The sequence below is a fragment of the Planococcus beigongshangi genome (assembly GCF_016820495.1).
GTDB lineage: Bacteria > Bacillota > Bacilli > Bacillales_A > Planococcaceae > Planococcus > Planococcus beigongshangi.
Genome location: NZ_JADHDU010000001.1, coordinates 1 through 56,411 on the forward strand (window position 1 = coordinate 1; position 56,411 = coordinate 56,411).

At 47.0% G+C, this 56,411-nt stretch carries 63 protein-coding genes and 1 pseudogene; 43 read left to right on the plus strand and 21 right to left on the minus strand.

Features of this window, described 5'->3' with window-relative positions:
- Positions 1-33 precede the first annotated feature (33 nt).
- Complete coding sequence (ltrA, locus tag IQ294_RS00005) at positions 34-1,296, plus strand: group II intron reverse transcriptase/maturase (RefSeq protein ID WP_203331966.1); 1,263 nt, start codon at positions 34-36, stop codon at positions 1,294-1,296.
- Between the two features lie 51 nt (positions 1,297-1,347).
- Here the strand turns inward: ltrA and IQ294_RS00010 are convergent, their stop codons facing one another.
- The 4 genes and pseudogenes from IQ294_RS00010 to IQ294_RS00025 all read right to left on the minus strand — a co-directional run bounded on the left by IQ294_RS00010 (position 1,348) and on the right by IQ294_RS00025 (position 4,143).
- Entirely contained in the window at positions 1,348-1,704 is a 357-nt protein-coding gene (locus IQ294_RS00010; protein WP_203331967.1) for a nitrogen regulation protein NR(II), read from the minus strand.
- Positions 1,705-1,824: 120 nt separating this feature from the next.
- The gene (locus IQ294_RS00015; protein WP_203331968.1) at positions 1,825-2,193 is read right to left on the minus strand and encodes a hypothetical protein; all 369 of its coding nucleotides are present in this window, start codon (positions 2,191-2,193) and stop codon (positions 1,825-1,827) included.
- Between the two features lie 614 nt (positions 2,194-2,807).
- A complete protein-coding gene (locus IQ294_RS00020) occupies positions 2,808-3,260 on the minus strand; it encodes a DUF305 domain-containing protein (RefSeq protein ID WP_203331969.1) in 453 nt (150 codons plus the stop codon).
- 296 nt (positions 3,261-3,556) lie between these two features.
- Positions 3,557-4,143 (minus strand): annotated as a pseudogene (locus tag IQ294_RS00025) (YdhK family protein).
- 239 nt (positions 4,144-4,382) lie between these two features.
- On the opposite strand from IQ294_RS00025, the gene IQ294_RS00035 reads away from it, so the two are divergent.
- The 3 genes from IQ294_RS00035 (at position 4,383) to IQ294_RS00045 (ending at position 7,449) form a co-directional block, all read left to right on the plus strand.
- Positions 4,383-5,291 carry a F510_1955 family glycosylhydrolase gene (locus IQ294_RS00035; protein WP_203331972.1) on the plus strand — a complete coding sequence of 303 codons (909 nt, stop codon included), beginning with the start codon at positions 4,383-4,385 and terminating at the stop codon, positions 5,289-5,291.
- A 99-nt stretch (positions 5,292-5,390) separates the two neighbouring features.
- Positions 5,391-6,794 carry a sensor histidine kinase gene (locus IQ294_RS00040; protein ID WP_203331973.1) on the plus strand — a complete coding sequence of 468 codons (1,404 nt, stop codon included), beginning with the start codon at positions 5,391-5,393 and terminating at the stop codon, positions 6,792-6,794.
- Complete coding sequence (locus IQ294_RS00045; protein ID WP_203331974.1) at positions 6,772-7,449, plus strand: response regulator transcription factor; 678 nt, start codon at positions 6,772-6,774, stop codon at positions 7,447-7,449. The genes IQ294_RS00040 and IQ294_RS00045 overlap by 23 nt, the downstream gene beginning before the upstream one ends.
- Positions 7,450-7,508: 59 nt before the next feature.
- On the opposite strand, the gene IQ294_RS00050 is transcribed toward IQ294_RS00045, so the two are convergent.
- Positions 7,509-7,841: a four-helix bundle copper-binding protein gene (locus IQ294_RS00050; protein ID WP_203331975.1), complete on the minus strand. Its 333-nt coding sequence runs from the start codon at positions 7,839-7,841 to the stop codon at positions 7,509-7,511.
- A gap of 339 nt (positions 7,842-8,180) precedes the next feature.
- On the opposite strand from IQ294_RS00050, the gene copZ reads away from it, so the two are divergent.
- Together copZ and IQ294_RS00060 are read left to right on the plus strand one after the other, a co-directional pair.
- Positions 8,181-8,384 (plus strand): copper chaperone CopZ, encoded by a 204-nt coding sequence (gene copZ / locus IQ294_RS00055; protein WP_154748275.1) that lies wholly within the window; start codon positions 8,181-8,183, stop codon positions 8,382-8,384.
- A gap of 137 nt (positions 8,385-8,521) precedes the next feature.
- Positions 8,522-10,651, plus strand: coding sequence for a copper-translocating P-type ATPase (locus IQ294_RS00060; protein WP_203331976.1), 2,130 nt, complete (start codon positions 8,522-8,524; stop codon positions 10,649-10,651).
- A gap of 243 nt (positions 10,652-10,894) precedes the next feature.
- Here the strand turns inward: IQ294_RS00060 and IQ294_RS00065 are convergent, their stop codons facing one another.
- Positions 10,895-12,058, minus strand: a complete 1,164-nt coding sequence (locus IQ294_RS00065; protein WP_203331977.1) for a pyridoxal phosphate-dependent aminotransferase — start codon at positions 12,056-12,058, stop codon at positions 10,895-10,897.
- Positions 12,059-12,333: 275 nt separating this feature from the next.
- On the opposite strand from IQ294_RS00065, the gene IQ294_RS00070 reads away from it, so the two are divergent.
- A complete protein-coding gene (locus IQ294_RS00070; RefSeq protein WP_203331978.1) occupies positions 12,334-12,783 on the plus strand; it encodes an OsmC family protein in 450 nt (149 codons plus the stop codon).
- 200 nt (positions 12,784-12,983) lie between these two features.
- Here the strand turns inward: IQ294_RS00070 and IQ294_RS00075 are convergent, their stop codons facing one another.
- On the minus strand, positions 12,984-13,649 hold the full coding sequence (locus IQ294_RS00075) for an oxidoreductase (protein WP_203331979.1): 666 nt from the start codon (positions 13,647-13,649) through the stop codon (positions 12,984-12,986).
- Positions 13,650-13,914: 265 nt separating this feature from the next.
- Between IQ294_RS00075 and IQ294_RS00080 the strand changes: the two genes are divergently transcribed.
- The 5 genes from IQ294_RS00080 (at position 13,915) to IQ294_RS00100 (ending at position 17,969) form a co-directional block, all read left to right on the plus strand.
- Positions 13,915-16,023 carry a type IA DNA topoisomerase gene (locus tag IQ294_RS00080; protein ID WP_203331980.1) on the plus strand — a complete coding sequence of 703 codons (2,109 nt, stop codon included), beginning with the start codon at positions 13,915-13,917 and terminating at the stop codon, positions 16,021-16,023.
- A gap of 24 nt (positions 16,024-16,047) precedes the next feature.
- Complete coding sequence (locus IQ294_RS00085) at positions 16,048-16,713, plus strand: potassium channel family protein (protein ID WP_203331981.1); 666 nt, start codon at positions 16,048-16,050, stop codon at positions 16,711-16,713.
- Between the two features lie 28 nt (positions 16,714-16,741).
- Positions 16,742-16,948, plus strand: a complete 207-nt coding sequence (locus IQ294_RS00090; protein ID WP_203331982.1) for a heavy-metal-associated domain-containing protein — start codon at positions 16,742-16,744, stop codon at positions 16,946-16,948.
- Between the two features lie 222 nt (positions 16,949-17,170).
- Positions 17,171-17,371, plus strand: a complete 201-nt coding sequence (locus IQ294_RS00095; protein ID WP_203331983.1) for a hypothetical protein — start codon at positions 17,171-17,173, stop codon at positions 17,369-17,371.
- Positions 17,372-17,474: 103 nt separating this feature from the next.
- Entirely contained in the window at positions 17,475-17,969 is a 495-nt protein-coding gene (locus IQ294_RS00100) for a DUF2243 domain-containing protein (protein ID WP_203331984.1), read from the plus strand.
- Between the two features lie 113 nt (positions 17,970-18,082).
- Here the strand turns inward: IQ294_RS00100 and IQ294_RS00105 are convergent, their stop codons facing one another.
- The gene (locus tag IQ294_RS00105) at positions 18,083-18,664 is read right to left on the minus strand and encodes a protein-L-isoaspartate(D-aspartate) O-methyltransferase (protein WP_203331985.1); all 582 of its coding nucleotides are present in this window, start codon (positions 18,662-18,664) and stop codon (positions 18,083-18,085) included.
- A gap of 172 nt (positions 18,665-18,836) precedes the next feature.
- On the opposite strand from IQ294_RS00105, the gene msrA reads away from it, so the two are divergent.
- The 8 genes from msrA to IQ294_RS00145 all read left to right on the plus strand — a co-directional run bounded on the left by msrA (position 18,837) and on the right by IQ294_RS00145 (position 24,019).
- Positions 18,837-19,517, plus strand: coding sequence for a peptide-methionine (S)-S-oxide reductase MsrA (msrA, locus tag IQ294_RS00110; RefSeq protein ID WP_203331986.1), 681 nt, complete (start codon positions 18,837-18,839; stop codon positions 19,515-19,517).
- A 154-nt stretch (positions 19,518-19,671) separates the two neighbouring features.
- Positions 19,672-19,866 (plus strand): PLD nuclease N-terminal domain-containing protein, encoded by a 195-nt coding sequence (locus IQ294_RS00115; RefSeq protein ID WP_203331987.1) that lies wholly within the window; start codon positions 19,672-19,674, stop codon positions 19,864-19,866.
- On the plus strand, positions 19,863-20,744 hold the full coding sequence (locus IQ294_RS00120) for an ABC transporter ATP-binding protein (protein WP_238942570.1): 882 nt from the start codon (positions 19,863-19,865) through the stop codon (positions 20,742-20,744). The genes IQ294_RS00115 and IQ294_RS00120 overlap by 4 nt, the downstream gene beginning before the upstream one ends.
- Complete coding sequence (locus IQ294_RS00125) at positions 20,741-21,526, plus strand: ABC transporter permease (RefSeq protein ID WP_203331989.1); 786 nt, start codon at positions 20,741-20,743, stop codon at positions 21,524-21,526. The genes IQ294_RS00120 and IQ294_RS00125 overlap by 4 nt, the downstream gene beginning before the upstream one ends.
- A gap of 45 nt (positions 21,527-21,571) precedes the next feature.
- Positions 21,572-21,976 (plus strand): VOC family protein, encoded by a 405-nt coding sequence (locus IQ294_RS00130; RefSeq protein WP_203331990.1) that lies wholly within the window; start codon positions 21,572-21,574, stop codon positions 21,974-21,976.
- Entirely contained in the window at positions 21,969-22,673 is a 705-nt protein-coding gene (locus IQ294_RS00135) for a CBS domain-containing protein (protein WP_203331991.1), read from the plus strand. Before IQ294_RS00130 ends, IQ294_RS00135 begins: the two co-directional genes overlap by 8 nt.
- A 13-nt stretch (positions 22,674-22,686) precedes the next feature.
- Positions 22,687-23,511, plus strand: coding sequence for a metallophosphoesterase (locus IQ294_RS00140; RefSeq protein WP_203331992.1), 825 nt, complete (start codon positions 22,687-22,689; stop codon positions 23,509-23,511).
- A 25-nt stretch (positions 23,512-23,536) separates the two neighbouring features.
- Positions 23,537-24,019, plus strand: a complete 483-nt coding sequence (locus IQ294_RS00145) for a GNAT family N-acetyltransferase (RefSeq protein WP_203331993.1) — start codon at positions 23,537-23,539, stop codon at positions 24,017-24,019.
- A 29-nt stretch (positions 24,020-24,048) separates the two neighbouring features.
- On the opposite strand, the gene IQ294_RS00150 is transcribed toward IQ294_RS00145, so the two are convergent.
- On the minus strand, positions 24,049-24,372 hold the full coding sequence (locus IQ294_RS00150) for a CHY zinc finger protein (RefSeq protein WP_203331994.1): 324 nt from the start codon (positions 24,370-24,372) through the stop codon (positions 24,049-24,051).
- Positions 24,373-24,480: 108 nt separating this feature from the next.
- Here IQ294_RS00150 and IQ294_RS00155 point away from each other — a divergent pair, with 108 nt between their 5' ends.
- Positions 24,481-25,011 carry a histidine phosphatase family protein gene (locus IQ294_RS00155; RefSeq protein ID WP_203331995.1) on the plus strand — a complete coding sequence of 177 codons (531 nt, stop codon included), beginning with the start codon at positions 24,481-24,483 and terminating at the stop codon, positions 25,009-25,011.
- Positions 25,012-25,045: 34 nt separating this feature from the next.
- Here IQ294_RS00155 and IQ294_RS00160 read toward each other — a convergent pair whose 3' ends face one another.
- Positions 25,046-25,669 (minus strand): flavodoxin family protein, encoded by a 624-nt coding sequence (locus IQ294_RS00160; RefSeq protein ID WP_284699710.1) that lies wholly within the window; start codon positions 25,667-25,669, stop codon positions 25,046-25,048.
- 132 nt (positions 25,670-25,801) lie between these two features.
- On the opposite strand from IQ294_RS00160, the gene IQ294_RS00165 reads away from it, so the two are divergent.
- From IQ294_RS00165 to IQ294_RS00180, 4 genes are all read left to right on the plus strand, one after another.
- Positions 25,802-26,815, plus strand: a complete 1,014-nt coding sequence (locus tag IQ294_RS00165; RefSeq protein WP_238942571.1) for a GTPase — start codon at positions 25,802-25,804, stop codon at positions 26,813-26,815.
- 64 nt (positions 26,816-26,879) lie between these two features.
- Positions 26,880-27,560, plus strand: coding sequence for a response regulator transcription factor (locus IQ294_RS00170; RefSeq protein ID WP_203331996.1), 681 nt, complete (start codon positions 26,880-26,882; stop codon positions 27,558-27,560).
- Positions 27,541-28,944: a sensor histidine kinase gene (locus tag IQ294_RS00175; RefSeq protein WP_238942572.1), complete on the plus strand. Its 1,404-nt coding sequence runs from the start codon at positions 27,541-27,543 to the stop codon at positions 28,942-28,944. Before IQ294_RS00170 ends, IQ294_RS00175 begins: the two co-directional genes overlap by 20 nt.
- Positions 28,945-29,117: 173 nt before the next feature.
- The gene (locus IQ294_RS00180) at positions 29,118-30,305 is read left to right on the plus strand and encodes a S1C family serine protease (protein ID WP_203331997.1); all 1,188 of its coding nucleotides are present in this window, start codon (positions 29,118-29,120) and stop codon (positions 30,303-30,305) included.
- Between the two features lie 77 nt (positions 30,306-30,382).
- Here IQ294_RS00180 and IQ294_RS00185 read toward each other — a convergent pair whose 3' ends face one another.
- A complete protein-coding gene (locus IQ294_RS00185; RefSeq protein WP_203331998.1) occupies positions 30,383-30,607 on the minus strand; it encodes a hypothetical protein in 225 nt (74 codons plus the stop codon).
- Positions 30,608-30,662: 55 nt separating this feature from the next.
- A complete protein-coding gene (locus tag IQ294_RS00190; RefSeq protein ID WP_203331999.1) occupies positions 30,663-31,367 on the minus strand; it encodes a type 1 glutamine amidotransferase domain-containing protein in 705 nt (234 codons plus the stop codon).
- Between the two features lie 215 nt (positions 31,368-31,582).
- Here IQ294_RS00190 and IQ294_RS00195 point away from each other — a divergent pair, with 215 nt between their 5' ends.
- The 3 genes from IQ294_RS00195 to IQ294_RS00205 are packed head-to-tail and all read left to right on the plus strand — an operon-like array spanning position 31,583 to position 33,481.
- Positions 31,583-31,888, plus strand: a complete 306-nt coding sequence (locus IQ294_RS00195) for a hypothetical protein (RefSeq protein WP_203332000.1) — start codon at positions 31,583-31,585, stop codon at positions 31,886-31,888.
- A 21-nt stretch (positions 31,889-31,909) separates the two neighbouring features.
- Positions 31,910-32,728, plus strand: coding sequence for a manganese catalase (locus IQ294_RS00200; protein WP_203332001.1), 819 nt, complete (start codon positions 31,910-31,912; stop codon positions 32,726-32,728).
- Positions 32,729-32,785: 57 nt separating this feature from the next.
- Positions 32,786-33,481: a YqjF family protein gene (locus tag IQ294_RS00205; RefSeq protein WP_203332002.1), complete on the plus strand. Its 696-nt coding sequence runs from the start codon at positions 32,786-32,788 to the stop codon at positions 33,479-33,481.
- Positions 33,482-33,522: 41 nt separating this feature from the next.
- Here the strand turns inward: IQ294_RS00205 and IQ294_RS00210 are convergent, their stop codons facing one another.
- From IQ294_RS00210 to IQ294_RS00225, 4 genes are all read right to left on the minus strand, one after another.
- Entirely contained in the window at positions 33,523-33,918 is a 396-nt protein-coding gene (locus tag IQ294_RS00210) for a DUF2512 family protein (RefSeq protein WP_203332003.1), read from the minus strand.
- 108 nt (positions 33,919-34,026) lie between these two features.
- Entirely contained in the window at positions 34,027-34,902 is an 876-nt protein-coding gene (locus IQ294_RS00215; RefSeq protein ID WP_203332004.1) for an SDR family oxidoreductase, read from the minus strand.
- A 56-nt stretch (positions 34,903-34,958) separates the two neighbouring features.
- Entirely contained in the window at positions 34,959-37,541 is a 2,583-nt protein-coding gene (locus IQ294_RS00220) for a YfhO family protein (RefSeq protein WP_203332005.1), read from the minus strand.
- A 19-nt stretch (positions 37,542-37,560) separates the two neighbouring features.
- On the minus strand, positions 37,561-37,959 hold the full coding sequence (locus tag IQ294_RS00225) for a GtrA family protein (RefSeq protein WP_203332006.1): 399 nt from the start codon (positions 37,957-37,959) through the stop codon (positions 37,561-37,563).
- A 427-nt stretch (positions 37,960-38,386) separates the two neighbouring features.
- Between IQ294_RS00225 and IQ294_RS00230 the strand changes: the two genes are divergently transcribed.
- The 12 genes from IQ294_RS00230 (at position 38,387) to IQ294_RS00285 (ending at position 50,526) form a co-directional block, all read left to right on the plus strand.
- Entirely contained in the window at positions 38,387-39,001 is a 615-nt protein-coding gene (locus tag IQ294_RS00230; RefSeq protein WP_203332007.1) for a TerD family protein, read from the plus strand.
- 13 nt (positions 39,002-39,014) lie between these two features.
- A complete protein-coding gene (locus IQ294_RS00235) occupies positions 39,015-39,593 on the plus strand; it encodes a TerD family protein (RefSeq protein ID WP_203332008.1) in 579 nt (192 codons plus the stop codon).
- 587 nt (positions 39,594-40,180) lie between these two features.
- Complete coding sequence (locus IQ294_RS00240) at positions 40,181-41,326, plus strand: HpcH/HpaI aldolase/citrate lyase family protein (RefSeq protein ID WP_203332009.1); 1,146 nt, start codon at positions 40,181-40,183, stop codon at positions 41,324-41,326.
- A complete protein-coding gene (locus IQ294_RS00245; protein WP_203332010.1) occupies positions 41,259-42,608 on the plus strand; it encodes a phosphoribosyltransferase family protein in 1,350 nt (449 codons plus the stop codon). The genes IQ294_RS00240 and IQ294_RS00245 overlap by 68 nt, the downstream gene beginning before the upstream one ends.
- Positions 42,609-42,623: 15 nt before the next feature.
- Positions 42,624-43,733, plus strand: a complete 1,110-nt coding sequence (locus IQ294_RS00250) for a cysteine protease StiP family protein (protein WP_203332011.1) — start codon at positions 42,624-42,626, stop codon at positions 43,731-43,733.
- Entirely contained in the window at positions 43,730-44,545 is an 816-nt protein-coding gene (locus IQ294_RS00255) for an HAD hydrolase family protein (protein ID WP_203332012.1), read from the plus strand. Before IQ294_RS00250 ends, IQ294_RS00255 begins: the two co-directional genes overlap by 4 nt.
- A 15-nt stretch (positions 44,546-44,560) precedes the next feature.
- Positions 44,561-46,174 carry a YceG family protein gene (locus IQ294_RS00260; protein ID WP_203332013.1) on the plus strand — a complete coding sequence of 538 codons (1,614 nt, stop codon included), beginning with the start codon at positions 44,561-44,563 and terminating at the stop codon, positions 46,172-46,174.
- 20 nt (positions 46,175-46,194) lie between these two features.
- Positions 46,195-47,271: a toxic anion resistance protein gene (locus IQ294_RS00265; protein ID WP_203332014.1), complete on the plus strand. Its 1,077-nt coding sequence runs from the start codon at positions 46,195-46,197 to the stop codon at positions 47,269-47,271.
- Between the two features lie 186 nt (positions 47,272-47,457).
- Positions 47,458-48,036 (plus strand): TerD family protein, encoded by a 579-nt coding sequence (locus IQ294_RS00270; RefSeq protein ID WP_203332015.1) that lies wholly within the window; start codon positions 47,458-47,460, stop codon positions 48,034-48,036.
- Positions 48,037-48,174: 138 nt separating this feature from the next.
- Positions 48,175-49,278 (plus strand): nitric oxide synthase oxygenase, encoded by a 1,104-nt coding sequence (locus IQ294_RS00275; protein ID WP_203332016.1) that lies wholly within the window; start codon positions 48,175-48,177, stop codon positions 49,276-49,278.
- 118 nt (positions 49,279-49,396) lie between these two features.
- Positions 49,397-50,119: a YebC/PmpR family DNA-binding transcriptional regulator gene (locus IQ294_RS00280; protein WP_203332017.1), complete on the plus strand. Its 723-nt coding sequence runs from the start codon at positions 49,397-49,399 to the stop codon at positions 50,117-50,119.
- 137 nt (positions 50,120-50,256) lie between these two features.
- Positions 50,257-50,526 (plus strand): hypothetical protein, encoded by a 270-nt coding sequence (locus IQ294_RS00285; RefSeq protein WP_203332018.1) that lies wholly within the window; start codon positions 50,257-50,259, stop codon positions 50,524-50,526.
- Positions 50,527-50,604: 78 nt separating this feature from the next.
- Here IQ294_RS00285 and IQ294_RS00290 read toward each other — a convergent pair whose 3' ends face one another.
- The 4 genes from IQ294_RS00290 to IQ294_RS00305 form a co-directional block, all read right to left on the minus strand.
- Positions 50,605-51,450, minus strand: coding sequence for a YihY/virulence factor BrkB family protein (locus tag IQ294_RS00290; protein ID WP_203332019.1), 846 nt, complete (start codon positions 51,448-51,450; stop codon positions 50,605-50,607).
- A gap of 160 nt (positions 51,451-51,610) precedes the next feature.
- The gene (locus tag IQ294_RS00295) at positions 51,611-52,912 is read right to left on the minus strand and encodes a hemolysin family protein (RefSeq protein ID WP_203332020.1); all 1,302 of its coding nucleotides are present in this window, start codon (positions 52,910-52,912) and stop codon (positions 51,611-51,613) included.
- Positions 52,913-52,975: 63 nt separating this feature from the next.
- Positions 52,976-53,275 (minus strand): hypothetical protein, encoded by a 300-nt coding sequence (locus IQ294_RS00300; protein ID WP_203332021.1) that lies wholly within the window; start codon positions 53,273-53,275, stop codon positions 52,976-52,978.
- A gap of 76 nt (positions 53,276-53,351) precedes the next feature.
- Positions 53,352-54,002 (minus strand): YfbR-like 5'-deoxynucleotidase, encoded by a 651-nt coding sequence (locus tag IQ294_RS00305; RefSeq protein WP_203332022.1) that lies wholly within the window; start codon positions 54,000-54,002, stop codon positions 53,352-53,354.
- Between the two features lie 111 nt (positions 54,003-54,113).
- On the opposite strand from IQ294_RS00305, the gene IQ294_RS00310 reads away from it, so the two are divergent.
- Positions 54,114-54,593 carry a metal-dependent hydrolase gene (locus IQ294_RS00310; protein ID WP_203332023.1) on the plus strand — a complete coding sequence of 160 codons (480 nt, stop codon included), beginning with the start codon at positions 54,114-54,116 and terminating at the stop codon, positions 54,591-54,593.
- 102 nt (positions 54,594-54,695) lie between these two features.
- Positions 54,696-54,887: a hypothetical protein gene (locus IQ294_RS00315; protein ID WP_203332024.1), complete on the plus strand. Its 192-nt coding sequence runs from the start codon at positions 54,696-54,698 to the stop codon at positions 54,885-54,887.
- Between the two features lie 83 nt (positions 54,888-54,970).
- Here IQ294_RS00315 and IQ294_RS00320 read toward each other — a convergent pair whose 3' ends face one another.
- Positions 54,971-55,402, minus strand: a complete 432-nt coding sequence (locus IQ294_RS00320) for a hypothetical protein (RefSeq protein ID WP_203332025.1) — start codon at positions 55,400-55,402, stop codon at positions 54,971-54,973.
- Between the two features lie 216 nt (positions 55,403-55,618).
- On the opposite strand from IQ294_RS00320, the gene IQ294_RS00325 reads away from it, so the two are divergent.
- A complete protein-coding gene (locus tag IQ294_RS00325) occupies positions 55,619-56,296 on the plus strand; it encodes an SOS response-associated peptidase (protein ID WP_203332026.1) in 678 nt (225 codons plus the stop codon).
- The last annotated feature ends 115 nt before the right edge of the window (positions 56,297-56,411 follow it).

The following is a 56,411-nucleotide window of genomic DNA, read 5'->3' on the forward strand; positions in this document are numbered from 1 at the left end:
AAGAACCGTTGTTCACGGAAAGAGGCATAATGAATGTTAATGGAACAGATTCTCTCACGGGAAAATTTAATACGTGCCCTGAACCGAGTGGTTCGGAATAAAGGAAGCCACGGTGTCGACGAAATGCCCGTACAAAACCTGCGAGCGCATGTCATCGAACACTGGGACACCATGAAAATGGAACTTCTGTCGGGAACCTATCAGCCGCAGCCGGTCCGCAGGGTCGAAATCCCGAAACCTGATGGCGGCGTGCGCCTGCTTGGCATCCCAACCGTGATTGATCGGTTCATTCAACAGGCGATTGCCCAGGTTTTGTCTTCTATTTATGACCCAACGTTTTCTGATCATAGCTATGGGTTCCGACCAAAACGGAGCGCTCATGACGCAGTAAAGAAAGCGAAAAGGTTTATCACAGAAGCCAATCGCTGGGTGATCGATATCGACTTGAAGAAATTCTTCGACCGGGTGAATCATGACAAGCTCATGGGGCAACTGGCGAAGCGAATCGAGGATAAGCGTCTGCTTCAGCTCATCCACAAATATCTGAAGACCGGCATCATGATAAACGGAGTCGTGATGAACAGTGAGGAAGGCACTCCGCAAGGAGGTCCTCTCAGCCCGCTGCTCTCGAACATTGTCCTGGATGAACTGGACAAGGAGCTCGAAAAGCGTGGTCACTCGTTTGTCCGCTACGCCGATGACTGCAACATCTACGTGAAAACACCGAAAGCAGGCAACCGGGTCATGAAGTCGGTGACTTCATTTATAGAAGGAAAGCTGAAGTTGAAAGTGAATACCAGCAAATCAGCTGTAGACCGACCATGGAAGCGGAAATTCCTTGGCTTCAGCTTTACTTCCCATAAAGAACCGAAGGTGCGGATTGCGAAAGCGAGCATAAACCGGATGAAAGACAAAGTTCGGGACATCACCTCACGAAGCAAACCGTATTCGATGGAAAAGCGAATTGAAAAGCTGAACCAGTACCTGACGGGGTGGTGCGGTTATTTTGCGTTGGCGGATACGCCAAGCGTATTCAAAGACCTAGAATCGTGGATTCGAAGAAGGCTCCGCATGTGCATGTGGAAAGATTGGAAGAAGCCGAGCACGAAAGTGAGAAAACTCATCGGAATGAGCATCCCGAAAGGGAAGGCTTATGAATGGGGCAACTCGCGAAAGAGTTACTGGCGAATTTCAAAGAGTCCTGTATTGCATAGAGCCCTCGGAAACTCCTACTGGAGTTCCCAAGGGCTCAAAAGTCTGATAGCACGTTATGAAACTTTGCGTCATATATCTTAATTGAACCGCCGTATACCGAACGGTATGTACGGTGGTGTGAGAGGTCGGGAGTTAATCGCTCCCTCCTACTCGATTCTCCCCGAAAGCATATTGAATTCCCCGTACTCTTACCTGCAGCCATTGCGTTTCGCCATTCCCCAGCAGAAACGGGTACATTTGTTTGTGTTCGATTATCTCGTTCGTCATGACTTTTTGGATCGAGTGAAGTTCGCTTATTTTCCCATGTTGCTCCAATTGCTCGAAATAGTCGGATCCCGGTTTCCATAAGGAACCCCTTACATCATGTTCGCTGCAAAAGTCCATCCATGCTTGATTCACTCCGATAATCTTTCCGTCATCATCAACGGCAATCAGAAATTCATCGATTGTATTAATCCATTCCTGAATTTGCCTGTCGTTCTTTTCCAATAAGTACACGTCCTTTTCTTATAATAAATTAACTATTCTGAAATAATTTTAAAGTAAATTTTTTTTACTAATAACTGCTGGTAGAACGGAAATTCATTTTTTAAGTATAGTGAAAAATCTTTATTCCCACTTACAGATATATTCGTTAGCAGAGTTGACTTCTATTTCAAATGTTCTGATCAACTCACACATACTATAAAACAGGAGGAGTTGTGAACGGGACATCTTTTTAATTTTGTTGTCGTCTATGTATTCGACGGAATCTATCTTTTTATTAAAGTAATGCAACTCGGTATATAAGGGCAGGTTGATGACACTGTTCAATCCATTTTTTGACAGTTGAAAGCTCGACAATTGATAGATGGAGCCTTCGATATACTGACTGCTCCAAGAAAACATCAGCACCAAATTATCACTTTCCATGACATGGATCGTTTCTTCTTTGGTTGCAAGCATAACTTCAATTGTTTTTCCAACGAACTTTTTCAAATTTTCCAGGTCTACCTCAGACAAAGAAGGCTTTCGCTTAAAGATGAACGTCTTGAATATCCTTTCAAGCATTATAATGAATGCAAATGTCTTATTATTTTACTCAACAAGTATCATAGAATTAATTTAGGTATATTAAAACAAGACTTAAGACCCAATTTAAAAAAAGTCATAATAAGCAGGTATCTTTATTTTCTGAAAATAATCAAATTTTTAGCTAAAAGGCTATTCTACTTGGATTTTTTCGCCATTGATAATTTGATATTTTCAGTAAATTACTATTTGTTATTTTTAAAATAGAATATGTTTTCTGTCATTTTTCAATAATTTTCTATTTTGCTTGTTTTTTATTAACAAGTTGATTTTACGATAAAGGAGAATAATGGAGAATCCAAAGTAAGAACAAAGATGCTCTAAGAGGATTTATAAACTTTCAGATCTTTTGATTCTTACATTTTATACTCTTTAATGGATTGCTATAATTTCGGTTAAATTTGGTTTACATATCATGAATTTATCGGAAGAAGATTGATGAGGTCAACATCTATCGCCAGAAAAAAAGGAAGCCCAAAAGCGAAATCTATTCGCCGCTTGGCCTTCCTCTTTTGAGTCGGTTATTCCTCGTTCTCCAATTTTTCTATCAATCTTTTCATCTCGGCAATTTCTTCACGCTGCGTCTTGATGATCGCATCAGCCAGCTCTCTCGCTCGCGGATCTGAAATGTCTGCCCGTTCGCTGGTCAGGATGGCGATGGAATGGTGGGGAATCATCGCTTTCATCCATCCGGTGTCTTCTATTAATACCTGGCTGCGCACAAGCCATAGCGAAAGCGCGAATACCACAGCACTGCCGGCTAAAATAAAAGAATTTGCCTTTTTGTTTTTATACATCGGCCACATGAATAACATCATGACAATGGCCATCACAGAACCCATGATCAAAGCCATGTAGATTCTTGTTTCACTGAGTGTGATATGTTCGAATTGAAAAACATTTAAAAACATCAGCCAATACATCAGGAATGTAGAAGTTGCAATCATGACTCCGAATTTCACATAGTTGTTCACAGAATCCTCTCCTTATATCATTTTAATTAACGTTATCAACGATTTTTGTCTAGTTGGAATGAATGCCTTCCTTATCTGTATACCATTTGAAGTATTGAATAAACTCCATAGAAAATGCACAAAATACTATGGGAGAAAGGGTTCAAAAAACTCCCCCGCTGCTCTTTTAAGCCGGCTTATGCTCAAAGTACGAAAAAAACCGCTAATTTATAGGGGAATTAGCGGCCTTTCTTTGAACTGCCTATTCATCGATTTTATCAATACATGGAAGAACTATGGTACTGTCATTTCAAAAATTACTCCGCTGATAATTCATCTTCAGTCACCCACTTATGATTGGTGACTTCCTCTCCTCCAGTAGTAGGGACGAAATCAACCATATAGACGGTCGTCTGTTCGGCAGAATCAATCGTAGCCGTTGCACCGTCCATTCCTTCCATATGGTCGGCGGAAATGGTCGCTTCATCGCCTGCTTCCAGTGGTTCATCTCCCGGGTTTTCCAGTTCTTCATGAATCACCCATTTGTGGTTTTCCACCGGTTCGCCGCCAGTCTCAGGCGTGTAGGTCAAGGCATAAGCGGTTGTATCGTAAGCTCCGACAATTGTTGCTTCAGCACCTTTCATGCCTTCCATGTGATCCGTTTCAATAATGGCCTGGCTTCCGACTTCAAATGTTGGATTTTGGGCTTCTTGCAAATCATCCGGCACTTCACCTGAACCGGAATGGTCCATGTTCATGTGTTCGGAATCCCACTCATATTTTCTTCGGTTGCGTTGTCCATGTCCATCGGTTCTTCACTCGTCCCGCTATCTGTATTGCAGGCGCTTAATGTGATGGCTGCCACAAGCGACAGCATCCCCATCATCCATCTGTTTTTCGGCATTTCAATCTCCTTCTTTCTGCATTTGTCTGTAGTTACTTTACCCCTTAACTTTGCATATTGTGTGCAGGAATCATGACATTTTCTATTTGGTGGAAATAGCCGCCCGATTGTGGCAAGTCCGTGAACCGCCGGATAAGTTCTCATTTATATAGAAGAAACTGCACAAAAAATCGAGATTTTTTCGCTAAACTGGAGGAGTACAATGATTTTTAGAAAAAACAATTTGGAGGAATAATCAAATGACAAAAAAGAGAATATTGACAAGTATGCTGTCGGCTTTGCTTTTAGTGGCAGGCTGCAGCACCGATACAGCAGAATCATTCGAAGTGCCGTTTGAAGGCAAAATGGATCATGTTCATGGGATGGGTTATGCAGGAAATGAGAACGGACTGTATTTTGCCTCGCATATCGGGCTGAAAATTTACCGGGAAGAGGGCTGGTTCGAAACGACGGATAATTTTCATGATTATATGGGCTTTAATGCAACAGATGAAGGATTTATTACGTCGGGTCACCCAAGTGCAGATTCGGAGTTGCCCAATCCGCTGGGAATCCAGCGCAGTATCGACAGCGGTGAATCCATTGAGGAGATTGCGTTTCAGGGAGAAACGGATTTTCATGCCATGGCGGTGGGATACAGCAGTAACGACATTTTCCTGATCAATCCGGCCAAGAATTCCCTACTGGAAGCCGGCGTATATAAAAGCGGTGATGAAGGCGAATCATGGGAACCTGTGAAAGCTGAAGGACTGGAAGGGGAAGTAGCTGCACTCGCCCTTCACCCGACGGATTCGAACTTTGTCGCTGCAGCTACGGGGGCAGGGATTTATTTCTCGCGGGATGCCGGAGAAACTTTTAAAGCCATTACAAACGGAAGTGAAACAGGCACAGCGGTGCATTTCACCGAAGACCAGTTGTATTTCGGAAGCTACGGGACAGCGGCGGCTCTGGTGAAGTATACTATGGAAAATGAAGAACTCGAGCCGGTGGATACACCGGATCTTCCACAAGATGCCATCGCTTTTATTGCACATAACCCGATGGATGAAATGGAACTGGCAATCTACACATTTGAAGGCAATGGCTACTTGTCGGAAGACGGATTACAGACCTGGGAAACGCTGCTGAAAGAGGGAAAAACCAAGTAGAAACCAGCTAGCCGTTTGAAAGACGAACCAAATCCAACGGCATTCGGCATCAGTCTTTGTCTTGATTGCTGCTAACCAATCGACTTAAAGAGGGATGCCATGTTAAACAGGCTTGCATTGAAAATAGGTTTGCTGTTTTTTGTGTTTATTATCATCATTGAATCGGTTTTGTTTCTAACCCTGTACGTTACTTTTGTCAATGAACGGGTGGATGAAGTCATGACCAACCTGCTTGCAAGAGGGAACACCCACAGCGAAGTATTGGAAGACAGTTTTGAACCGGCGACATTGAACCATGTGGCGTTGATGGAATCGGCCTCCGATTTCATCGTCATCATCACGGATGCAGATGGCAACGAATTGACCCATTCCGATCTGATTGAACCTGAAATGAGGGAAGTGTTGGAACACACCGATTTTGATGAGGTTCTACAGGGAGGGAAGGTCGTGGAAGAGCGATGGGACAAAAAAGAGTTTATTGCGACGGACAGCCCAATCACCATTGAAGGAGAACATAGAGGCCACGTGTTCATGTTTGCGGAAACCAATCATATCAAAGGGATGGTCAGTCATTTGCGAAACCAATTCCTGATTGTTGGCCTGATTGCTGTCGGGTTGACCGTCATCACAATTTTTCTGCTATCCCGATTGATTACGTTGCCGTTGATTCGGATGAAAGAAGCGATGGAACAGTTAAGCGAAGGGCACCACGAGGTCAGCCTGAATATTGGCCGAAACGATGAGTTGGGAGAGCTGGCGAACGCCATCACTGCCCTATCCAGTGACTTGGAACATTTAAAAAATGAGCGGAATGAATTTTTGGCGAGTATTTCGCACGAGTTGCGGACGCCGTTGACCTATATCAAAGGATATGCCGATATCGCGAGCCGGCCGGATGCATCCGAGGAAGAGAAAAAGGAATACATTGGCATCATCCGGGAAGAGACGGCCCATTTGACGGAATTGATCCGGCAGCTGTTTGAGCTGGCTCAGATGGATCATAACCAGTTCGCCATTCAAAAAGAGGGATTTTCACTGGAGATGCTTTTTGCATCCGTCGTTGCCTTGGTTCGGCCAGCTTTTGACGAGAAACAGATTTCATTGGCTGTCCATTGTGAACATGAGATTGTCGCCTTCATTGATCCCGAACGTTTTCAGCAGGTATTGCTGAATGTCTTGGACAACGCCCGCAAGCATTCTCCTGAAGGAACACAAGTAGTGTTACAGGGAGTCCAAGATAAAGATACCATCACCATAAGTATCCGTGATGAAGGAGAAGGCATACCGGAAAAAGATCTTCCTTTTGTCTTTGAACGATTGTATCGGGTCGATAAATCCCGATCCAGACAGTACGGAGGAAGCGGTCTCGGCTTGGCGATTGCGAAAGAGATCGTCGAATCACACGGTGGCCTCATGACGCTTCAAAGTGAGTACGGACATGGGACTACCGTCCGGATCGAATTGGAAAAGGGGGATTCGCTTGCAGAAAGTCCTGTTGGTTGATGATGAAAAACGAATGCTGGATTTAGTGGCTTTGTATTTGAAGCCGCATCAGTACCTCTGTAAAAAAGCACTGGGAGCCCGTGAAGCCCTCGACTATTTGGAATCGGAACCTTTCGATCTCGTCTTACTGGATATCATGATGCCGGAAATGGATGGTTGGGAACTGTGCCGCGAAATCCGGAAATTTTCGGATGTGCCAATCATTATGCTGACGGCGCGGGAACAACAGGAGGATATTGTTAAGGGATTGAATCTTGGGGCGGACGATTACATCACAAAGCCGTTTAATGAAGATGAGTTGCTGGCCCGGATGGGGGCTTTGCTTCGCAGAAGAACTCCGAAAAACACCATTGAAGTGGATGGTTTGGTGTGGGACGAAGACCGGTTTGAACTCACGTACGGCAAACAGATCATCAAATTGACGCCAAAAGAATTTCTGATGGTGGGCCACCTGATGAAGAATGCCGATAAGGTGTTTACGAGAGAGCAGCTGATCCAGTTGATCTGGGGATTCAACTCGGAGACGGAAGGGCGGACCATCGATTCCCATGTGCGAAATGTCCGGGAAAAAATCCGCCAGTCCGGTTTTCCAGTCGATGAACATTTCCTCACCGTTTGGGGAATCGGCTACAAATGGATCAATGAAATGGAATAATACTAGATAAAGATAAAAGGCTCATCGGAAAATATCTCCAATGAGCCTTTTCGGGTAAATTACGCAACGTTACGGCAAGCTTCTGCACATCTGCGGCAAGCTTCCGCACAGCGTTTGCAATGGTCGTGATGGTCGGCGTGCTTCTCGCATTCATCTGCGCATGCTTCACAAATGGTTGCGCAAACGGCTGCCAGTTCGGAAACGAACGGCGAATTGCGGGTAATTGCATGTTCCAGAAATGCGCAAATGTCTGCACATTCACGGTCTAATCGAATACATTGGGCCATCATCTTCACATCTTCTTCCTGCAGACAAGCATCAAAACAATGGTTACATTCCGCCGCACAATCGTGCAATGCCTGAATCAATTCCTGATGTTGTTCATGAGCCATGTTAAAACCTCCATTTTTTTATTCTTGCTTCATTTACTGAGTTTCCCTCTACTTTCCAGACTAAACGGAAATACCGAAACTCCATAGAAACTGCACAAATTTATTGGCGAAACAGCAAACACCTTCCGAAAAAAAACAGAAAGCTTATCGGGTGATGGTCCATTGTTGGCCGTCTATAGAAAAGTAATCGAATATCAAATCAATAGGGTGGGTTTTTCTTTTTGGTCCCAGTAAATTCCTTGGGCATCAAGAAGACAAGGTAAAAATGAAATTGGAAACTTGATATACCCTTATGGGGTATGTTAAGTTTAAGGAAATACCACTTTAGGAGGAATAATAATGATTGAAACATTAAAAGTACAAGGTATGTCTTGTGGCCACTGTGTAAACTCGGTTAAAACGGGTGTCGGTGAACTCGGAGGGGTTTCGTCTGTGGCAGTTGATCTTAAAAAAGGTGAAGTGGCAGTAGACTATGATTCTGGCAAGACATCGTTAAACGAAATCCAGGAAGCGATTGAAGAACAAGGATATAACGTCGTATAAGAGTGCTTTCACAGCACTCTTTACTTTTAAAAGAAATATACCCCTGGGTCGTATGTAGGGGGAGAACTTTGAGGCTGTTAAGAATTTAAATAAGGTTAAATAGAAGAAGAAGCACTATTTTGAAGGAGGCGTACTGAATGGCTAAAAATGACAAAGACCATCACCACCATCATAACGAACAGGTCGATCACAGTAAGATGGATCATTCCGAACATGTTGGGCATGCGTATCATGAAGCGCAAGTGGAAGAGGGCATTCATGACCACAGCAATCCCTCCCAGAACCATGAACATCATGACCATTCCGATCACAGCGGGCATGATCACGGCCATCATCACCACGGTAATTTTAAAGAGATTTTCTTGAAGTCGCTGCCGGTTGGCATCATCATTCTGTTATTGTCGCCGATGATGGACATTCGGCTTCCCTTTCAATTCACTTTTCCATACTCGGATATTGTGGTCGCAGGATTAGCAACCATCTTATTGGTTTATGGGGGGAAACCTTTCTTTCAGGGGGCGATAGAAGAATTCAGGCAAAAAGCGCCGGGCATGATGGCCCTTATTTCTTTAGGAATATCCGTTTCCTATCTGTATAGTATTTACGCAGTGCTGGCTCGTTACGTGACCGGTGAACACATCATGGATTTCTTCTTTGAATTTGCGTCCTTGCTCTTGATCATGCTGCTTGGCCACTGGATTGAAATGAAAGCGGTCGGAGAAGCCGGGGATGCGCAACAATCACTCGCTGAATTAGTGCCGAAAGATGCGCATGTGGTACTGGAAGACGAGTCGATCGAGACGCGTCCCGTAAATGAGCTGAAAGTCGGAGATCTTGTACGGGTTCAGGCCGGAGAAAACGTCCCTGCCGATGGCATCATCAAAAGAGGCACCTCCCGGATCAATGAAGCTTTGCTGACGGGGGAATCTAAACCCATTGAAAAAGGAGCCGGAGACAAAGTAATCGGCGGTTCCACGAACGGTGCAGGCATCTTATATCTTGAAGTACAGGAAACCGGCGACCAATCGTTCATTTCTCAAGTTCAAACCCTGATAAGCCAGGCGCAGGATCAACCTTCAAGAGCTGAAAACCTGGCTCAAAAAGTAGCCGGCTGGCTGTTTTATATCGCCATTGCGGCGGCTTTCATCGCTTTTGTCGTTTGGCTGTACATTGCTGACATTCAAACTGCTGTTCTTTTTACGGTTACGACATTAGTCATTGCATGTCCACACGCTCTCGGCCTTGCCATTCCGCTGGTTATTGCACGAAGCACCAGTTTAGGTGCAAGCCGCGGGCTGTTGGTAAAAGACCGCGAAGCATTGGAGCTGGCAACTAAGGCTGATGTAATGATACTGGATAAAACGGGTACGTTGACTACTGGCGAATTTAAAGTTTTGAACATGGAAACACTGGATGGTCAACATACCGAAGCCGAAATCGCGGCGTTAATGGCAGGGATTGAAGGTGGATCCAGCCACCCAATCGCCCAGTCAATAGTCCAATACGCTGAGAAACAAGGGATTCAGCCTGTCCACTTTGATTCGATTGATGTTGTGTCGGGTGCGGGTATAGAAGGAAACGCCAATGGCCGCAAATACGAATTGATCAGCCAAAAGGCATTTGGAAGAGATGTAGCGGTGGATGTTCCCAAAGGGGCAACATTAAGTATACTGGTTGAGGACGGGAATCCGATCGGTACGGTCGCATTAGGCGATGAATTGAAAGAAACGAGCAGAACGCTGATACAGGCATTGAAGCATTACAATATAAAACCGATCATGGCTACAGGCGACAATGAAACGGCTGCCCAAGGAGTAGCAGAGGAACTGGGCATTGAATACAGAGCCAATCAATCGCCGCAAGATAAATATGATTTAGTGGAATCATTGAAAAATAATGGACAAACGGTCATCATGGTCGGCGACGGCGTAAACGATGCACCATCCCTTGCAATAGCAGACGTGGGTATTGCAGTCGGTGCGGGAACTCAAGTCGCGATCGATTCTGCTGATGTGATTTTGACTCAGTCAGATCCGGGAGATATAGAATCCTTTATCGAATTGGCTAATAAAACAACCAGTAAAATGAAGCAGAACCTCATATGGGGAGCCGGGTATAACTTTATTGCCATTCCCATAGCGGCGGGTGTTCTAGCCTCCATTGGGATTACGTTGGCTCCTGCAGCAGGAGCAGTTCTGATGTCCGTGTCCACGGTTATCGTGGCTATCAATGCGATGACACTAAAACTAAGTAATAGAGCTATTTAACACGATAATTAATCGTCATACATGGAAAGTGCCTCCCAAAAGTTGAATTTTCTTTAACCTTGGGGGCATAGTTTTGTATTAGGCTAAAGTCAAACAGAGGTTGGAAGACTTTGGATAATTAAATATAGTTTTATAGTTAACATATGATACCTTATCGGAAGTACCCATAAACAAACCAAAAACCCCTGCCATCCTTTTTACTAAGGAGGTAAGGGGTTTTCCAATTCAGACGTAAAGGCATACCTAGAATAAATTTAATTTTTCAATCCGTCCAATAGCTTCCGCAATACGTTCTTCATCAACCAACAGGCCGACGCGGACAAATCCTTCGCCGCTTTTGCCAAATCCGCTGCCTGCAGCAACAGAAATATCGGCATGCTTCAAAAGGTAGTTGACGAATTCCATGCTTGTAAATCCTTCGGGTACTGGCAGCCATGCAAAGAAAGAGCCTTTTGGCGCTTTGATTTTCCAGCCGATTCTTGCGCATTCATCGATCAGTACCTGCCGCCGTTTTTCATAGGTATCAACGAGTTCGGTGACGCAAGTCTGGTCGCCGGACAGTGCTTCGGCCGCAGCAAACTGCACAGCAGTCGGCAGGCCGGCGAATAAATGATCCTGGATAAGATTTAGCGCTTCAATCATCTTTGAATTACCGACAGCAAAGCCGACTCTCCATCCGGCCATATTATACGACTTCGATAAGGTGTACATTTCGATTCCAATCTCTTTGGCACCTTCGGATTGCAGGAAGCTCGGCGGTTTTACGCCTTCATAACCGATGGCACCATACGCAAAATCATGGACGACGGCAATATTGTTCGCTTTTGCAAACTGGACGGTGTCATCGAAAAATTCTTTGGTGGCGACGGCGCCTGTCGGGTTGTTCGGGTAATTCAAATACATCATCGAAGCCCGGTCCAGCACCCTCTGTTCCAATTCGCTGTAATCGGGAAGGTAATTGTTTTCAGGCTTTAATGCCATGAGGTCCATATCGATACCGGCGAGCGGTGCGCCGGACATATAATCCGGATATCCAGGATCCGGCAGCAGCAGCGATTCACCGGGATCGAGAAATGCGAGCGGCATTTCCACGAATCCGATTTTTGTGCCGGCAAGCAAGGCGACTTCAAGATTTGGATCAATCTCGACACCATACTCGCGTTTATAGAAATCTGCAGCTGCCTGCCGCATTTCCATTACCCCGCGAAACGGCGAATATTTATGGTTTTTCGGATCAGCGACGGCTTTTTGCATCGCTTCGACGATATGGGGAGGCGTCGGCTGATCAGGATTGCCCTGCCCCAAATTGATGACATCGCGCCCTTCCGCCATGGCTTTCGCTGTTTGAGCGGCAAGCGAAGAGAAGAACTGCTCCGGCAATAGCTGGAGTCGTTTTGAAAATTCCATTTGGCATTCCCTCATTTTCTAATTTTTTGCGCATCTACCCCAAATCTTATACAGTTTGCGCAGCGATGTCCACACCGGTTTAATCCCGTATTAACGGTCAGTATGACTCCCACTTTTCCAAGTGTGAGTTCAACTGACCGTAAAAACCCGAATGGATCAACTAACATTCAGTGAGGGATGAGGAACTCCCTCACTGAATGAAGTTTCTCTTTATTGCGAAGCTGCGCAATAAATGACAGAATCAGATAGAGAATGCATATAATGGAGGAGATAAAATGGCTGTTCACAGTTTTCATGTAAAAGCCGATTGGCCGGGGTTGCGCAACGACGTCGGCACAATCGAAACGGGGAATTTGAAGACGGAGGTTTCGATTCCGCCTGAAATGGATGGTCCCGGCATTGGAACGAATCCGGATGAAATGCTGCTGGCTGCTGCAGCAACTTGTTATATCATCACATTCGCGGCAATGCTTGAGCGGAGTAAAATCGACAAGGAAGCGCTGACGATGGAATCGGAAGGGCTTGTCGATGTGACGAATGGTAACATCACTTATAAAAAAATCATCCACCGACCGAAGCTGGTGCTGAAAAAAGATGCTACTGAAAAGGACTTTGCGATGGCACAAAAACTGGCGGAGAAAGCGGAAAGCTCCTGCATGATCACGCGTGCCATCAAAGGCAACGTAGAAGTTGAACTGGAAGCGGATATTTCTGCCGCGAACTAAAAGGGGAACCGTCAGCTGTTTTGCCGCTGACGGTTTTTGCGTATTTTCAATACGGACAGTATTTCGACTCCAGTGGACAGTATTCGAAGTTTAGTGGACAGTAAATCCTTTATTTGGAAAATGGGAATTCGAAATCAGCGGAAAGAGCGAATACAAAAGGAAAAGCGTTGCCGATTGGCGCCGCTTTTTGTAAATAAGTTTTATTTTTCAGCCAGTTCACCGATTTTGTCCGAAGAATGGACCAGAACACCTTTATCATCGCTTTGGGCCGCTGCGCACATAGCCATCGCGACATGCTCTGCTTCGATCGGCTTGTATTTTTTCATGCCGCCGCGGAGTATGGGGCTGAAAGCGGGAGCCAACAGACTCGCTGCTTTTTCGCCGAGGCGGAATTCATCCCGTTTGCCGAGCAGCAGGGAGGGGCGGAAAATGTGAAGGGAGGAAAAATCCATTCTCTTCAGGGCTTCTTCCATTTGTCCTTTGACCCGGCTATAGAAGACGTTCGACTTGGCATCAGCGCCCATCGCTGAAATCACCAGGAATTTTGTTGCGCCATTTGCTTTTGCAAGCTCGGCGATTTTCACAGGGTAATCATAATCGACGCGGCGGAACGCTTTTTGTGAGCCGGCTTTTCTGATGGTGGTGCCGAGGCAACAAAAGACATCATCGACTTTGAAATGCTCGCCGTATTGGTCCAGGCGGAAAAAGTCGGCTTTAACCTGCTCCAATTTCGGATGCTCCAAATCTAACGGCCGCCGTGTCAAAACTTTCACTTTATCATAGGCAGGGTCTTCCAGCAGCACCTTCACCAGTTCGCTTCCTGTAAGGCCGGTGGCGCCTGCGATCAATGCGGATTTTGCAGTCATAGGGTTGCCTCCTCTTTTTATTCAGTATACCTCTTAGAAAAAAGTTTTACACATCGGACCAGTACATTACTATAGTTGAAATCCTGACCGGCAGGGTACAATAAAGAGAAACTTCATTTACTGGGGATTGTTCTGTATCCCCGGCGAATGTTAATTGATCCAATCGGGTTTTTAGGGTCAGTCGATCTTCCGCTTGAAGGAGTGGAAGTCATACTGACCGCTAATACGGGATAAAGGAAAGTCAGCAAGGGAAAGGGAGAAATCGATGAAACCAGTGATAGTGGCTGAAAAGCCCAGCCAGGCGAAAGCTTATGCCGACGCATTCAAGACGGCGAAAAGGGACGGATTTTTAGAAATCATGCCAGACGCCATATTCCCTGAAGGCGCGTACATCACCTGGGGAATCGGCCATCTGGTGGAATTGAAGGAGCCGAAAGCCTATGATCCGAAATGGAATAAATGGTCGCTCACAGCTCTTCCGATTCTGCCTGTAAATTACCAATTCCAGGTAGCAAGGGGCAAAGGACCGCAATTCAATATCATTAAAAAACTGATTCAGCAAACCGATACCGTCATCAACGCCTGCGACGTCGACCGGGAAGGTTCGAATATTTTCTACAGCATTTATTATCATACCGGCGCAAAAGGCAAGACGATCAAGCGCTTATGGATCAATTCGCTGGAAGCCGACGAAGTGCGCAAAGGTTTCCAGCAGCTGCAGGACAATAAAAAGGATTTGCTGCTGTATCAGGAAGCACGGGCACGGCAGATCAGCGACTGGCTGGTCGGCATGAACGGTTCACGCTTGTATTCGCTGCTGCTGCAGGAAAAAGGCATCCGCGAAGTGTTCGCCATCGGCCGTGTGCAGACGCCGACCGTCTACCTGATCTACCAGCGTGAAAAAGAGATTGAAGCTTTTGTGCCGGAACCTTTCTATGAAGTCGAAGGGGACTTCCAGGCGGAACGTGGAAAATATAAAGGGAAAGCGAAGATCAAGGCGAAAGAACGGCAAGCAGCGGAAGAGCTGCTCCAAAAACATGCCATCGATCCGAAAGAAAGCGGCACGGTGCTGCAGGTCAAGACGGCGGAAAAACGCCAACCGGCACCACAGCTCCATTCGCTGTCGACCCTTCAGGCCACAGCCAACCGGAAATGGAAATACAGTCCGGCGAAAGTGCTGTCGGTCATGCAGAAACTTTACGAAAAGAAATTGGTCAGCTATCCGCGGACGGATGCCCAGCATATCACCCAGGCGGAATTCAGCTATTTGGCGGGGCAGGTGGCATCCTATCAGAAATTGATCGGCACGGAATTTCCGATTGCTTCAAGGACGCCGAGGAAGCGCTTTGTCGATAATGCAAAAGTGCAGGAGCATTATGCCATCATCCCGACGAAAAGCATTCCGACGGCCCGAAAAGTGGAAGGATTGGCGACTGACGAACGCAATTTATATGAAGAAGTGCTGCGCACCACGCTTGCGATGTTCCACCGGGATTATCGCTATGCTGAAACAAAAGTGACGACCGACGTCAAAGGGCTCCACTTTTTCACGACCGGCAAAACGGAAATCGATAAAGGCTGGAAGGAATTATTTCCGGCTGCTAAAGACACCAAAGCGGAACCGGCGCTTCCGGAACTGCGCGAACAGGAACAGGTTGCAGCAAAAGTAGCAATCAAAGAAGGCATGACCACTCCTCCAAAGCCCTATACGGAAGGGCAATTGATCGCCATGATGAAAACATGCGGGAAGTTTGCGGAGGATGCGGAGGACAGCGAAATCCTGAAAGAAGTGGAAGGGCTTGGCACTGAAGCGACGCGGAGCGGCATCATTGAGACGATCAAGCGGCACGAATATATCCAGATCAATAAAAATATCGTATCAGTCACGGAAAAAGGACGGATTCTCTGCCAGGCGATTGAAGGGAATTTATTGTCCAGCCCGTCCATGACCGCCAAATGGGAGAGTTACCTGAAGAAAATCGGACGGGGGGAAGGGTCGCCGGAAGTATTCCTGTCGACCATCGGGAAATTCATCGAAAAACTGTTGGCGGAAGTTCCGGCACAATTGCAGACAAACGGACTGCCCGAGCGTTTCGAAATGGATAACAGTAAAAATGCCATCGCTTTGTGTCCGCGGTGCAAAAAAGGAAGCATCGTGGCCGTCAGGGGGTCTTTCAGCTGCACGGAACATGCCAATGGCTGCAAGCAATCTTTCCCGGGTATTTTCCTGAAGAAGAGGCTGACTGCCAAAACGGTCGAGTATCTATGTACACGGGGAAAAACGCCGGTGATGAAAGGCTTTGTCTCGAAAAACGGCAAAAAGTTCAATGCCAGACTCATTCTGGAGGATGGCAAACTGAAAATGGAGTTTTAGTATTAGTTTAATGGGGAATGGGGGATGGCCATGAAGAAAAAACAGATAGTGGTGATTGGGCTCGGCAGGTTTGGCAGCAGTGTATGCAGGGAATTATACAAACTCGGCCATGAAGTGATGGCAATTGATAAGGATGCAGAAAATGTTGAGCCCCTTATTGGATATTCTTCGCAAGCATCGGTTGCAGACGCTACAGATAAAACGCAGCTGAATAATCTTGGTGTCAGAAATTTTGATCAGGCCATTGTCGCTATTGGAGATGACCTGCAGGCGAGTGTGCTGTGCACACTGATGCTGAAGGAGATCGGACTGTCGAGCGTGTGGGTGAAGGCGCGGGATCTGCAACATAAGAAAATACTGGAGAAAGTCGGAGCCGACCGTGTCATCCAGCCGGAATATGAAATGGGCATCCGGGTGGCGCACCATATCGATTCAGAAAACATCGTCGATTATATCGATCTTTCAAAAGACTACAGTATCGTCGAAATGGCGGCGACTGAAAAAATTGCAGGCAAATCGTTGATTCAGCTGGAGATCCGCGTCAAATTCAATTGTATTATTTTGGCGCTGAAAAGAGGGGAAGATGTCAATATCGCCCCGCATGCGGATGATGTCGTCAATGAGGGGGATGTTCTCGTCGTGATGGGCCACCGCAATGATTTGAAGAGGCTTGAGGAAAAACGGCTGTAATATCACCCAATACCGAAAGGATGATTTGATGGAAACGATGACCATTTTTGTAAAAGGCGCAACGGAAGAAAAACCGGTCCAGTCACTGGAAGACCTGTTGGCGGAAGTTCCAGAAATTGAACGGGCGCTGGTGGATGTGGAAAATGGGGAAGTCAAAATCAATTTTGATGAAAATCAAATTTCCGAAGAGCAGATCATCAAAAGGATTCAAGTCGAAGGTTTTCATATTCTTTAGAGCGTTTACCGCTTTACGGGAACATCCGGCTTTAGTAGAATGAAGCTGAGTGGGAAACAACTGGTATTCCCATTAACATCCGATTTTGAAAGCAATGAGTTTTTTTGAATTCAACTACAAATCATTGGTCAAATGTTGCAGACGATAGTGCTGGATACAGAGCCGAAAAGAACCCATGTGATGGGGGCTTTTCGGCTTTTTCTATTTTGGGAGAAGAAGGGGATGCTGGACATTACGTATTTTGTGGATCATAAAAACAAAAAGATACATTCTCAGAGATATGCCGGCGATAAATGCGGATTCCTGGATACACCTGTTAAAGAACGGGAATTCACCGACTCGGAAGAATACATTATCAAACTGGAAAGTGAAAAGGGTTTTTACTTCTGTTCCTATTGCAAAGGTGCATCTCTTTCTCTCTGAATGGTAATAATAGGGCATTTTTGTGTTTATTTGTTTGACCATTACATTTACAGGGTATTTTATCCTATAATCATGCACATTGCGATTTTTGGAGGAGGATGGAATGGGGCCAAGTTCAGATAAGACGATTGCTCATGGAAACTTGAAAAATCGTGCAGTGTTTGCTGCACGTAATTTTTGGTCAGGCCTGCTGTTTGGACTTGGGTTTATGTCTTTTGCAACCGTAACCGCCTTTCATCAATTATTGGAATGGCATCATTTCTACGATCTTTCCGATAAAGAAACGGGCATCTTTTCAGATGGAATTCTGAATATGCTTGCCTGGACTTGTGCGATAGCCGGTCTGGCACTCCTCATCAGCCTCCAAAAGCGGAAAGCGCTGTGGCCCAGAAGATGGACAGGGGCAGCTATGATGGGCGCCGGGATCTATCTTCTATTTGATGGCATTGTGATCCATAAACTTTTAAAGATGCACCAAATCCGCCAAGTCGATGATCTGCTGCCCTATGATATAACCTGGCTTGCAGGCGGAACTGCGTTTCTCTTGACCGGGCTGTTCCTCGTTGTTCAGACAAGCAAAGAGAACCACCGTAAATAATAGAGTCCATCCACAAGTTTTTAAAAGCTGCGCTCCGGTTCCTTTGATTAGGTACGGAGGCAGCTTTTTTTGGTTTCCTTGTCGCAGGAGTTAAACGGCCGTTGTCGCTTTTCCTATTCATATTTCCCCTTCAACGGCACAAAGCGCACCTGGTTCAAAATGGTGGAATGGAGATTGCCTTCCGCATCTTTTTCGATCAGCCGCAGTTCCTGGCTCCAGGAAGCTCCAACCGGGAGAATCATTTTTCCGCCGGCAGCCATCTGAGCGATGAGTTCCTCCGGGATTTCAGAAGCGGCTGCGGTGACCATGATCCGGTCATACGGGGCATGCTCAGCCCATCCTGCACTGCCGTCCGCAAGCTTGAAGGAAATATTCCCGAATCCCATTTCATCCAATCTTTCCTTCGCACGCTTATGCAGCGCTTCAATGCGCTCGACTGTATAAACCTGTCCGCCGAATTCGGCCAATAACGCTGTTTGAAATCCGGAACCTGTTCCGATTTCCAATATTTTCGAATCCTTTTCGACATCCAGTGCCAACGTCATCTCAAGCACAAGCGAAGGCTGGGAAATGGTCTGCTCATGTCCGATCGGCACCGCTTCGTCAAAAGCAGCCATGTGTTTATAACGATCCATGAAAAAACTTCTGTCCATCTTGCGGAAATAGTCCTTGATCAACTGTCCCTTCTGTTTCAAAATCGCCACCCGCTTTCTTTTGATTGGCAGTGAATTTTCCGATGAAAGATCTTTATCTTCATTATAGGAAGAACTGTTTGGGCTGTCCTCTATTCACTCTTTCACGGACTCTCTGAAAAAAATGGCATAAACCGCGCCAGATGGGGAATAAAACAGATAAGGAGTGGTGAAGATGTTTCAGGGTTATCAAACTGTCGAAGAAGTGATCAATAATTTCAATCCGAAAGCGGAAACAGTGGAAACGGCCACTTTCGGCATGGGCTGTTTCTGGGGGCCGGAATCGATGTTCGGAAGTATTCCCGGCGTTTTAAGGACGAGAGTCGGATTTGCAGGAGGCACGTCCCCTAAACCGACATACCGTCATATGGGCGACCATACGGAGGCAGTCGAGATTGATTTTGATCCGGCCGTCATCCTTTACGAAGAATTGCTGCGGACGTTTTGGCAAAACCATTATCCGAATCGCGGCAACTATAAAGGGCGCCAGTATATATCCCTCATTCGTTACCGGGGGCAGGAGCAGCGGGCGGCCATTAATAAGGTGAAGAAAGAGATGGAGAAAGGCCTGGGAGAGGCCATTGAGACGGACATCGCAGCGTTTGAGGATTTCACATTGGCAGATGCCAGGCATCAGAAATATTATTTGAAGCGCTATCCGCATACTCTGGAACAGCTGCAGGACCTCCTGCCAAAACCGGAGCATCTCGTCGATTCCACATTTGCTGCGAGGCTGAACGGTTTTGTCAAAGGCTACGGAAAATTGCGGCTGCTGAAAGACGAAATCGCTGCCTGGGATATTGCGGAAGAGAATAAAGAAATTCTGCTGACAAAACTCGCATCGATCAAATGGTGATAAACCCAAAAGTCCGCCGGCAAACCCGGACGGACTTTTTTTTGTCATCATTTGTTCAGAAGCTCAAATTGCGGCCATCTAACTTCCGCAAATCCGATATACTGGTAGTAAGAAAGAGATACAGAAAAAAGAAAAACCAAAAGGGGGATTTGTAATGGAGACTTCCAGATTGATCATGCTGTTATTGCCGATTTTATTCATCCAATTGGGATTGATGATTTTTGCAATGATAGACTTGATAAAAGCGAAGCACACCAATGGGCCAAAATGGATGTGGGGCGCAGTCATCATTTTTGTGAATATCATCGGCCCGATTCTATACTTTGTCATCGGGAGGCGGAATTATTGAGCTTATTAAGTGTAAAAGAATTAACGAAATCCTATGATGGCACATTGGCGGTCGACCATGTTTCCTTTTCCCTTCAAGAAGGGACGGCTACGGCCTTGATCGGGCCGAACGGATCCGGTAAAACGACGACGTTGTCGATGATCGCGGGACTGCTGAAGGAAACGGAAGGGTCGATCAGCAGGGATTTTCAGTCAGGCGTCGGTTTTCTGCCGCAATATCCGCAATTTTTTCCGTGGATGACTGCTTTGGAATTTACAGAAATGGCTGCGCAGATCAGTGGGGTCGACAATAAGAAGGCGCGGAAGCAATCCATCAAAACGCTTGAATTTGTAGGATTGTCAGCTGCCATGAATAAGAAGGCGGGCACATTTTCCGGCGGTATGAAACAGCGGCTCGGACTGGCGCAGGCCATTGTGCACCAGCCCAAGTTATTATTACTGGATGAACCGGTTTCTGCACTGGATCCCACAGGCAGACGGGAAATCATGAACCTGCTGAAATCTTTGCAGCAGGATACGACAATACTGTACTCGACCCATATATTGAATGATGCAGAAGAAATGACAGACCAATTATTATTTCTGAAACAAGGCAAACTGGTCGAATACGGCTCACTTCCGGAAGTCAAAAGCCGTCATGCGGAACCGCGGATCAAACTGCGTTTCGATACGGAAGAGGCTGCGGCAATATTTGAAAAGCGCCAGCTGTGGCAAATGGATAGAGACAGGAACATCATCCAGATCCCGTTTACGGACGCGGGTCCGACCATGCAGCAGGTGCTGGCTGTCCTGGCAGATAATGATACCGGAATCGCTGGGGTTGAAAAGCAAAATGCTTCATTGGAAGAAATTTTCCTGAAGGTGGCGGGCGAACGATGAATCAATTCGGGATATTGATGAAAAAAGAATGGCGCGAAAATCTGAGGAATTATAAATTATTCTGGATACCGGCAGTTTTTATCCTGTTTGGCATCATGGAACCGGTCAGTAATTATTTTCTGCCGCAGATCCTTGATTCAATGGGGAATCTTCCGGAAGGTACGGTGCTGGAATTTCCGGTGCCTGAACCGGAGCAGATCCTGTCTGCAGTTATCGGGCAATATCAGCTGATCGGATTGCTGATCCTGACGTTGGCCTATATGGGGACCATCGCCGGAGAGCGGCGGAATGGAACTGCGACGCTTCTATATGCACGTCCATTATCATTCCGCGCGTATTTCCTGAGTAAATGGGCCATGGCATCAATTATTGCCCTGCTCAGTGTATGGCTGGGATTGCTGGCTGGCTATTATTATACATATCTGCTTTTCGTCAGCATAGATTTATTGAATTTCGTTCAGTTCATTGCAACATACAGCCTTTGGATAATCGTGGTGGTTTCGGTCGTTCTGGCTGCCAGCGCTGTTTCGCCGAATGCCGGAGCAGCTGCAGCGGCGTCGCTTGCAGTGCTTTTCGTCAGCCAGATTGTCGATGGGCTGCTGGGTACATATTGGACGGTCTCCCCGTTGAAATTGCCGGCTTATGCTGCTGCCTGGTTCGGCGGCGGACCTGTTGCCTCGGACTTTTGGTGGTCGGCAGGGATATCGGTTCTATTGATCATCGGGCTGGTGGCACTGGGGATTTACTTTTCTGCGAAAAAGGCGGCGTCAACGAAAGTCTGATCCAAGTTCCGGTAAGTCCTGAAATGAAAAAGGAGAGATGAGCAAATGATCCATCATATCGAATTGAATGTATCGGACCTGAACGTTTCCAGACAGTTCTACGATCAATTATTTCCACTGCTCGGCTACAGATTGTTTCAGGACTGGTCGGAAGGTTTCAGTTACAGAAAAGAAAAACAATATCTTGTTTTTGTCCAGACTGTGCCCGAATTTCTCGAAGCCGGCTATCACAGGAAAGCTGTGGGTTTGAACCACCTGGCGTTCCACGCATCATCGACCGCCGAAGTGGACATGATTACACAGCAGATGCGACAATCGAATGTGAAGATACTTTATGAAGATCGCCATCCTTATGCCGGAGGCGAAGAAACATATGCTGTTTTCATGGAAGATCCTGATCGGTTAAAAATCGAGATTGCAGTATCTGAAGGTGGTGGATACAATGGATAGGCAAAATTCAGAGCGTTTTTTATCGGCATTCAATAAAATTGAAAAAAAAATGAAAAGCCTCATCGACCGGAAAGATCATGTCAGCTTTTTTAAGGCCATCGATCTGTCGAAAAAAGAACACGCCACTATCCGGAAGTTTGAAGACGAACTCCGTGAATTCGGAGATCTCCGCAATGCGATTGTCCATCATCGTACGGAAACGGAATACGTCATTGCTGAACCGCATCCGGAAATTGTGGAATTGATCGAGCAGATAGAGAAACTTTTATCCACACCTGTTACTGTAGGGACTTTATTCGCACGGGAAGTACATACGGTTCGTTTGGAAGATACATTGAAAGAAGTATTACGTATGGTGAGGGACAGGAATTTCAAGCACATCCCGATCTATGACGGGGCAGAATTTTCAGGTCTCCTTACAGCGAATGGTATAATGAGATGGCTGGCGTCCACAGCTGAAGATGATCATATTTCCCGGGAAATAACAACGATGCGAGATATCATGGAATATGAGAAAAACGGGAACACATACCGTTTTATAGCGTCAAATACACCTGTATATGAAGCGGAGGAGATTTTCAGGGATTCGGTGGCATCCGGCCGTAAGCTGGAAGCATTGCTCATTACGCGGACCGGCAGGAAAGACGAAAATTTAACAGGGATTATTACACCGATAGATTTGATCCGAATAGAATAGTAGGTTGATGAAGATGAAAAAATTGTTAGGTCTTGCCCTATTTGCAGCGGTGGTCTGGATTTTTATATGGGGAAGCAATAATTGGATCCAAACAACTGAATATACCGTTTCCTCTGAAGAACTGCCAGCTGCTTTTGACGGCAAGAAAATCATGCAGGTATCCGATCTGCACAATGCGACATTTGGCGATCGGCAGAAGCCGCTGATTGAAAAGGTGCAGAAAGAACAGCCGGACGTCATATTCATCACGGGGGATTTGATAGACAGCAATCGATACGACCTTGAACCTGCTTTGACACTGGTCGACGCGCTGGTTGAAATTGCCGATGTTTATTTCGTTACAGGCAATCATGAAATTTCGATAAACCGATTGGATGAAATCAGGCAGGCACTTACCGATCGAGGGGTCATTTATCTGGAAAACGAAGCTGTGGACTGGACAATGGAAGGAGAAACGGTGCAGATTGCGGGTATCCATGATCCTTTGATGAGCAATTACAGGGGAGAAGAAGAATACACGAGAGGCGCTATAGCGGAGAGTGCGCTGTCGGATGACTTTACTTTGCTCCTTGCCCATCGGCCGGAGCAATTCGATGTCTATGTGGAAAATGGAATCGATGTCGTTTTCTCTGGGCATGCCCATGGGGGACAGGTCCGTATTCCGGGAATCGGTGGGGTTTTTGCGCCGGGCCAAGGATGGTTCCCTGAAATGACGAAAGGTGTTTTCAAAGAAGAAAATACACAGCTTGTCGTCAGCCGAGGTCTTGGAAACAGCGGATTCCCGCTGAGGATTCTGAATCGGCCGGAAATTGTATCGGTGACGTTAGTGAAGGAATAAAAAATTTTTTCATGGGGGGAACGGTGTGATCAACAAAAATGAAATTTCCCTGAGTTTATATAACCCGAAAATTTCAGTGCAATATGAATTGCCAAGGGAACAGCTGGAATTTTCAGGATTGCCGCAAGACATCATTAAACGTGATCGGGAAAATCCGCTGAAGCATTTCGTCATCATTAATGTGCGCAATGAAGTCGCCGGTTTCCTGGAGCTCGATGAGTCGGATGATCGGGAGAGGTATTCCAATAATCCGGCTGCCCTTCTGCTCAGAGGGTTTTCAGTAAATCCGAAATACCAGGGCCGGGGAATTGCGACCGGCTCCATTTATGCCCTGCAGGATTTTATCCGACGCGAATTCCCGGATTTTGATGAAGTCGTCCTCGGGGTGAATGCAAGGAATAAACCGGCAAAGCGGCTGTTTGAAAAAGTTGGATTTGAAGATACAGGCAGACGATTCATGCGCACTAGCGGTGAACAGATCGTCATGTGCATGAGAATAGAAAAATAGCACGGGGCGACAGTGCCCTGTGCTATTTTTTATGCGAAATAAAGGTGTTTGTGAATGCTGCAGCCGGGGTTGAAAGCAGCTGAGCAATTGGGGCATGAGGATTTGCAGCTCAAATACTCTTCTACAGTAAGTTCGTAGCCGCATGACCCGCAGAGCACAGCTTTCTGATTAAAAGATGCTGTCGGCCAAACCTGATGGTTGCCGCAGCCGGCAGCCTGGTGACATTCGAAACATGGGAAATATTCTCCGCAGCAATAAAATTTGATGGCAATCCGGTCGATTTCCGAATGGTAATGGCGGCAGCGCGTTTCTGGATCCACTTCGATGCCTTTGACATTTACGGTATGCCCCATTTCTGCTCCTCCTCTTTTGGCGATAAACAGGTGTCTTCTTCTATGCTACTATGGAATGGACAAATTATCGAAAAAAATCAAGTTTATTCAATAGAAGGAGATGGATTTATGCAGAAAACACTCTATTTGATCAGGCATTGCAAAGCGGCGGGCCAGGCTCCTGACGCTGAATTGACAGCGGAAGGCAGGCAACAGGCTGAAACGCTGACTGCTTTTTTCAAAGAAATCGAAATCAGCCATATCATCAGCAGTCCTTTTACACGCGCCATCCAGTCCATTGAGCCGCTGTCCGCCTCACGTGAGTTGCCGGTCCAGATCGATGACAGGCTGGCAGAGCGGGTGCTCAGTACAGAAGACTTGCCGGATTGGATGGAAAAGCTGGAGCAATCCTTCAATGATTTCGATTTGAAATTTGAAGGTGGAGAGTCGGCCAGGGAAGCAGCGAAAAGAGGCGCGGCGGTTTTGGATGAAGCCCCTGATCATGCGGTGCTGGTGACCCATGGGAATATGATGGGGTTATTGCTGAAGAAATTCGAGGAAGCTTACGGCTTTGAAGAATGGAAGGCGTTATCGAATCCCGACGTCTATGTTCTGGTGATTGAAGGCGAAGAGGCTTCAATAAAAAGAATGTGGAAATGAAAATGAGCCCGGAACCTGCGTTCCGGGCTTTTTTCTATTCCAATGTATTGCCTTCGGCAGGAATCGGGTTGTTTTTCAGCAGCCCTGCGAAATGGTATGTGTTATAAGCCAGCCGTTCAATGGTGGACTTCGTAAAGTCATTGTCCCTGCCGGCGTCCATGTAGGAGTCACCCGGACCTGCTTCACCCACCCAATATGCATCAACATTCGGGGGGACGGTGAAGCCGATATGCGAAAGGCTGTAAAGGATTTCTGAGGCAGAATGCTTGGCGCCGTCTTCATTGCCGGTCACGACAGCTCCGCCGACCTTATTGTAGAAAACGGCCTGTCCTTTGTCATTGGTGACGCTGCTGCTGCCATATAACCGCTCGATTGCCTGCGTGCAAAGCGAACTCTTTTCACCGAGCCAGATCGGGGTGCCGATGATCAGGATGTCAGCTGCCATCACCTTTTCTAAAATCTGCGGCCATTCGTCGCCATCGCCCATGTCTTCCTGCACACCATGGGCGATCTTGTAATCCGCCAGCCTGATAATTTCGGATTCCACACCAAGCTGATTATAGTGGAACTTTACATCTTCCATGAACCCTTCCGTATGGGAAGGGTCTGAAGTGCTTTTTAACGAGGCATTAAGAAATAAAGCTTTCAAATTCTGCATACGAACACTCCTTTTTTTCGGTTCATCCCTGTTATTCCCTGTATGTTATATTTTATTCATAGCGTTAGAATAGTTAGAAAGACGGGAATTGATTATAATGGAAGCAGATATTCTCTAAGGGGGCGACTGGATTTGGTGAAAAAGTTCGAAGACGAAATTATGCAGGCGATGAACAAAATGTTCGAGGATGAAATGAAAAAAGTGAACGATACTCTTGAGAAAGAATTGCTGATTTCCCTGATCGGTGAAGTGAATGCCGGTAAATCATCTACAGTGAACAGAATCATTGGCGAAGATATTGCCAGCACGAACCCGATGCCGGGTGAAACTGTCAGTGTCGATCCGTATAATATGCGCGGGCTGGAGAACATCAAATTTATGGACACGCCGGGTCTGAATGACCCCAATGACGAGAATCCGAAAAAGACGCTGGAATTCGTGCAGAAATCAGATGTTGTGCTATTCTTCCTGAATGCGGCAGGGACCGTATTTTCTGACAGCGAAAAAGAGAAATTCTCTGCTATCGAAAAGAACAACAAAGACATTCTGATCGTCTTGAACAAAATAGACGCTGCAGAAAATATCCCTTCTTTGATCCAATTCGTGAAGAGCCATACCAACCATAAATACAAAGTGATCCCGATTTCTTCAAAAACAGGCGAAAACCTGGAAGATTTGAAGCGCGAAATCCTGGTGATCCTTGAAAAAAAGGGTAAAGACCTGCTTTTCGCTAAAAGCATGAAAGAGAAGTCGGCCGCTGCCACCAGATGGATCGTCGGTGCGGGAGTTTCCGCCGGCATCATCGGAGCCTCCCCGATCCCGGGATCCGATGTTGTGCCGCTGACGTCCCTCCAGGTAGGTCTGATCATCAAACTTTCGAAGCTCTACGATAAACCGTTGACCAAAAAAGCGGCGAAAGACATGATCGTCATCACGGCTACGCAGACAGTGGGGCATACCATTTACAGGCAGGCACTGAAGTTCATTCCCGGTGCAGGGTCCATTATCGGTGGAACTGTTGCGACAGCGATGACCGTGGCACTCGGCTATGGGGTGAAATATTCTTACGAAAACGATATTGCCATCGATTATGACCTGATCGGTGACCTATTCAATAAATATAAGCAAAAGGCGACGAAGGCCTGACAATCCAAGCCGCTCACCCTTGAGCGGCTTTTTGCGTCACAGCCATCAGGAGAGGAGGCAGGAGATGCATATTCTAGTTGTCGAGGACAATCCAAGTGTTAGTACGATGCTGGAGTTATTTTTTTCGAAAGAAGGAATCACGGGTGATTTTGCTTATGACGGCAATGAAGGATTCGATAAATATCAGCAAAACAGCTATGATCTGCTGATCCTCGATTGGATGCTGCCGGGGATGGACGGAATAGCGCTTTGCCGGAAAATACGTGAACAGGGGGATCAGGTGCCGATTATCATGCTGACCGCAAAAGACACCGATTCCGACCAAGTAATCGGCTTTGAGATGGGGGCAGATGATTATGTCACGAAGCCTTTCAGTCCGCTGACGCTGATGGCGCGGATCAAAGCAGTCACGAGGCGGTCCCGGAAAGAGGAGAGGAATGAGGACGAAATCCAGACAGCCCATTTCACGATAAACAAAACGACGAGGGAAGTTCAAAAAGATGGTGCACCCGTCACTAATCTTACCCCGAAAGAATATGATCTGCTTCTTTTTCTTCTCCAGCATCCCAAACAGGTATTCAGCCGCGAGCAATTGCTTGAAAGGGTTTGGGGCTATCAGTTTTACGGGGACGAACGGACGGTAGATGTCCATATCAAGCGGATCCGAAAGAAAATAACCGGCGGTGAAAAGTACTTCCATACGGTTTGGGGAGTTGGCTATAAATTTGAAGAACAGGCGGATTAATTATTTTTATCAATTGATGGGCAGCCACCTCAGCATTCTTCTGATTTCTTTTTTGATCCTCAGTTTGCTGTTTGTCCGTTTTGTCCAGGATTTCGCATATGAAGATAAAGTTCAGGAGCTGGAAAGTTACGGGCAGCAGATCCTTACCGAGCTGGAAGGTCCACGGCCGGCAGCCAATCTGGAGCAATATGTTTCGATCCTGCAGGCGCAGAATATCAATTTCATCGTCTTCGACCAGCAAAGCCGTATCCTTTATCCAATATCGGAAGCGTTTCCGCCGGTCGCGTTGACACGGGAAGAGTGGCACGTGATCGAACGGGGCGAAACGCTGGTGGTCAACCGGGATGTGGAGCGTTTTGAAGACACGGTCACATTCGTGGCGCTGCCTTATGTTGCAGACAACCGTCTCGCTGGGGGAGTATTGCTCGCGTCTCCTGTCAGCGGAACAAGTGAAATGATCTCCGAATTGAACCGGACCTTGCTGACAGCTATGCTGGCTGCTCTTTTGATTGCGCTTCTACTCAGCTATCTGCTGTCGAAGCTGCATGTCAGCCGGCTGCAGAGGATGCGCAAGGCGACAGCCATGGTCAGCGAAGGGAATTACGATGTGAAACTGCCTGAATCCGGCAGGGATGAATTCGGCGACCTGGCCAGGGACTTTAACAATATGACGACGAAACTGCATAAGTCCAATGAAGAAATTGAGCGGCTTGAAAATCGGCGCCGGCAATTCATGGCCGATGTATCTCATGAGATGAGGACGCCATTGACGGCGATCGCCGGGGTGATTGAAGGGCTCCGGACCAATATGATCGAAGAGGAGCAGCGCGAAAGAGGCATGAACCTTGTAAGTGAGGAAACAAAAAGGCTGATGCGGCTGGTCAATGAAAATTTGGATTATGAAAAAATCCGGTCGAATCAGGTGACTTTACTGAAGGAGACGGTGGAAACGCAGGAACTGCTGGAAATCATCAAGGAACAGATGGATTTCCAGGCTGCCGAAAAAGGCAATGTGATCCACATCACTGCAGAGCCGAGGCAGCAAGTCCATGTGGACATGGACCGAATGATCCAGGTGCTGACGAATATCGTCAAAAACAGTATCCAATTCACGGAGAACGGAGAGATCCGCTTGTCGGCTTATACAGAAGCTGGCTATTCGGTGATCCGGGTGGAAGACACGGGATCCGGCATTGATGTGGAGGAAATCGATTTGATCTGGCGCAGATTTTTCAAATCCGATGTGTCCAGAGGAAGCGGCCAGTTCGGCCTCGGCCTGTCGATCGTCAAACAATTGGTCGAACTTCATGGCGGCGATATAGAAGTGGAAAGCGAGAAAGGAAAAGGGACTGCGTTCACTATCCGATTCCCTGTCGAACAATGAAGCAACGGCGAATTTATCCGCCGTTGTTTTTTTTTGAAAAGTTCTTCATTCGGTAAAGCACTGGTCATAATTTGTTCATATTTGCCTGGTATTGTTTAGGTATCGGTAAGGGAAAATGCTTTTCCTGCCTCATGTTAACAGTATGCTAAAACAAAATCCGGGAGGAATAAAATATGGGCTATTATAATTCATCCGAACCAAAGAAGAAGAGCAAAGGGAATTTCGTTTCAGGGTTCGCGGGGGTGCTTGCCGGTGCCTTGCTGGCTGGAGTGGTGCTGCCGGGATTTACTGACACAGAAGAAGAGTCCGCAATTGAAACGCGGCAGGTTGAAAATGTCAGTAGCGTGAAAAACGTATCTACTGTAACCACTACTGATGTAACGGACATCGTCGACGCAACTTCAGAAGCAGTGGTCGGCGTATCCAATCTGCAGGCGGCGCGGCAAAATCCGTTCAGCCAAAGTACAAGCGGCGAGCCGCAGGAAGCAGGTGCAGGTTCTGGCGTCGTCTATAAGATCGATGGAGATTCAGCGTATATCGTCACGAATAACCACGTTGTGGAAGGGGCCGATCAAGTGGCCGTCACACTGACGGACGGCACCGAACTGGATGCGGAGGTATTGGGGACAGATGTCTGGACCGATTTGGCTGTTTTGAAAACAGCTTCATCCGGGATTGAAGCAGTGGCTGAATTCGGAGATTCCTCCGTTTTGAAAGCGGGAGAGCCGGTCATTGCCATCGGGAATCCACTAGGCCTGCAATTTTCGGGATCGGTGACAACGGGTGTCATTTCGGGAACAGAACGGTCAATCCCAATTGATATCAATAACGATGGCACGGAAGATTGGCAGGCAGAAGTCCTGCAGACGGATGCAGCCATCAACCCCGGCAACAGTGGGGGCGCTCTCATTAACAGCGCCGGCCAGTTGATCGGCATCAACTCGATGAAGATTGCCCGGGATTCGGTTGAGGGAATCGGTTTGGCGATTCCGATCAATTCCGCGATTCCGATCATTGAGGATTTAGAAGCAAAAGGTGAAGTTGAACGGCCGACACTGGGAGTATCCATTATGGATCTGCAGAGTGTACCCGTCCAGATCCAGCAAAACGAATTGAACTTGCCGGCCGAAGTGAAGGAAGGGGTTATCGTATCTTCTGTCGCTGAAGGCTCTGGCGCAGAAACTGCGGGTCTTCAGCGGGCTGACGTTATTGTCGGCATGGGAGAAGATGACATCACATCCGTTCTCGAACTGCGCCAATACCTGTATACCAAAGCGGAAGTCGGCGATACGATCACGATTAAATATTACCGGGAATCTGAATTGATGGAAGCACAAGTGGTACTTGCAGAAGGCTTGTAAAATCGAATTTGAACAGAAAAAAAGAACTCCCCACCGGGAGTTCTTTTTTTCTTCATGAAGCTTGAGTGAATCTATTGTCAGTTCATCAATCCGAATAGGTCGAATGCGATACCGAGTACCAGAATAATCAGAACGATGACAACGAAGACGGCTACACCGACTTTGATTTTATTCATTTCCTTTACTCGCGGTTCCTGGAGTCCTTCTTTTCTTTCAGGGGGACTGCCCAGATTGTCAGTGCTTTTCCTCATATAATCTTCGCGTTCCTGTGGCTCGTTTGTGTTTTTATCTTTATCGTTCATAAGTTACCCCTCCTCTTCGTCATCTTTACTCCTTCTATACCCGTTGAAGAGCTGATTAATCAAAATACTTTTCTTCCTGTTCCAGTTCGCGGCGGGTCAAAGCTTTAGCCAGCTCCTTGCCGAACAGTTCGGATGATTGGGGATCGCGGCCCGTCAGGATTCTCTCGTTCGCCCATACGACGAATTGATCCTGATCTTCTGATTTGGAATAATTTCCGACTTTCGAAAGTTCATCTTCCAGACTGAAAGGCAGCAGCCCCCGCACTTCTTCAGGTTCCTGATCATTCGGGTAACCCGTCACATCCAGTCCTTCAAGCAGCGGACGGCCTTCTTTCGTCTTTGTGAAAACAAGCGGGGCAGGGCCATGACAGACGGCAGATATGATGCCGCCAAGTTCGTAAACGATATTGATCATATTATGAAGATCTGCGTTTTTTGCAAGGTCGAACATCGCACCGTGGCCACCGACGATGAAAATCGCATCGTAGTCGCTAGCTTTAACATCCACCAGCGGAGTGGTTTTATCAGCGATCCCGGATTCGTACAGTTTCTTGTATTTTCCTTCCGGGTCATAATCTTTTGAGATGCTGAGCGGGTCAACAACGGGTTTACCGCCAAGCAAAGAAGCCAATCCCACCGTATGTCCTTCTTTTTCGAGTTCCATGGCAGGAGCGAATAACTCCTCCGCCCACCATCCCGTAACGTAATTGTTTTCTTCATCCGTATATCCGCCGGACAAAACAGCCAGCACTTTTGCCATAGTTCCTTCCTCCTCAACTTTTAAATTGTCTATTTGTTCATTTACCCTTCACCGGGATACTGAAACACTGTCCTTGTAAAGTGAAGGGAAGGGGAAGACGGCAGGCAATCAAATAAGTATCAGGTTCCCATTATATAATCAGATATCTATGTTTTTATTTTTGTCATCGGGGTAATCAAAAGGTGTATGTAAAGTTTTTGAAGGAGGAGGCTGTAATGACGGAGAAAAAAGATGACCGCAACCTCGATCCAGAGAGGGTGGAACAAAACGTAGACAACGAATCATCCGGCGGGCAAGATGCGAATGCCGGAGGAAATGATTCCGACTATGACGGTGGACATCCGTCAGACAGTGAGAGCCATGATAAACATGGTGAAGAATATGCCAGACGGCAGCATGGCAAAGACGAAATTGATACGGCTTCATTCAATCAAGGCGGCAATGACTCCGATTACGACGGAGGCCATCCGTCAGACAGTACAGGTAGCAGTAAAGGAAAAATCGATTCCGATAACAGCTAATTCTGACAGGAGTGTATGCTAATGTTTTTCCACAGTAAAGAACTTCAATATCATGCTAAACCGGAAGCTGCAGATCCGGTTTTTGCGAAACAGGTGCAGGAACTGATCGGTGGGCAATTCGGTGAAATGAGTGTAGCGATGCAGTATTTATTCCAGGGCTGGGGTACGCGCGGCAATGAAAAATACAAAGACTTATTGATGGATACGGGAACCCAGGAACTTGGACATATCGAAATGCTTGCTACATTAGTGGCCAGATTGCTTGAAGGTGCACCTGTTTATGAACAGGAGAAAGCGGCAAAAGATCCAATCGTCGGCGCTATCATGGGCGGTATGAATCCGCAGCATGCGATCGTCCATGGTTTGGGAGCATCTCCAAAAGACAGCAACGGCGTCCCTTGGAATGCCGGATATATTGTTGCCAGCGGTAACTTATTGGCCGATTTCCGTGCGAACGTCAACGCAGAGTCCCAGGGGCGTCTACAGGTAGCACGCCTCTACAGCATGACGGATGACCGCGGCGTCAAAGATATGTTCTCATTCCTGATTGCACGGGACACCATGCACCAAAATCAGTGGTTGGCAGCCATCGCAGAGATGGAAGCGAAGGAAGGCGTCATTGTTCCTTCAACAGTGCCGCCTGAATGGGAAGCGTCAGAGTTCTCGCATGTTTATTATCCGAATGCAGACAGCACGGCATCACAGCTTGATTTCCTGAAAAATCCTGCACCGGACGGCCACCCGTTCACAGTGGGCGAAACCAAACCGGCAGGCGGAGTTCCGGTATTAAAACCGGCACCTCCTGAAGCACATAATACATTGCCGGGTGAAAATGAATAAAAGTAGACCGGGCCTCTTTCTCTCGAAAGGGGCTCTTTTCTAATGGAGGATGATTTTATGGCAGCTGAACCATGGGTCATGACGCAGGCATGGCGGGACTTGCTTTTTCTTCACTGGCCGGCTGATCCGGGAAAAATCCGGCGGTATATTCCAGACGGGCTGGAACTGGACCTTTATGACAATCAAGCGTGGATCGGCATTGTTCCGTTCAGAGCAGAGGAAACAAGGCTGCGTTTTTTGCCGCCGATACCAGGACCTGCGAATTTTCTGGAAATAAACGTCAGGACTTATGTGCGCTGTAAAGGAAGATCCGGCGTTTATTTTTTCAGTTTGGATGCAAACAGTAAATCCGCTGTAGAACTTGCGTCATTCAGTGGATTCCTGCCTTACCGGCATGCTGCTATGTCACTTAAGAAAAAAAGCAACGGAATCTTCTTTGAAAGCCGCCTTACCGAGAAAGAGGTTCCGAAAGAAAAAATCTCTATGAACTATAGAATTATTCCTTATCCTGTGGTTTCATCACCACTTGAAAAGTGGCTGACAGAACGTTATTGCCTTTGGACAAAACCAGGCAAACGGCTGTTGCGGGTGGATATTGCCCACGATCCCTGGAATCTCAAATACGTAAAAGGGGAGATTACAGGCAATACAATGGCTCCGTATCTCGGAGTGGATTTCAGGGGGCAAAAGCCGATTGCCCATTATAGCGAGATGAAGAAAGTGCGATTTTTTGCACCGGTTCCAGAAACATGAACCCCCCGAAGCAAATGCTCCGGGGGGTTCACATCATACTTTTACATTCTCCTTGGCTCATCGGTCTCCGGCGTATGAGAAGTTTCCTTTTGTTCCCATACACGTTTTGTCAGATAGATATGGAAGAACCATTCACCCACTGCCACAAGGGCAGCTGTTATAAGAGCAGCTGTGATGAGTGAGAAATCGGGGTTTTCAATCAGCCACATGCCGAGCAGCCATACTAATAGGAACACTGCCACAAAATCTCCGCCGGTTGCGACCCGGTTGGATGTTTTCGGATAGATGGTCAGGTCTCCCGCAAATCCAACAATGGTAGTGATCAGGCTCAGGATAAATAAGTCGAAGACACCGACGCCGTATACAAGCCCGAGAATGATGAAAAGGACTGAGAAAATCATGGCAAATTTAATAAGCAATGCCTCCATATACTTCATCTGAATCACCTCCAGAAAATTTTTATTAGTTGCAGTATACCTATTTTCAGGCAAATGAATCAGCTGGCAGCAAAAAAAGCCCCCTCTGATAAAGAAGGGGCATTGATATTATGACGTGATAAAGTCTCCACCATTTACATGGATCGCCTGGCCGGTGACGTATGTCGAATCCTTCGACGCCAGATATACGTATGCAGGTGCCAATTCAGCAGGCTGGCCGCGTCGTTCCATCGGAGTATCCCCGCCGTGCTTCCCGACTTTTTCTGCATCGAAAGTGGACGGGATCAAAGGTGTCCATATCGGGCCTGGGGCTACGGAATTGACACGGATTCCCGATTCAATGAGATTTTCGGACAATGACCGTGTGAAGGCCGTAATGGCGCCTTTTGTCGCAGAATAATCGATGAGCGACGGTGAACCCCGATAAGCAGTGACTGAAGACGTATTGATGATGGAATCGCCTTTTTGCAGGTGAGGGACTGCAGCCTGCGTCAGATAGAACATGGAGAAAATATTCGTTTCAAATGTTTCGATCAACTGATCCTGGGAGATATTCAGGAAATCATCCTGCGGGAATTGTTTTCCGGCATTGTTCACCAGGATATTCAATTGGCCGAATTCACCGATCACATCGACGATCAGCTGATTGCAATTTTCAACTTTGCTGAGGTCGGTGGCGAATTTAAGGCATTTCCCCCCGTATGATTCCACGGCTTTCACCGTTTCATCAGCATCTTCGTGTTCATCCAGATAAGCGATTGCCACATTCGCACCTTCTTTGGCGAATGCCACCGCTACGGCGCGGCCGATGCCGCTGTCTCCGCCGGTGATCAGAGCTGTTTTGCCTTTCAGTTTATCGGCACCTTTATAGTCTTTATCATCGTAAATCGGTTCGGGAGCCATATTTTCTTCGAATCCGGGCTGTCTGCCCTGTTCCTGCGGATCGATAGCATCATCGATTTTTTCGTATTTATCTTTAGCCATTTTTATTCCTCCTAATAGTTGATCTCATGACTTTCCTATTCCCGTTAGTTTTTGCGCTAAACACGCCGGCGATACCTGAAAATCCAGATGGCACCGATTAAAATCGACAGCAGACTGACTATCAGCGAAGGAATGAAGAACGGCGGGCGATACGTAAAGATGATCCGGTTTTCACCTTCTTCGATCGGTACCCCGACAAACGCATAGTTTGCTTTCAGCACGTCTGTTTTTTCTCCGTTCACCTCAGCGCTCCAGCCGATTTCATACGGGATGACAGCTGATAGATAATCGTCGCCTGCAGTATTGTCATAGAGGATCTCAACACGGCTGCCGTCAATTTCCAATTCCTTGACGCCGGAAGTTTCAGCGGCTTCCCTTTGGAGAATTTCGTAGTTTTCACTGAACATCTGCAGCTCCGTTAAATAATACCTTCCTTCCGGTACTCTGATACGGGTCTTTTCCTCAGCGGGTACACGGATGGTCAGATCATCCACAAAGGTTTTGTAAATTGAATCGTTTGCTTTCCTGGATGTCGTGTAATTGTTGACAGTCAGGTCAAATCCGCTGCTTTCTGCAGTATTTATCAGTTTGAATGAAACATAGAGATCTTCGACTGTTTCTGAAGGCTCTTCCCAGATCAGGTCGATGCCCCCCGTTTCGCCGGTCACCTCCAAAATGCCATCTTCATAATCGGCCTGCACTCCTTCGATGCTGAATTTCGAGGTGATATCGCCTGTCAGCTGCACCGGGCTTCCGGTTTCTTCCGTGTCCAGTACGATGCCATTCAATATCGCATGTTCTCTGACAAGAGGGGGATGCATATCCAATACCGTTTCCTGGTATACATTTGTCGCACCTCTGGCAAAAGGGAGTACGTTTTCATTTTCGTAAACAAGGTAATTCCCGGAAGAGAGTATTTCCTTGAAACCGAAGGGAGTGTTGGTATCATCCGCAGGCCGGATAATGTATTTGCCCCGCACCAGGCTGAACAGGTTCGCACGGTTGCCGAGAGTTGCATAACGGCTGACGCTTTCACGTTCCATATCGATTTCCATATCATAGAGATAGAAATACAGGAGATTCTGGTTCAAGATGCTCGAATATGCACTCAAGCCCTGGAAATCCTGGACGATAGGTGTGTTATTGCGGACGCCTTCCATCCATTCGATGCGATACATCCCGCCGTCTTCCCGGGCATGGATTTGTTCCAGCAGCTCGCGGATTTCACGGTCATCGTATTCTGCCCCTGTCATCAATTCTTCAGAGACTTGATACACATCACCCATCTTCAGGATTTTTTCATGCTGATAGAAATTCGCGTAGACGATGACCCATAAGAACAATGCGGCAATCAGTAATCTTAAGGCGACCGGTTTCCGTGTATAAACAACTGCAAATACTAAAGCAAGCGTCAGTCCTAAGCCTCCAAGGATGATGCCGGTATCAGGCAGCGCAAATTCCAAAGCCGGATCCAGGAGCGCATAGATTAAATAGACGACAATAGTCAATCCTGCTGCGGCCAGGAGGTTTCTGCGCGAAATTTTCCGGAGCATGCTGAGTCCGCTTGCAATTGCGCCACCGGCAGCGAAAGAAATGAAATATTCCCAGCGGTACTGGGGGGCAGAGAAACCGTTGAAGGCGCTGCTGACGAACGGACTGAGATGCATGATGATACCGGCTGTTCCCAATAAGGCGAAAAGACGAAATGTTTTATTGCCGTAAAAACGGAAGATGAATAGGAACAGCATGAATAAGGCCGGCAAAAGGATGTAGCGGCTGGTGTAAAGAATATTATCGATCGGCCCGAAAATCGGAATGGCCTGCTCGTATGCCGGGCGATGATTGTTCAGATATGCGTAAACTGCAGGGACGAACGCAATTGCACCGATGCCGAAAGCGATGATGCCACTGATGAGCATGTCTTTCAACTTTTTTCTGCGGTGCTGTTCACCGGCAGAAAGCGGGATGAACAGCCTGAACAGGATGTAGATCCCGGCAAGCAGGAAATTGATGTAGGCAAAATAGAAATTATCGAAAAATGAAATGGAGACTGCGACCAGAAACCAGCCTGGTTTTTGTTCCCTGAAGATTTTTTCAATGCCAAGAATGAGCAGCGGGAGCCACAGAAATGCATCGGCAAAGAATTCCCAGTAGACCGCGTGGCGGAAATACATGCCGGACGCGCCGTAAACGGCAGCGCCGAGAAGCGATGGCCAATAAGCCAATTTCATATACATGAACAGGCGTGCCGTGATGAACAGCACAAATGTCAGGCGGATGACACTGATAAAAACAGCGAGATTGGCCCAAAAGAGAACGCTGGACTGCGGAATGAGGCCGGTAACTTCCATAAGCCAGACAAAAGGGATGGTGATCAGAAAAACGATGGATGTGGAAAAATAATACGCCAGCTCACTGAAAGTGCCGGCTCCCAACCCGAAATCGAAGGAATAGAAAAATTCCCCGCTGATGTATTGCTCATACAGAAGGTGCTTGAAAGGAGTCATCTGCGATAAGCCGTCATTTATGCCGGTCATATACTGCCCTTGTGTCCACTGGTAGAGAAAAACACCGTGGGTTAAAATAGCCAGCACGAAGCTGTACAGCAGAAGGAAGCGCAAGGGGTATTTCGTTAACATGGGTTCACCGTCTTTTCATTTATTTCTGGCGCACGGGATCTTTCATGATTTTGCTTGAAATGATGAAAGTGATGGGCACAGTGAAGATCACTGCCGCAAATGGCGCGATATTGCTGTTGAAATTCAGGTATTCCACGAATATGAAAATCAGAATGGTGGATACCGACATATTGACCACTTGAGTCAAAGGGAAGAACAGGTATTTCTTCAAAGTGGGTTTCACTTTATATGTAATGTAGGTGTTCAGGAAAAACGACACATTCAGGCTGATGAGGAAGCCGGTGATATGCGCCAGCAGATATGGAAATGAAAAAAGGTTATGCAGCAGCAGGTAGATGGAATAATAGCTCACTGTATTGATGACGCCGACGACGAGGAAGCGGGTGAATTCGGTATTCAATAATTTAAGCTTCTGCATAGTCATAGAGGGAAGAGGTATTTATTTCAGTGCGTGTCCAGCCGGTCACATGGGTAAGCTTCATGAATGGACTCTTCTCCCTTCAGTGTGAAAATGGAATCACTCTGGGATATATACCCTTTATCCTGAGGAAATATGTGTACAGAAGCAGATGAAATTAACCAAACAGCTCTCATTTGGCCCCAGGAAGATGAAACTTTATCTGAATCTGTACGTATAATAGAAGGGAATGGAGGAAGAAGGGCACCTGAATGAAAATTTTTCAGAAAATTCCGCTTAAACGCATTGACACGAAATTTGGTAAATGCTAGCTTTAAGCTTGGAGAGAGTGTGTCTTTTCGCGCTGTCTCAACCCTCAGAATTGAAATTTCCCCCATATACAAATAGTATTAACAATAGAGTACGTAAAGATGAAGGAGTGTTGAAGGTGGCTATCAATTTAGTAAAAGGTCAGAAAATCGATTTGACAAAAGGGCGTGATTCTCTATCCAGCATAATGGTCGGTCTTGGATGGGATCCTATTGAAACAAAGAAAAGCGGTGGCTTCTTAAGCTCGCTTCTTGGAGGCGGCGGAGGCGGAGCGGATATCGACTGTGACGCATCTGTCATCATGCTTGATGAAAACGGCAAGCTTAAGGGCAAAGAGAACCTGATTTATTTCGGCAACAAACAAAGCCGTGACGGCAGCGTCGTGCATTCAGGTGATAACCTGACCGGCGAAGGGGAAGGCGATGATGAAACCATCAATATCGACCTTAAGCGCATTTCACCATCCATTCACCGTTTGATCTTCGTTGTGAACATCTACAATGCGAAACAGAAGAAACAGGATTTCGGTATGATTGAAAATGCCTTTATCCGTTTGGTCGACAATCAGTCAAAAGAAGAATTGGTGCATTATAACCTGACTGAAAACTATTCAGGCAAAACTTCGTTGATCACCGGCGAATTATATCGTCAGGGCAGTGAATGGAAATTCTCAGCAGTTGGTGAAGGTACCACAGATTCTGATATTGGCTCTATCGCCAATAAATACGTTTAAGGAGTGATTTGATATGGCAATCAATTTGTCTAAAGGTCAAAAAGTGGATTTAACGAAAAGCAATCCCGGTTTATCAAAAGTAGTTGTTGGACTTGGCTGGGACACCAATAAATATGACGGCGGACAGGACTTCGATCTGGATTCATCCGTCTTCCTCTTGAATTCAAGCGGCAAAGCGTCATCAGAAGCTGATTTCGTTTTCTATAATAATACGATTGGTGCTGGTGGTGCTGTTGAACACACAGGCGATAACCGCACTGGTGAAGGAGAAGGCGATGACGAGCAGGTGAAAGTGAACCTTTCCGCTATTCCTGCTGCTATTGAAAAAGTGACTTTCGCCATCACCATCCATGATGGTGAAGCAAGGTCGCAGAATTTTGGCCAGGTGAGCAATTCTTATGTGCGCATTCTGAACGAAGATACGAATGAAGAATTGATCCGCTACGACCTGGGAGAAGACTTTTCAATTGAAACAGCCATCGTCGTTGGCGAATTATACCGCCACGGAGGCGAATGGAAATTTAATGCAATCGGAAGCGGCTACCAGGGCGGCCTTGGATCGCTCGTCAAGGATTTCGGACTCGACAGCTGATCCGGCAAGTTGAAAAAGCAAGGGGCTGGGCTCCTTGCTTTTTTTCTCAATTGGGATGGAAATGAATGATTATTTAAGTTGAATTAAATATTATTTGTAGTCGATATTCCGCAAAACAGCTTTGCTTTCCAGCGGGCTCCCGCGCAATCCTCCTCGTCCGCTGCGCTCCCTGCGGTGTATCGGTCGTGTCGCTAAGCCGCAGGAAAAGTTTGACCGAACAACATTCGGTCGAGCTTTTGCGACGAAGCGCAAAGCGCTGCAGGAGCAGTACGGTTTTCTTCGCTATTTTGCTCCATATCTTAGAAACCCTTCTCGTGCTGAAGAGGTTTCCATAAGCGAACTCGGACCTTCGTCCGAGTGGGTGCTCAATGCTACGCTGAGACTGTAGGGAGTCTTTGCTGCTTCACTTCAACTCCAGAAGTGGACCTAAGCAAAGGCGCGGCTCAGGACTGGCCGGAGCAATACGACGAGTGTTCTTCTCGGCTTATTGTGGGAGGCTTGTCCATAGCGCCGAAGCGGATTATATATGCTATTTTATTATTTCAACTAATATAGTTTTAATTAATTGTGCCGGGAGGGTTTCATAAATGAGACATTTCAACGTATTGGATAATTCTGAGTTAAAAACGTTTTTTAAATATACCCCGGCAGAATTTAATCGAGATACGGAACGGGAAATACTTGGGTTGGCGCTGGGTGCAGCACTCTACACCCCTGGATCAAGACCTGATTTCGCAGATAAGATTATAGCCGGAAATTATCGGCGGAACACATTTTCCGGCTTGGCAACATTGATGATTTGCCTGGAAGACGCAGTGGCTGATGCTGATCTTGAATCGGCTGAAGCGAATGTCGTTTCGCAATTGAAAGAAATTGAACGTGTTTCCGAAACGAATACCGAAGAAAGTCCATTGCTGTTTTTACGGATTCGTAACCCGCAGCAATTGGATAAACTGACAAACTTGGCAGGAAGTGCCCTCGGCGTATTGACGGGGATTGTGCTGCCTAAAGTTCAGGCATCCCACCTGGATGATTTTTTCCAGGCCCTGGACCGTGCCAGCGAAAAAGCGGGAAGAATGCTGTATGCGCTGCCTCTTCTCGAAACAGAAGAAGTGCTTTTTGCCGAAACGCGAGAACAGGCGCTGACGGAAATCTATGCAAAATTGCGCCAGGAAAAAGACCGGATTTTGACGATCCGAGTCGGTGCGACGGATTTTTCCAGTCTCTATGGCCTGCGCCGTCCGGTTGAGCGGACCATTTATGATGTACATGTAATCCGGGAATGCCTGGTTTCGGTGCTCAATAAATTCACAAAAGCCGAAGACGGTTTTATCGTTTCCGGTCCGGTTTATGAGTATTTTTCATCCGATACGAACCCCTGGCTTTCGACGGAACCTGAAAAAGTGCTGTGGGAAGAAGTGCAATTGGATTTATTGAATGGATTCAAAGGGAAAACCTGCATCCATCCATCCCAAATAGCGATCGTGAACGCCGGCTACATCATTTCGCATGAAACCTATGAAGATGCAATGCTCATTCTGTCGAAAAGCGATACGTTCAATGGAATTCTGCAAAGTCCGCAGCGCAATAAGATGAATGAAGTGAAACCGCACCTGAGCTGGGCGAAAAAAGTAGCCGCTCAAGCGGAGATATACGGGGTGCTGAATGAATATTACAAACCAATCGACGTCCTTAATCACATACGGGCAAAACAACTTGCAAAACAGATATAAGTATTGGGATAAAATGGATATTGAGGTGTCAGCTTGCGAAAGCTACGCCAACTTACCGATGGAATCCTTATTTTCCATGGCGCTCCGCGTGAATAAAAAGCGGCAATTTCTTTTTGTCAGCAAGCTGATCGCCAAACATTTAGCGGTCCACCCGGCGCTCGCACTGGGCACAGGAAGTTTACTTGCTTCCTTATTGATGGAGAAGTCAGGTATTCCGCCGATTCCACAAGCGCAGCAAATTGCGGAAATGATCGAATCGGGGGAAGTCTGCCTTGAAACAAGCAGACAGGCGCTTGCATATCGTGCGGCTTTACCGGAACGAACGGTCTTCATCGGCATGGCGGAAACTGCAACAGGTCTGGGCCATGCTGTTTTCCACCATTTTGATGAGGCATCCTATATCCATACGACCCGGGAAGAAATTATCGGTGTCTCTCCCACTTTTGTGTTTGAAGAAGAACATTCCCATGCGACTTCACATAGAGTGTATGCACCGGCAGGAATGCTGGAAGATGCCGGGACGATCGTATTGATAGACGATGAAATTTCAACCGGCAATACATTGGTGAACTTGATCACTGCCCTGGATGCCCAGTTCCCTGGGAAAAAGTACATATCCCTATCCATTCTAGATTGGCGGAATAAAAGTCAAAAGCAGAAACTCGCAAAGCTGGCTGAAACAAGAAATCTGGCTATCGAAGTGCTGTCATTGCTTGCCGGTGAATTCACCTTATATCACAGTGACTCACCTGAGGAAGGAGACGTGCCTCTTCTTCGAGAGACAGGTTCGGCGGCACCAAACCGTTCAGCCCAAATCCCGCCGGTTGCTTATGCTTCTGCTGGAGGGCAGCGGTATCTCCCGTTTACGGGACGCTTCGGTCTGACAAGCCGCCGCCATCTGGAAATCGGGCAATGGGCCGAGCAAACAGCCAAAATGGTGAAAGCCGCTGACAAGCCGCTGGTGATAGGGATAGGAGAGAATATGTATCTTCCTCTCCGTTTCGGGCTGGCGCTTGGCGGCGATGTAAAAGTGCAGACAGCGACCAGAAGCCCTATTTTTGCAGCTGAGGAAGAAGGATACCCGATAAAAGAGAAGGTCCTGTTCAAGCTGCCGGATGCAGAAGATGTAAACCATTTCCTCTATAATATAAGTAAAGTCGATACCGACAGGATCTATCTGCTGGCCGAGTCGGTAGTTGAGGAAGAGAGCTGGCAGCCTTTAATTTCCTATCTGGAGAAAAAAGCTCCGGTCGAGTGGCTGTCACTGACAGACAAACTATAAAAAAGGGGTGGCCTGATGATTACTGCTGGTTTAGTGAAAACAAGCTATCCGGACGAGGATATTACGTTTCTTTTGAAAGACGTCACTGATGACTTTGAGGAAAGTTCGCTGGAAGAACGGGAAAAAGCGGTCCAGACTGGGGGGCATTATGCTGAACGGTTGCCGGTTGAATACCGTCCTTCCGAAGAATATACGAAACTCTATCATGCATCTGTAGAACAGACGAAGGAACAATTGAGTCATCTTGTCGGCGTTACGGCCAGAAGAATCCAGCTGAACGCCGGTACTGAAGATATCGTGCTGGTATCACTGGCGCGTGCAGGAAGCCCGATCGGAATTCTGCTTAAACGCTATGCAAAACAGATGCTGGGGATGGACTGGCCGCATTACAGCATATCGATTCTGCGCGATAAAGGAATCGATGAGAATGCGCTCCGTACGATTCTGAAATCACATCCCGGCAGCCGGATCCAATTTGTGGATGGCTGGACAGGAAAAGGTGCCATCCAAAAAGAATTGACGAAATCACTGGCCGCTTTTAACCGTGAGCACGGGACGGACCTCAAGGATGATATGGCCGTCTTGGCTGATCCCGGGGCCTGTGCCGTCCTGTTCGGGACAAGGGAAGATTTCCTGATTCCGAGCGCCTGCCTCAATTCCACGGTTTCGGGTCTGGTCAGCCGGACAATTTTGAATGACCGTTATATCGGAGCGGATGATTACCACGGGGCGAAATTTTACGGCGAATTAATGGAAGAAGACCTGTCCAACGATTTTGTTGATAAAGTCACAGCCTGCTTTGCCGACACCAGCAAAGCTTCGGAAGAAGAAGCATTCAGCACGCCGGTGACTGCCCCTTGTACATGGGAAGGCATGAAAGAAGTCGAAGATATCGGGCAGCAGATGTATACCGAAACGGATTACCATCTGGTAAAACCCGGTGTCGGCGAAACTACACGCGTGCTGCTTCGGAGAAATCCCTGGAAAGTGCTGGTCCGCGATGCCGGGCACCCGGATGTGAAGCACATCCTGATTCTGGCAGAAGAAAAAGATGTGCCGGTGGAAATCGTTCCCGACTTATTCTACCGGTCAATCGGACTTATTAAATCGGGGAAAGAAATATGACGGTATTATTTGCGAGCGACCTGGACCAGACACTGATTTATTCGCGGAGATCCATGGGCAGCGAAGTGAAGCCGGAAGACCTGATAGAAGTCGAACGTTATGAAGGAAAACCTCAGTCCTATATGACTGAACAGAGCCAGACCGCTTTATGGGAGTTGGAGCCGGATACGGTATTTGTACCGGTGACAACAAGGACCCGTGAACAATATGAGCGGGTCACGGGCATATACGAAGGAAACGAACCGCCGCAATTCGCCATCATTTCAAACGGTGCGGTCATTCTGGAAAACGGCGAGCCGATCAAAGAATGGTCGACAGATATCCGCCGCCAGTGCGTCAGCAGAAAAACCATCATCGAGGAATTGATGCCTGTCGTTCATCAGCATTTCAATGAAGACTGGGTATTGCGCGTCAGACAGGCAGAAGACTGGTTCGTTTATCTCGTAGTCGACCGTGCCCGTTTTCCGGAAGAAAAGATCGGTTTTTATACCGACATCTTCCGTGAAATCGGATGGAGCCTGTCACTCCAGGGCAGAAAGCTTTATCTGATGCCTGAAAGCATTACAAAAGCGGCAGCGATGGAATATGTGCGGGACCGCATCAATGCGGATTACGTCATAGCTGCCGGTGATTCCCTGCTGGATCTGGATCTGTTGGAAAGTGCAGATGCGGGATTGCTTGCCGCACACGGCGAAGCAGTCAGATCGGATGCGGAAGTTTCAGATCACATTATTGTCACGGAAGAAAAAGGCATTAAGGCAGGAGAAGAAATTTTGGCAAAAGTTGCTGACATTTCGATGCAAAGCAAATAGCAAGGGGGGAGACCCATGGTTCAATTGCATCCGGTCCGTGTGAGAACATGGGATCCGGAAAAATTTGGCGAATGGCTGGCTAAGCCGATTGTCAATCATACAGAAACGAAAGTGGAAGAAGATGCCATCACTTATCCGCAGCTGCTTGGTGAGTTTACGGGGATGCCGCTGGATGCAGATGATTATTTTGCTTCTATTTATGAATCGATGGAACAGTCAGGCGGGCGGCTGATCCGCTTATCCGATAAAATGAATAAACATATCGACCAGGACCGGTTGAAAGCGCTTCAGGATCTTTTTGAAATGAACCGAAAAGAAAATGGTTTATCCGCCAACCGGATTGTAGCGTTTCTGGACGGCAAAGGTTTATTGCCCCGCCTGAAAGATGCCGGTTTGAACCGCCGGCTCCGCCTGGTCATGATCGATGTGCTGAAGGCGTTTCAGGAACAGTCAGGCGGCAGTACCGTCCAATCGTCATTCAGGAGAGTTGCCACCGATCTCGTGAAGTGGACGTTCAACCATATTGAACCGGAGCTGGAGTCATTAAATCTGGAAAAAGGATTGCCGGCTTTTCTTTGGTACGGGGAATCTTCGGAAAGTGAAAAATGGTTCCTGAAGCTTGCGGCTGCCTATGGTTTCCATCTTGTCGTCTTTGATCCTGGGGGTGAGAAGTGGTTTGGGAAGATGGTCGGGGAAGAGAACATCCACACCCACAGCTTTCAAGTGAATATTGAAGCGATTCCACAATTCCCCGAAGAAAAGCCGAAGCGTGTCGGAACAGTGGCTTTCCGTGCTACACAGGAAGTGGACAGGCTTTTGCACCACGATGATTCAGGTCTTTATAAGCCGTTTCAATTCAAATCCTATGTGACGCATTCAATCCGTTTGAAAACGACAATCGATGAGGCATTCATGCTGGCGAAAGAACGTGCCATGGTGCGGCCGGCATTTGCGGTCGAACGGGGCGTCGTCCATATTCCCGTTGTATTTGCCAAAGTGATGGGGATAGAAAAAGACCGGAAGCGTTTCTGGGATAATATCCATAAACTGACTGAGCGTGAAGATACAAAATTGTTCCGGAGTTTTCCATTCATCGAAGAACGGAAAGGCAACCAGCAATTCCATTACCGTGCAGCCATGGACAATAAGGGGAAGCTGGATCCCGAAAAGATGAAGAAATCCAATTGGTGGCGCTACGGTAAACTGCCGGATGGTGTCCAGACAGCAATCGGAGCTGCCATCGCGAGGCATGTGGAGAAACCGATCCTGTTGCCGCAAAACGGGGAGTCGTTTGAAGAATTGCAGCTCTATGCTTTTTCCCAATCAATGACTTTGCCGGATCCGGTCATCCAATTGATTCAATTATTCGATTATCCACAGTTTGTACCGACGCTTTTGTTTTATAATGAAGAGAAAGACGGGGAACTGAGCCGTGCAGACGCCAATGCGATTGCGCTGACCCATTCCTTCGGCCTTGATAACATCATCATCAATCCTCAGGGCCATCAGGATATCGAGCGCTGGCTGGATACAGAGGCCTATGATGTACACTGGCTGGATGAACGGAGTTTCAACGAACCGTTCCAGGAACCGTCTGTAGTGCGAAAATTTCTTGGAAGATTTCTATAATTAATAAGGAGGGATTAATGATGAACACGATGCCAGATCAGATCGAACAGCAGGAACTCGTGATGAAGGATGAAAATCAGCTGAAAATGCAATTGAAAAAAGATCCGGAAGTTTTGCAATTGGCTTCTAAAATCGATCCGAAAAACCAGATAGCGCTATTGGAATTCGGACGTGAGCCTGCAAATGAAATTTCCGCATTTACCGGGAAAGTCTTGAATTCGGTGCAGGCCAACAGCATGGAAGAATCGAGCGAACTTTTAAAACAGCTCGGAAAAATCATGGATAAATTCGATAAAAAGGATTTTGTCGAGAAAAAAGGGTTCCTCAACAAAATCTTCAATAAAGGCAATAAGATGATCGAGCAGCTTTTCAATAAATACCAGACGATGGGTACTGAAATTGATAAAGTATATGTGGAAATCACAAAATACGAAGCTGAAATGAAGAAATCGACGACGACACTTGAGGAATTGTATGACCAGAATTTCCAGTATTTCATGGAATTGGAGAAATACATTGCAGCAGGTGACATCAAAGTCGAAGAACTGAAAGCAAAAGAACCTGAAGTACGCAAGAAAGCGGAATCCGGCGATCAGATGGCGCTGATGGAATTGAATTCATTGCAGAATGCCATCGAACTGCTGGAACAGCGCGTTTACGATCTGGAGATGGCGAAACAGGTTTCCTATCAGTCAGCTCCTCAGATCCGCATGCTGCAGCGCGGTAACACGAAGCTGATCGGGAAGATCAACTCAGCGTTCGTTACAACGATTCCGATTTTCAAAACCGGCCTGATCAACGCCATCGCGGCGAAACGCCAGAATTTGGTGGCAGAATCGATGAGCGAACTGGATCGCCGCACGAACGAAATGCTGTTGAATAATGCAAACGACATCTCCCGTCAATCCGTGGATATCGCCCGGATGTCCGGCCAGCCGAGCATCAAGATTGAAACGATCGAGCAGACATGGGAAACTATTATGCAGGGGATGAATGATACCCGCGCAATTGAAGATGAAAACCGCAAAATGCGCGAAGAAGGGCGCTTGCGCATCGAAGAATTGCAAAAGAAATATGAAGATACCCAAAGAAAGTAAGAAAAGCGGAAGCGCCCGTTCAGTCTCGACAGGCATAAGGCGGAACAGCGGAGCGGCGTTCTTTGCCGCATAGCTGGTCTGGCTCATGACCCGAGAGGCTGGACAAAGGAACGTTTCTTTCGAAGCCATCTAAAGCTGAAAAAGTTATGCTTTCTTATAAAATAAACTTATCGGAGGAGAGTATTCATGTCATCAATCAACTTATCAAAAGGCCAGAAAATCGATTTAACAAAAACGAATCCAGGACTTACAAAAGTGACGGTAGGACTGGGCTGGGATACCAATAAATACAGCGGAGGCGGAGATTTCGACCTTGATGCTTCGGTATTTCTTGTAGGCGAAAATGGCAAATCCCGCGGACCGGAAGATTTCATCTTCTACAACAACCTCGTCGGCGGCGATGGTTCTGTTACGCACACAGGAGATAACCTGACAGGTGAAGGGGAAGGGGACGATGAGCAAGTGATCGTCGACTTGCCGAATGTTCCTTCAGCAATCCATAAAGTGGTATTCACTGTTACCATCCATGATGCTGAAAGCCGTGCCCAAAACTTTGGACAGGTATCAAACGCATTTATCCGGATCATGAATGAAAGCAATAACGAAGAAATTCTGCGTTATGACCTGGGTGAGGATTTCTCCATTGAAACAGCTCTAGTGGTCGGGGAATTATACCGCCACGCCGGTGAATGGAAATTCAATGCCATCGGTTCAGGCTATCAGGGCGGCCTGGCTGCGCTGGTGAACGATTTCGGTCTGGCATAAGCAAATACAGACGAAACCCGCTCCTCAATTTGAGGGCGGGTTTTTTTTTTTCGCAATCCAGATTACATAAACTGGTCACAACTTCATCCAAGGAGGCATTTTTAAGATGCTATCATGTTGGAAGAGGGAGTGAAGTTTATGGAAACCACCTTGTCAAACCGCATTTTAATTGAGGAAGCAGGATATTTCATTCAAAATTGCTACAATGAGCTCGGGAAAGATGAAACAGCCATCAAAACCAGGATCGGTGAAATTATAGAAGAAGTGGAAGAAACGGGCAGTTATACACATACTTTCGAAGAACTCGAACACGGGGCACGTATGGCCTGGCGGAATAATAACCGCTGCATCGGCCGGCTGTTCTGGCAGACGCTCACCGTTTTTGATGCAAGGAACCGGCAAACGGCGGAAGAAGCATTTGAAGCATTACTCGAGCACCTGGACTATGCATCCAATGGCGGGAAGATCAGACCGGCAATCACGGTGTTTCCAGCTGAACAGGATGGGAAGAGCAGGTTGCGCATCTGGAATCATCAATTGCTTCGCTATGCCGGCTATGAGAAGAATGGTGCGGTTACAGGAGATTCTACTTCAGTCGAATTCACGGAAAAATGCATGGAACTCGGCTGGCAGGGAAAGGGCACTGATTTTGATCTGCTGCCGATTGTCATTGAGGAAGAGGGCAAAGGTGTAAAAGTTTTTGAACTTCCGGAACAAGCTGTTCTGGAAGTGGACATACGGCATCCGGAAATTGATGGTTTTGCCGAGCTGGGAGCCAAATGGTATGCCGTGCCGATTATTTCCGATATGAAGATGGAGATTGGAGGCATCCAATATCAGCTGGCACCATTCAACGGCTGGTATATGGGGACTGAAATCGGTGCGCGCAATCTTGCGGATGAAGACCGCTATGACCTGCTGCCGGCTGTTGCAGAAAAAATGGGGCTTGATACGAAGTCCAATCGATCCTTATGGAAAGATAAGGCTCTCGTTGAACTGAATATTGCAGTACTGGAGTCATTCGCCGAGGCGGGGGTGACGATTGTCGATCATCATACAGCGGCCAAGCAATTCAAGAGTTTCGAGAAAAAGGAAGAAACTGCCGGCCGTGCAGTCACGGGCAACTGGGCATGGCTGATCCCGCCGATGTCCCCGGCAACCACGCACATTTTCCATAAGCCCTATAAGAACGATGTCGTCAAACCCAATTACTTTTATCAGAAGCCGCCTTATCACTCATAAGCAGGATGAACTTTTTTTGTTCTGCCGGTCTCCTGCTCGAATAAATCGGCTGTTTTATTATATAATAGAGAGAGTGAACGTTCTTCACATTCAAAGTTGAAAGAAAGTGGGAAACAAAATGGGACGCAAGTGGAATAATATCAAAGAAAAAAAAGCTTCAAAAGACGCCAATACAAGCCGGATTTACGCTAAATTTGGTCGCGAGATCTATGTAGCCGCCAAACAGGGCGAGCCGGATCCCGAGTCGAATCAGGCATTGAAAGTTGTACTGGAACGCGCTAAAACATACAGTGTGCCAAAAGCGATCATCGACCGCGCGATCGAAAAAGCCAAAGGCGGTTCTGAAGAAAGCTATGATGAACTGCGCTATGAAGGTTTCGGCCCGACCGGCTCCATGGTCATCGTGGACACGCTTACAAATAATGTGAACCGGACAGCATCCGATGTGCGCGCAGCCTTCGGCAAAAACGGCGGCAACATGGGTGTCAGTGGATCTGTAGCTTACATGTTCGATTTTGTCGCAGTTATTGGCATCGAAGGCCAGAAAACTGCGGATGAAGTGCTTGAAATGATGATGGAAGCGGATATCGATGTCCGGGACGTCGAAGAAGAGGATGGCTCGATTATCGTTTATGCGGAAGCTGACCAATTCCATCTGGTGCAGGAAGCATTCAAACAAGCGGGCATCACTGAATTCACCGTAGCCGAGCTGACGATGATGGCGCAGAATGATGTTGAATTGCCGGAAGATGCGCAGGCACAATTTGAAAAGATGATTGATGCGATAGAAGACCTTGAAGATGTTCAGCAGGTTTATCATAATGTCGATTTAGGCGAATGAAATAACAGGAAGCAGCCCTTGAAATAATGGGCTGCTTTCTTTTGGTAAAGGACTTTGGCGTTCAGGTTCTTCTGTTGCAGAAATGATTCTGAATGTTTGCTATACTGTCCTTATCAGGATGAAACGGAGGCGTTACGATGAACGATATATGGGAAATAAAGCATTCTTCGCATCGTATTCGAGTGGAAAGCACCTGGAACCAGAAGAAATTGTGGGTGGACGGGGTCCTTCAGGATGATCAGCCAGGCTTTGCAGGCAGCGCCAGGCTATTCGGCAATCTGAGAAGTGAGGACGGCGGATTCGAGGAGATCAAAGTGTCGCTCGGACTCGGCTGTCTCCAAACACAATGCCGGATTTTTGTCGGGGACACCCAGATATATACAACCGAAATTGCCTGGGAAGGTTAAATCCCTTTATCTATCAGAAAAATCCCCCTTTGCCTCAAACAGCTTACGCTTGAGGTGAAAGGGGGATTTTTTCGTCAATTATTCGTAGACTTTGGCTGGCGCATTTTTGGTATTTTTCCGTTTGTGGATGATGGCGTTGAGCTCAGCGCCGATCACCAGGATAAGTCCGGTCAGGAAGAACCACAGGATCAGCACGATCAAACCGCCGAGACTTCCGTATGTGGCATTATAGCTTCCAAAATTCGCTACATAGAACGAGAAGCCAAGAGATACCAATTGCCACAAGATAGTTGCTGTTAATGCACCGATCAACACTTCTTTGAATGGAAAGTGCTTATTGGGCGCAAATTTGTACATGAATCCCAGCACGATGCTCATCACGGCGATGGAAATCACCCAGCGAAGCACCTGGAACAGAATTTCCGTCTGAGACGGCAGGTTCAGGAATGAACTGATCGAATCGATGATGGCGCCGCCAAAAATCGGCAGCACCAACGCGACGATGACTGCAATCAGCATGAACACCGTCAATAGGATGGCAAGGCCTTTCTGTACGATGAAAGATCTTGTTTCTTCGACATCATATGCTTCGTTCGTCGCAGTGATGAAGGCACTCACGGCGTTCGAAGCCGACCAAAGCGTACCCAGGATACCGAATGTCAACAGTCCGCCGGAAGGGGTCGTGACAACGCTGACGATATTTTCTTCAAAAGTTGTTGCGACTTCACCCGGCAGGATGGTGCCTATAAATTCCATGACGCGCTGGGGATCGATTTGAAGATAAGGTAGTATCGAGAGCAACAGGATCAATAAAGGTACAATTGCGAGTAAATAATAATAGGCCTGTGCTGCAGCGAGAGTTGACGCGTTATCTTCCTTGAACTTCGCTCCGAATTCTTTTACATAAGACTTGGCATTTGCCATTTGCTCAACCTCCAATATTAACATCCTTTATCATTTGTATGCCCGCTCCGATCAGGCATTAACCCTAAAGAGCGATAAAAGGGTGTGAAAACTGCAATCGCCATAAAAAAAGACAGGAAAAAGGCTAGCCTTTTTCCTGTCTTTCAGACGGTTTCATCAATTAGTCAGCCACTATATCCAGTGAGATCTTCAGAATATGATGATATTCCATTTCGAGGATGGACCAGCGGCAGCCATTTTTTTCAACCGCGCTGCCGGTTTCAGCCTCGATCAGCTGATGCTGGATCCAGCCGGCGATCGTATCGATATCTTCACTGTCATCAAATTCATAGCCGAAGCGCTCTTCAAGATCTTTCAGCAGCACCCTGCCATTCAGTAAATAGCGATATTCATTTTCTTTGATAATGTCCGCTTCTTCATCTTCATCAAATTCATCGCGGATTTCCCCGACGATTTCCTCCAGAATGTCTTCCATTGTTATAAGTCCCGAGGTTCCGCCGTACTCATCAATCACCAATGCGATGTGGGTGCGGTCTTTCTGCATTTTCACCAGAGCGGTCTGCAAAGGAGTCGTCTCATGGAAATAAGGCAGTTTGTGGATCAGCTCCTGTAAACGGAATGAACCGTTGACAGCATAATGGGTAAGGATCTCCTTGGCATTGATGAATCCGATGAGGTCGTCTTTGTCGCCGTCCCGGGCTATCGGATATCTTGTGAATCGGTGCTCACGAATTTCTTCCAATAACTCCTCGGGAGTCAGCGTGTCAGAAAATGCGATCATTTGCGTCCGTGGCACCATGACGTCTTTTGCACTGCGTTCATCAAAAGCGAAGATGTTTTGCATATAGGATAACTCCGTCTGGTTAATCTCTCCGCTCTGGAAGCTCTGTGCCATGATGATTTTCAATTCTTCTTCTGAATGTCCCTGGTCAGCCTTCGCCGGCTGGAGTCCGAAGATCCGCAGCAACAGGCTCGAAGCAGCTGTCATCAAATAGATGAAGGGGGACGTGATTTTTCCGAAAACATAAAGCACTGGAGCTAAAGTGAGGGCCATCCGTTCGGCCGAGTGCAGCGCCAATGATTTCGGCATCATTTCACCGATGACCACATGGAAAAAAGTCGCCAGCGAAAAAGCCAATAGGAAGGAAATGACCATTGCTGACGAAGGTGGCAATCCGAAATCCTTGAACAGCGGGAGGATGAACTGTTCGACAAGAGGTCTGCCGAGCCAGCCGAGTCCAAGTGCAGCCATGGTGATTCCCAGTTGGCAGGCCGACAGATAATAATCGAGATTGTCGAGAATTTTTTTTGAAATTCCTGCCCGCTTACTGCCTTCTTCGATCAATTGCTCGATGCGGGACATGCGGACTTTCACTACGGCAAATTCCGCGCCGACAAAAATGGCGGTAAATAAAATCAGTAAAATGAATAATGCTAAATTCGCTAAAAGTATGGGGTCCAATAAATTCCCTTAAATAAGGGATTCACCTCCGGGTTTATTTTGTGCAATAAATTAAAAATGGCTTCATTGCTTTTCACTGTCGAGACTCCGGCGGCCCAGCTGAACGGGCGCCGTCGCTTTTCTGTGTCCAGGCTCCGGCGGCCCAGCTGAACGGGCGCCGTCGCTTTTCTGTGTCCAGGCTCCGGCGGCCCAGCTCTTCGGGTCATAAGCCGACCCAGCTGCCGTGGCAAAAAGCGCCACTCTGCTGTTCCATCTTATGCCTGTCAGAGCTGAACGGGCGCCGTCGCTTTTCTGTGTCCAGACTCCGGCGGCCCAGCTCTTCGGGTCATAAGCCGACCCAGCTGCCGTGGCAAAAAGCGCCACTCTGCTGTTCCATCTTATGCCTGTCAGAGCTGAACGGGCGCCGTCGCTTTTCTATCTCTAATTTACCATAAGGGGTTTACGAAATATATGGCGAATGCTTGTGGCGTTCGAGCACCTGGAGCGTAATCCCTTTAACGTCGATGACGCTCTCTTCGTTGATCACATCTTCAAGAAGGACATTCTTGAAGTAACCTACACTGGCATCGAGAGGGATATTGAGTAATTTTGTCAGCGCGATGCGATACATTTTGGCGAATTCAGGATCTCCGTTGCCGCGTTTCATTTCGTTGAAAGATTCATAGAATTGATCGAGCTTGTCGGCCAGTTCAAGCAGACGGCCTTCAATCGTCTCATCTTTCCCTTCTTTCATGCGGTCGAAGAACACCTGCTGAAATTCTTCGGGAATTTCCCGGATGATGAATTTTTCCATCATCCCTTCTTCAACTTTCGCAATCATTTCCTTCAGTTCGGGAGATGAATGCTTGACCGGAGTTTTGATATCTCCGATAAACACTTCGGCAAAGTCATGATTGATCGTTTTTTCGTAAAGGGATTTCCAGTCGATGGTGCGTCCGGCACGTTCTTCGATTGTTGCAAAGAACATGGCGTATTGGCTGACCTTCCAGGAATGGGCAGCGACATTATGTTCCTCGAATTTAAATCTGCCGGGTGCCCGGATAATCCGCTCCAAATCGTTTAAAGCGGTAAAAAATGTGTGAATTCCCATAGCTAAAACTCCTTTTTCTATTTTCTATACCTCCACCATACCCTATTTTTCGTATAATAAAGAGCGGGAGACTTACAGATCGTAAGAGTATCGAAGAGAAGGGGAATCAGCATGACGGGAAAAACACACATCATCGGCGGCATTACAGCAGGTCTTGCATTCGCACAAATCACAAATTATGAAGCGGTGCTCCTTTTGGGAGCGGGAGCGGTAGGCGCCTTAATCCCGGATATCTGCCACGGAGGCAGCAAAATCGGCCGGACATTTCCGGTGATATCGAAAATCGTGAACACGCTTTTCGGCCACCGGACATTCACCCACAGCCTTGTCTTTTTATTGCTGGCAGTGTTCCTGTTCAACGCTTTTCTTCCAAATGAAGCCATTGCATCAGGGTTAGTCGTAGGAATGGCAAGTCATCTCCTGTTGGACATGGCAACTAAAAACGGCATCAAATTATTCTTTCCATTCAAAGTCACGGTCCGCTTTCCGATTACTGCGAGAACGGGTGGCAAGGCAGAATATGCCGTTTTTGCCATTCTATCTTTACTGACGGTCTATTTCGGTATGTATGCATTCGGTTTTCATTCTTAATCAGCAGGTTTTTCGACAGACGTAAAGATTCTTACTTTTAAGTGTTTGCTCTGGGCGAATCGGGGAAGAGGATAAGTATCACATCTTCCTAGGAGGGATCTTTTGAGCAAAGAGGAATTTTCCGACCATGAACAGGAGACGAACAGCACAAGAAGAGGCGGCCAGAAGCACGGCAGTTTCGGAGGCAAAAATGCGGACGAGAAGGCAGGAGCTGAGCTCCGGCAAACAGGGCCCCACAGCAATACAGGTGTCGGTGACGAACAGACGCCGATCCGTGAAAACTCGGATGAATAGAAACAGGCAGCTCCCGTATTCACGGGAGCTGCCTGTTTCTGAATAAAGAAAATCCGGGATTCAGCCGAATCACGGAAGGGGAATTATAATTTTTTGAAAAACGAAGCAATCTGCTTTTTCGAAGGTTCCTGCAGACGGTAACGCAATTCTTTGTTTTGTGTATTGACAATATGGTAAGCAGGATTTTCGGCAACTGTAAATTTCCAGTGGGGCTTTGTATTTTTTTTCGTGATTTTAAGTTCAGGAGGCATCATTTTATCGATGAAACTTTCAAGTTTAGCCATCAGGAAGGTGTCCATATAACGGACGATTAAAAATCCTTGATGTTTTTCCGGATTGTATTTTGCCAAAGTAAAATCACTAACATCGAAACCCTTTTCGTAACGCTGGACGGATGGAGACAGCACAAATGTATCCTCATTTGTAAAAACAGCCGAATTGCCCTGTTGCTTCAGCCCGAGTTCTTCCACCAAAAAATCTTTATTGACCAGACTCATTTCTCGTGCAGTAGCCATATTATTCCTCCTTACAGAAATCATTGTATCTCCATTATAACACTCTTTCGTTAGGAAAGGGTTCAGAACCCCCCTCTTATAGAAGGAATGTCGAAAAATAAGGGGAGAATGAAAGGAATTTCATCATCGGGTCGCTTATGCAGCCCTTTTTAAACTGAAAAAAGTAATAATCTGATACATTAGATGATAATGAGAACTTGAAGGAGGAGACGGATTATGTGTGGAAGATATTCGTTATTTACAGATTACAGTATTCTGCTGGAACGTTTCGATATAGCAGCATCGGCTGCCGATGCAGAAGACGTTATCCCGAATTATAATGTCGCTCCGTCACAGCAGATTCTGGCCGTAGTGAACGATGGGGCGAAAAACAGGCTTGGCACGCTAAAATGGGGATTAATCCCGCCATGGGCAAAAGAAGCGAAAATCGGCTATAAAATGATCAACGCCCGCGCGGAAACAGCTTCAGAAAAACCGAGCTTTAGAAATGCCTTCAAAAAGAAGCGCTGCCTCATTGTGGCGGATGCATTCTATGAATGGAGAAAAGAAGGGAAAGAGAAAACGCCCATGCTGATCAAGATGAAGTCGGGTGAACCGTTTGCTTTTGCAGGATTATGGGAATCCTGGAAGTCGGAAAACGGTGAAACGGTTCACAGCTGTACGATTCTGACGACTGCCCCGAACCGGTTAATGGCATCTATCCACGACCGTATGCCGGTCATTTTACCAAAAGAGGCGGAATCCATCTGGCTGGATCCAAAAGTGGAAGACGTGGAATTCCTGCAAGGATTGCTGCAGCCGTTTGATGACGCAGCGATGGAAGCCTACGAAGTATCCGCTGCCGTAAATTCACCGAAAAACAATTATCCGGAGCTCATGAAAAAACTTGTCTGATCCGTTTTGCAGAGAGGCTGATGGGAAACAGGCCAATAAAATGCACTTTCGAGTTTTTGGAATTGTGCTACTATTGGAATGAGGTGACGCCGAATGCTCAAGAACATCAATCACA

Excerpts from the sequence above, each read along its gene's own strand:
- ltrA (WP_203331966.1), top strand. The coding sequence starts at position 34 with ATGTTAATGGAACAGATTCTCTCACGGGAAAATTTAATACGTGCCCTG.
- IQ294_RS00035 (WP_203331972.1), top strand. The coding sequence starts at position 4,383 with ATGACAAAAAAGAGAATATTGACAAGTATGCTGTCGGCTTTGCTTTTA.
- IQ294_RS00040 (WP_203331973.1), top strand. The coding sequence starts at position 5,391 with ATGTTAAACAGGCTTGCATTGAAAATAGGTTTGCTGTTTTTTGTGTTT.
- IQ294_RS00050 (WP_203331975.1), bottom strand. The coding sequence starts at position 7,841 with ATGGCTCATGAACAACATCAGGAATTGATTCAGGCATTGCACGATTGT.
- copZ (WP_154748275.1), top strand. The coding sequence starts at position 8,181 with ATGATTGAAACATTAAAAGTACAAGGTATGTCTTGTGGCCACTGTGTA.
- IQ294_RS00060 (WP_203331976.1), top strand. The coding sequence starts at position 8,522 with ATGGCTAAAAATGACAAAGACCATCACCACCATCATAACGAACAGGTC.
- IQ294_RS00065 (WP_203331977.1), bottom strand. The coding sequence starts at position 12,058 with ATGGAATTTTCAAAACGACTCCAGCTATTGCCGGAGCAGTTCTTCTCT.
- IQ294_RS00070 (WP_203331978.1), top strand. The coding sequence starts at position 12,334 with ATGGCTGTTCACAGTTTTCATGTAAAAGCCGATTGGCCGGGGTTGCGC.
- IQ294_RS00075 (WP_203331979.1), bottom strand. The coding sequence starts at position 13,649 with ATGACTGCAAAATCCGCATTGATCGCAGGCGCCACCGGCCTTACAGGA.
- IQ294_RS00080 (WP_203331980.1), top strand. The coding sequence starts at position 13,915 with ATGAAACCAGTGATAGTGGCTGAAAAGCCCAGCCAGGCGAAAGCTTAT.
- IQ294_RS00085 (WP_203331981.1), top strand. The coding sequence starts at position 16,048 with ATGGCCATGAAGAAAAAACAGATAGTGGTGATTGGGCTCGGCAGGTTT.
- IQ294_RS00090 (WP_203331982.1), top strand. The coding sequence starts at position 16,742 with ATGGAAACGATGACCATTTTTGTAAAAGGCGCAACGGAAGAAAAACCG.
- IQ294_RS00095 (WP_203331983.1), top strand. The coding sequence starts at position 17,171 with ATGCTGGACATTACGTATTTTGTGGATCATAAAAACAAAAAGATACAT.
- IQ294_RS00100 (WP_203331984.1), top strand. The coding sequence starts at position 17,475 with ATGGGGCCAAGTTCAGATAAGACGATTGCTCATGGAAACTTGAAAAAT.
- msrA (WP_203331986.1), top strand. The coding sequence starts at position 18,837 with ATGTTTCAGGGTTATCAAACTGTCGAAGAAGTGATCAATAATTTCAAT.
- IQ294_RS00115 (WP_203331987.1), top strand. The coding sequence starts at position 19,672 with ATGGAGACTTCCAGATTGATCATGCTGTTATTGCCGATTTTATTCATC.
- IQ294_RS00125 (WP_203331989.1), top strand. The coding sequence starts at position 20,741 with ATGAATCAATTCGGGATATTGATGAAAAAAGAATGGCGCGAAAATCTG.
- IQ294_RS00130 (WP_203331990.1), top strand. The coding sequence starts at position 21,572 with ATGATCCATCATATCGAATTGAATGTATCGGACCTGAACGTTTCCAGA.
- IQ294_RS00135 (WP_203331991.1), top strand. The coding sequence starts at position 21,969 with ATGGATAGGCAAAATTCAGAGCGTTTTTTATCGGCATTCAATAAAATT.
- IQ294_RS00140 (WP_203331992.1), top strand. The coding sequence starts at position 22,687 with ATGAAAAAATTGTTAGGTCTTGCCCTATTTGCAGCGGTGGTCTGGATT.
- IQ294_RS00150 (WP_203331994.1), bottom strand. The coding sequence starts at position 24,372 with ATGGGGCATACCGTAAATGTCAAAGGCATCGAAGTGGATCCAGAAACG.
- IQ294_RS00155 (WP_203331995.1), top strand. The coding sequence starts at position 24,481 with ATGCAGAAAACACTCTATTTGATCAGGCATTGCAAAGCGGCGGGCCAG.
- IQ294_RS00160 (WP_284699710.1), bottom strand. The coding sequence starts at position 25,669 with ATGCAGAATTTGAAAGCTTTATTTCTTAATGCCTCGTTAAAAAGCACT.
- IQ294_RS00170 (WP_203331996.1), top strand. The coding sequence starts at position 26,880 with ATGCATATTCTAGTTGTCGAGGACAATCCAAGTGTTAGTACGATGCTG.
- IQ294_RS00180 (WP_203331997.1), top strand. The coding sequence starts at position 29,118 with ATGGGCTATTATAATTCATCCGAACCAAAGAAGAAGAGCAAAGGGAAT.
- IQ294_RS00185 (WP_203331998.1), bottom strand. The coding sequence starts at position 30,607 with ATGAACGATAAAGATAAAAACACAAACGAGCCACAGGAACGCGAAGAT.
- IQ294_RS00190 (WP_203331999.1), bottom strand. The coding sequence starts at position 31,367 with ATGGCAAAAGTGCTGGCTGTTTTGTCCGGCGGATATACGGATGAAGAA.
- IQ294_RS00195 (WP_203332000.1), top strand. The coding sequence starts at position 31,583 with ATGACGGAGAAAAAAGATGACCGCAACCTCGATCCAGAGAGGGTGGAA.
- IQ294_RS00200 (WP_203332001.1), top strand. The coding sequence starts at position 31,910 with ATGTTTTTCCACAGTAAAGAACTTCAATATCATGCTAAACCGGAAGCT.
- IQ294_RS00205 (WP_203332002.1), top strand. The coding sequence starts at position 32,786 with ATGGCAGCTGAACCATGGGTCATGACGCAGGCATGGCGGGACTTGCTT.
- IQ294_RS00210 (WP_203332003.1), bottom strand. The coding sequence starts at position 33,918 with ATGAAGTATATGGAGGCATTGCTTATTAAATTTGCCATGATTTTCTCA.
- IQ294_RS00215 (WP_203332004.1), bottom strand. The coding sequence starts at position 34,902 with ATGGCTAAAGATAAATACGAAAAAATCGATGATGCTATCGATCCGCAG.
- IQ294_RS00220 (WP_203332005.1), bottom strand. The coding sequence starts at position 37,541 with ATGTTAACGAAATACCCCTTGCGCTTCCTTCTGCTGTACAGCTTCGTG.
- IQ294_RS00225 (WP_203332006.1), bottom strand. The coding sequence starts at position 37,959 with ATGCAGAAGCTTAAATTATTGAATACCGAATTCACCCGCTTCCTCGTC.
- IQ294_RS00235 (WP_203332008.1), top strand. The coding sequence starts at position 39,015 with ATGGCAATCAATTTGTCTAAAGGTCAAAAAGTGGATTTAACGAAAAGC.
- IQ294_RS00240 (WP_203332009.1), top strand. The coding sequence starts at position 40,181 with ATGAGACATTTCAACGTATTGGATAATTCTGAGTTAAAAACGTTTTTT.
- IQ294_RS00245 (WP_203332010.1), top strand. The coding sequence starts at position 41,259 with ATGAATATTACAAACCAATCGACGTCCTTAATCACATACGGGCAAAAC.
- IQ294_RS00250 (WP_203332011.1), top strand. The coding sequence starts at position 42,624 with ATGATTACTGCTGGTTTAGTGAAAACAAGCTATCCGGACGAGGATATT.
- IQ294_RS00255 (WP_203332012.1), top strand. The coding sequence starts at position 43,730 with ATGACGGTATTATTTGCGAGCGACCTGGACCAGACACTGATTTATTCG.
- IQ294_RS00260 (WP_203332013.1), top strand. The coding sequence starts at position 44,561 with ATGGTTCAATTGCATCCGGTCCGTGTGAGAACATGGGATCCGGAAAAA.
- IQ294_RS00265 (WP_203332014.1), top strand. The coding sequence starts at position 46,195 with ATGAACACGATGCCAGATCAGATCGAACAGCAGGAACTCGTGATGAAG.
- IQ294_RS00270 (WP_203332015.1), top strand. The coding sequence starts at position 47,458 with ATGTCATCAATCAACTTATCAAAAGGCCAGAAAATCGATTTAACAAAA.
- IQ294_RS00275 (WP_203332016.1), top strand. The coding sequence starts at position 48,175 with ATGGAAACCACCTTGTCAAACCGCATTTTAATTGAGGAAGCAGGATAT.
- IQ294_RS00280 (WP_203332017.1), top strand. The coding sequence starts at position 49,397 with ATGGGACGCAAGTGGAATAATATCAAAGAAAAAAAAGCTTCAAAAGAC.
- IQ294_RS00285 (WP_203332018.1), top strand. The coding sequence starts at position 50,257 with ATGAACGATATATGGGAAATAAAGCATTCTTCGCATCGTATTCGAGTG.
- IQ294_RS00290 (WP_203332019.1), bottom strand. The coding sequence starts at position 51,450 with ATGGCAAATGCCAAGTCTTATGTAAAAGAATTCGGAGCGAAGTTCAAG.
- IQ294_RS00305 (WP_203332022.1), bottom strand. The coding sequence starts at position 54,002 with ATGGGAATTCACACATTTTTTACCGCTTTAAACGATTTGGAGCGGATT.
- IQ294_RS00310 (WP_203332023.1), top strand. The coding sequence starts at position 54,114 with ATGACGGGAAAAACACACATCATCGGCGGCATTACAGCAGGTCTTGCA.
- IQ294_RS00320 (WP_203332025.1), bottom strand. The coding sequence starts at position 55,402 with ATGGCTACTGCACGAGAAATGAGTCTGGTCAATAAAGATTTTTTGGTG.
- IQ294_RS00325 (WP_203332026.1), top strand. The coding sequence starts at position 55,619 with ATGTGTGGAAGATATTCGTTATTTACAGATTACAGTATTCTGCTGGAA.